General features: G+C 67.5%; 50 protein-coding genes and 2 tRNA genes (1 of these 52 cut by a window edge). 23 read left to right on the top strand and 29 right to left on the bottom strand.

What is annotated here, in order from left to right; genetic code table 11:
- Positions 1-1,395, bottom strand: the 5' portion of a protein-coding gene (gene cydD / locus V3B30_RS02660) for a thiol reductant ABC exporter subunit CydD (RefSeq protein WP_262082726.1). The gene continues 351 nt to the left of window position 1, outside the view; 1,395 of the gene's 1,746 nt are visible here — the first part of the coding sequence; its start codon is at positions 1,393-1,395; its stop codon lies off the left edge, out of view.
- Positions 1,396-1,622: 227 nt separating this feature from the next.
- Here cydD and V3B30_RS02655 point away from each other — a divergent pair, with 227 nt between their 5' ends.
- The 10 genes from V3B30_RS02655 to pgaD all read left to right on the top strand — a co-directional run bounded on the left by V3B30_RS02655 (position 1,623) and on the right by pgaD (position 12,312).
- Complete coding sequence (locus V3B30_RS02655) at positions 1,623-3,212, top strand: cytochrome ubiquinol oxidase subunit I (RefSeq protein WP_049423960.1); 1,590 nt, start codon at positions 1,623-1,625, stop codon at positions 3,210-3,212.
- 15 nt (positions 3,213-3,227) lie between these two features.
- Positions 3,228-4,379, top strand: a complete 1,152-nt coding sequence (gene cydB, locus V3B30_RS02650; protein WP_262082727.1) for a cytochrome d ubiquinol oxidase subunit II — start codon at positions 3,228-3,230, stop codon at positions 4,377-4,379.
- Between the two features lie 58 nt (positions 4,380-4,437).
- Positions 4,438-4,554, top strand: coding sequence for a cytochrome bd-I oxidase subunit CydX (gene cydX, locus V3B30_RS02645; protein WP_005410354.1), 117 nt, complete (start codon positions 4,438-4,440; stop codon positions 4,552-4,554).
- A gap of 55 nt (positions 4,555-4,609) precedes the next feature.
- Positions 4,610-4,686: transfer RNA gene (locus tag V3B30_RS02640), tRNA-Pro, on the top strand.
- Between the two features lie 139 nt (positions 4,687-4,825).
- A tRNA-Pro gene (locus V3B30_RS02635) sits at positions 4,826-4,902 on the top strand.
- Positions 4,903-5,123: 221 nt separating this feature from the next.
- Positions 5,124-6,329, top strand: coding sequence for an MFS transporter (locus V3B30_RS02630; RefSeq protein ID WP_262082728.1), 1,206 nt, complete (start codon positions 5,124-5,126; stop codon positions 6,327-6,329).
- A 342-nt stretch (positions 6,330-6,671) separates the two neighbouring features.
- Entirely contained in the window at positions 6,672-8,699 is a 2,028-nt protein-coding gene (gene pgaA, locus V3B30_RS02625; protein ID WP_262082729.1) for a poly-beta-1,6 N-acetyl-D-glucosamine export porin PgaA, read from the top strand.
- Position 8,700: 1 nt separating this feature from the next.
- Complete coding sequence (gene pgaB / locus V3B30_RS02620; RefSeq protein WP_262082731.1) at positions 8,701-10,587, top strand: poly-beta-1,6-N-acetyl-D-glucosamine N-deacetylase PgaB; 1,887 nt, start codon at positions 8,701-8,703, stop codon at positions 10,585-10,587.
- A gap of 1 nt (position 10,588) precedes the next feature.
- On the top strand, positions 10,589-11,845 hold the full coding sequence (gene pgaC, locus V3B30_RS02615; RefSeq protein ID WP_100473387.1) for a poly-beta-1,6-N-acetyl-D-glucosamine synthase: 1,257 nt from the start codon (positions 10,589-10,591) through the stop codon (positions 11,843-11,845).
- The gene (gene pgaD, locus V3B30_RS02610) at positions 11,842-12,312 is read left to right on the top strand and encodes a poly-beta-1,6-N-acetyl-D-glucosamine biosynthesis protein PgaD (RefSeq protein WP_262082732.1); all 471 of its coding nucleotides are present in this window, start codon (positions 11,842-11,844) and stop codon (positions 12,310-12,312) included. The genes pgaC and pgaD overlap by 4 nt, the downstream gene beginning before the upstream one ends.
- A gap of 108 nt (positions 12,313-12,420) precedes the next feature.
- On the opposite strand, the gene V3B30_RS02605 is transcribed toward pgaD, so the two are convergent.
- The 12 genes from V3B30_RS02605 to V3B30_RS02550 all read right to left on the bottom strand — a co-directional run bounded on the left by V3B30_RS02605 (position 12,421) and on the right by V3B30_RS02550 (position 24,108).
- Positions 12,421-13,692, bottom strand: a complete 1,272-nt coding sequence (locus V3B30_RS02605; protein ID WP_262082733.1) for a glutamate-5-semialdehyde dehydrogenase — start codon at positions 13,690-13,692, stop codon at positions 12,421-12,423.
- Positions 13,689-14,846: a glutamate 5-kinase gene (gene proB, locus V3B30_RS02600; protein ID WP_262082734.1), complete on the bottom strand. Its 1,158-nt coding sequence runs from the start codon at positions 14,844-14,846 to the stop codon at positions 13,689-13,691. Before proB ends, V3B30_RS02605 begins: the two co-directional genes overlap by 4 nt.
- 11 nt (positions 14,847-14,857) lie before the next feature.
- Positions 14,858-15,121, bottom strand: coding sequence for a YciI family protein (locus tag V3B30_RS02595; protein WP_100473391.1), 264 nt, complete (start codon positions 15,119-15,121; stop codon positions 14,858-14,860).
- Complete coding sequence (argH, locus tag V3B30_RS02590) at positions 15,121-16,416, bottom strand: argininosuccinate lyase (protein WP_262082735.1); 1,296 nt, start codon at positions 16,414-16,416, stop codon at positions 15,121-15,123. The genes V3B30_RS02595 and argH overlap by 1 nt, the downstream gene beginning before the upstream one ends.
- Before the next feature lie 20 nt (positions 16,417-16,436).
- Positions 16,437-17,390: an N-acetyl-gamma-glutamyl-phosphate reductase gene (gene argC, locus V3B30_RS02585; protein WP_262082736.1), complete on the bottom strand. Its 954-nt coding sequence runs from the start codon at positions 17,388-17,390 to the stop codon at positions 16,437-16,439.
- Positions 17,387-17,989 (bottom strand): GNAT family protein, encoded by a 603-nt coding sequence (locus V3B30_RS02580; protein WP_262082737.1) that lies wholly within the window; start codon positions 17,987-17,989, stop codon positions 17,387-17,389. Before V3B30_RS02580 ends, argC begins: the two co-directional genes overlap by 4 nt.
- 3 nt (positions 17,990-17,992) lie before the next feature.
- A complete protein-coding gene (locus V3B30_RS02575; protein ID WP_262082738.1) occupies positions 17,993-19,321 on the bottom strand; it encodes an acetylglutamate kinase in 1,329 nt (442 codons plus the stop codon).
- Between the two features lie 25 nt (positions 19,322-19,346).
- Positions 19,347-20,444 (bottom strand): acetylornithine deacetylase, encoded by a 1,098-nt coding sequence (locus V3B30_RS02570; RefSeq protein WP_100473396.1) that lies wholly within the window; start codon positions 20,442-20,444, stop codon positions 19,347-19,349.
- A 5-nt stretch (positions 20,445-20,449) separates the two neighbouring features.
- Positions 20,450-20,902: a GNAT family N-acetyltransferase gene (locus V3B30_RS02565; protein ID WP_262082739.1), complete on the bottom strand. Its 453-nt coding sequence runs from the start codon at positions 20,900-20,902 to the stop codon at positions 20,450-20,452.
- Positions 20,903-20,957: 55 nt separating this feature from the next.
- Positions 20,958-22,148: an argininosuccinate synthase gene (locus tag V3B30_RS02560; protein ID WP_262082740.1), complete on the bottom strand. Its 1,191-nt coding sequence runs from the start codon at positions 22,146-22,148 to the stop codon at positions 20,958-20,960.
- 68 nt (positions 22,149-22,216) lie between these two features.
- Positions 22,217-23,227 (bottom strand): N-acetylornithine carbamoyltransferase, encoded by a 1,011-nt coding sequence (locus tag V3B30_RS02555; protein WP_262082741.1) that lies wholly within the window; start codon positions 23,225-23,227, stop codon positions 22,217-22,219.
- Between the two features lie 317 nt (positions 23,228-23,544).
- Complete coding sequence (locus V3B30_RS02550; protein ID WP_100473399.1) at positions 23,545-24,108, bottom strand: hypothetical protein; 564 nt, start codon at positions 24,106-24,108, stop codon at positions 23,545-23,547.
- 187 nt (positions 24,109-24,295) lie between these two features.
- Here V3B30_RS02550 and cysS point away from each other — a divergent pair, with 187 nt between their 5' ends.
- The 3 genes from cysS to V3B30_RS02535 are packed head-to-tail and all read left to right on the top strand — an operon-like array spanning position 24,296 to position 27,422.
- Positions 24,296-25,672 (top strand): cysteine--tRNA ligase, encoded by a 1,377-nt coding sequence (gene cysS, locus V3B30_RS02545; RefSeq protein ID WP_262082742.1) that lies wholly within the window; start codon positions 24,296-24,298, stop codon positions 25,670-25,672.
- Between the two features lie 53 nt (positions 25,673-25,725).
- Entirely contained in the window at positions 25,726-26,178 is a 453-nt protein-coding gene (locus tag V3B30_RS02540) for a SufE family protein (RefSeq protein ID WP_262082743.1), read from the top strand.
- Entirely contained in the window at positions 26,175-27,422 is a 1,248-nt protein-coding gene (locus V3B30_RS02535) for an MFS transporter (RefSeq protein WP_100473401.1), read from the top strand. Before V3B30_RS02540 ends, V3B30_RS02535 begins: the two co-directional genes overlap by 4 nt.
- A 252-nt stretch (positions 27,423-27,674) precedes the next feature.
- Here V3B30_RS02535 and dksA read toward each other — a convergent pair whose 3' ends face one another.
- Positions 27,675-28,904, bottom strand: a complete 1,230-nt coding sequence (gene dksA / locus V3B30_RS02530) for an RNA polymerase-binding protein DksA (protein ID WP_100473402.1) — start codon at positions 28,902-28,904, stop codon at positions 27,675-27,677.
- 271 nt (positions 28,905-29,175) lie between these two features.
- Here dksA and yidD point away from each other — a divergent pair, with 271 nt between their 5' ends.
- The 3 genes from yidD to V3B30_RS02515 are packed head-to-tail and all read left to right on the top strand — an operon-like array spanning position 29,176 to position 31,626.
- Entirely contained in the window at positions 29,176-29,430 is a 255-nt protein-coding gene (gene yidD / locus V3B30_RS02525) for a membrane protein insertion efficiency factor YidD (RefSeq protein WP_014037867.1), read from the top strand.
- A 1-nt stretch (position 29,431) separates the two neighbouring features.
- Positions 29,432-30,778, top strand: coding sequence for a dihydroorotase (locus tag V3B30_RS02520; protein WP_049442773.1), 1,347 nt, complete (start codon positions 29,432-29,434; stop codon positions 30,776-30,778).
- Positions 30,778-31,626, top strand: a complete 849-nt coding sequence (locus V3B30_RS02515; RefSeq protein WP_162292085.1) for a M23 family metallopeptidase — start codon at positions 30,778-30,780, stop codon at positions 31,624-31,626. Before V3B30_RS02520 ends, V3B30_RS02515 begins: the two co-directional genes overlap by 1 nt.
- Positions 31,627-31,715: 89 nt before the next feature.
- On the opposite strand, the gene V3B30_RS02510 is transcribed toward V3B30_RS02515, so the two are convergent.
- From V3B30_RS02510 to efp, 5 genes are all read right to left on the bottom strand, one after another.
- Positions 31,716-32,420: a squalene/phytoene synthase family protein gene (locus V3B30_RS02510; RefSeq protein WP_100473404.1), complete on the bottom strand. Its 705-nt coding sequence runs from the start codon at positions 32,418-32,420 to the stop codon at positions 31,716-31,718.
- Between the two features lie 11 nt (positions 32,421-32,431).
- Positions 32,432-33,127 carry a phosphoglycolate phosphatase gene (locus tag V3B30_RS02505; protein ID WP_262082744.1) on the bottom strand — a complete coding sequence of 232 codons (696 nt, stop codon included), beginning with the start codon at positions 33,125-33,127 and terminating at the stop codon, positions 32,432-32,434.
- Positions 33,124-33,840: a bifunctional 2-polyprenyl-6-hydroxyphenol methylase/3-demethylubiquinol 3-O-methyltransferase UbiG gene (gene ubiG / locus V3B30_RS02500; RefSeq protein WP_262082745.1), complete on the bottom strand. Its 717-nt coding sequence runs from the start codon at positions 33,838-33,840 to the stop codon at positions 33,124-33,126. Before ubiG ends, V3B30_RS02505 begins: the two co-directional genes overlap by 4 nt.
- Positions 33,841-33,865: 25 nt before the next feature.
- On the bottom strand, positions 33,866-35,209 hold the full coding sequence (locus V3B30_RS02495) for a TRZ/ATZ family hydrolase (protein WP_262082746.1): 1,344 nt from the start codon (positions 35,207-35,209) through the stop codon (positions 33,866-33,868).
- Between the two features lie 206 nt (positions 35,210-35,415).
- A complete protein-coding gene (gene efp, locus V3B30_RS02490) occupies positions 35,416-35,982 on the bottom strand; it encodes an elongation factor P (RefSeq protein ID WP_005410381.1) in 567 nt (188 codons plus the stop codon).
- Positions 35,983-36,078: 96 nt separating this feature from the next.
- On the opposite strand from efp, the gene epmB reads away from it, so the two are divergent.
- Positions 36,079-37,119, top strand: coding sequence for an EF-P beta-lysylation protein EpmB (gene epmB / locus V3B30_RS02485; RefSeq protein WP_262082747.1), 1,041 nt, complete (start codon positions 36,079-36,081; stop codon positions 37,117-37,119).
- 70 nt (positions 37,120-37,189) lie between these two features.
- Here the strand turns inward: epmB and V3B30_RS02480 are convergent, their stop codons facing one another.
- The 3 genes from V3B30_RS02480 to V3B30_RS02470 form a co-directional block, all read right to left on the bottom strand.
- Positions 37,190-39,316 (bottom strand): EAL domain-containing protein, encoded by a 2,127-nt coding sequence (locus V3B30_RS02480; RefSeq protein ID WP_100473409.1) that lies wholly within the window; start codon positions 39,314-39,316, stop codon positions 37,190-37,192.
- On the bottom strand, positions 39,313-40,188 hold the full coding sequence (locus tag V3B30_RS02475) for a phosphate/phosphite/phosphonate ABC transporter substrate-binding protein (protein WP_262082748.1): 876 nt from the start codon (positions 40,186-40,188) through the stop codon (positions 39,313-39,315). Before V3B30_RS02475 ends, V3B30_RS02480 begins: the two co-directional genes overlap by 4 nt.
- A 103-nt stretch (positions 40,189-40,291) precedes the next feature.
- Complete coding sequence (locus V3B30_RS02470; protein WP_100473411.1) at positions 40,292-41,062, bottom strand: RNA methyltransferase; 771 nt, start codon at positions 41,060-41,062, stop codon at positions 40,292-40,294.
- 120 nt (positions 41,063-41,182) lie between these two features.
- On the opposite strand from V3B30_RS02470, the gene V3B30_RS02465 reads away from it, so the two are divergent.
- The gene (locus V3B30_RS02465) at positions 41,183-42,010 is read left to right on the top strand and encodes an inositol monophosphatase family protein (RefSeq protein ID WP_005417749.1); all 828 of its coding nucleotides are present in this window, start codon (positions 41,183-41,185) and stop codon (positions 42,008-42,010) included.
- Between the two features lie 677 nt (positions 42,011-42,687).
- Here the strand turns inward: V3B30_RS02465 and htpX are convergent.
- Complete coding sequence (gene htpX, locus V3B30_RS02460; RefSeq protein WP_100473412.1) at positions 42,688-43,554, bottom strand: protease HtpX; 867 nt, start codon at positions 43,552-43,554, stop codon at positions 42,688-42,690.
- A gap of 93 nt (positions 43,555-43,647) precedes the next feature.
- On the opposite strand from htpX, the gene gluQRS reads away from it, so the two are divergent.
- The 3 genes from gluQRS (at position 43,648) to phaR (ending at position 46,044) form a co-directional block, all read left to right on the top strand.
- The gene (gluQRS, locus tag V3B30_RS02455) at positions 43,648-44,568 is read left to right on the top strand and encodes a tRNA glutamyl-Q(34) synthetase GluQRS (RefSeq protein WP_100473413.1); all 921 of its coding nucleotides are present in this window, start codon (positions 43,648-43,650) and stop codon (positions 44,566-44,568) included.
- Between the two features lie 17 nt (positions 44,569-44,585).
- Positions 44,586-45,326, top strand: coding sequence for a beta-ketoacyl-ACP reductase (locus V3B30_RS02450; RefSeq protein ID WP_097049002.1), 741 nt, complete (start codon positions 44,586-44,588; stop codon positions 45,324-45,326).
- A gap of 184 nt (positions 45,327-45,510) precedes the next feature.
- Positions 45,511-46,044, top strand: coding sequence for a polyhydroxyalkanoate synthesis repressor PhaR (gene phaR, locus V3B30_RS02445; RefSeq protein ID WP_100475222.1), 534 nt, complete (start codon positions 45,511-45,513; stop codon positions 46,042-46,044).
- A 74-nt stretch (positions 46,045-46,118) separates the two neighbouring features.
- On the opposite strand, the gene V3B30_RS02440 is transcribed toward phaR, so the two are convergent.
- The 6 genes from V3B30_RS02440 to V3B30_RS02415 form a co-directional block, all read right to left on the bottom strand.
- Positions 46,119-47,087, bottom strand: coding sequence for a TraB/GumN family protein (locus V3B30_RS02440; RefSeq protein ID WP_262082749.1), 969 nt, complete (start codon positions 47,085-47,087; stop codon positions 46,119-46,121).
- 2 nt (positions 47,088-47,089) lie between these two features.
- Positions 47,090-48,019, bottom strand: a complete 930-nt coding sequence (locus V3B30_RS02435) for a DUF1684 domain-containing protein (protein ID WP_262082750.1) — start codon at positions 48,017-48,019, stop codon at positions 47,090-47,092.
- An 11-nt stretch (positions 48,020-48,030) separates the two neighbouring features.
- Positions 48,031-49,932 carry a DNA mismatch repair endonuclease MutL gene (gene mutL, locus V3B30_RS02430; protein ID WP_262082751.1) on the bottom strand — a complete coding sequence of 634 codons (1,902 nt, stop codon included), beginning with the start codon at positions 49,930-49,932 and terminating at the stop codon, positions 48,031-48,033.
- A 146-nt stretch (positions 49,933-50,078) separates the two neighbouring features.
- Positions 50,079-51,641 carry an N-acetylmuramoyl-L-alanine amidase gene (locus V3B30_RS02425; protein WP_262082752.1) on the bottom strand — a complete coding sequence of 521 codons (1,563 nt, stop codon included), beginning with the start codon at positions 51,639-51,641 and terminating at the stop codon, positions 50,079-50,081.
- 82 nt (positions 51,642-51,723) lie between these two features.
- Positions 51,724-52,206, bottom strand: coding sequence for a tRNA (adenosine(37)-N6)-threonylcarbamoyltransferase complex ATPase subunit type 1 TsaE (gene tsaE, locus V3B30_RS02420; protein ID WP_262082753.1), 483 nt, complete (start codon positions 52,204-52,206; stop codon positions 51,724-51,726).
- Positions 52,203-53,687: an NAD(P)H-hydrate dehydratase gene (locus V3B30_RS02415; RefSeq protein ID WP_262082754.1), complete on the bottom strand. Its 1,485-nt coding sequence runs from the start codon at positions 53,685-53,687 to the stop codon at positions 52,203-52,205. Before V3B30_RS02415 ends, tsaE begins: the two co-directional genes overlap by 4 nt.
- Before the next feature lie 23 nt (positions 53,688-53,710).
- Here V3B30_RS02415 and queG point away from each other — a divergent pair, with 23 nt between their 5' ends.
- Positions 53,711-54,781, top strand: coding sequence for a tRNA epoxyqueuosine(34) reductase QueG (gene queG / locus V3B30_RS02410; RefSeq protein WP_100473421.1), 1,071 nt, complete (start codon positions 53,711-53,713; stop codon positions 54,779-54,781).
- A 44-nt stretch (positions 54,782-54,825) separates the two neighbouring features.
- Entirely contained in the window at positions 54,826-56,157 is a 1,332-nt protein-coding gene (gene xseA / locus V3B30_RS02405; RefSeq protein ID WP_262082755.1) for an exodeoxyribonuclease VII large subunit, read from the top strand.
- Positions 56,158-56,437 lie beyond the last annotated feature (280 nt).

Here is a 56,437-nt window from a genome sequence, read left to right as displayed (position 1 = left end):
CCGTGCATCGCTGGCACCGGGATCGGCCAGGCGCAGGTTCTCGGCGATGCTGCCATGGAACAGGTACGGTCGCTGGCTGGCATAGGCCACCTGCACGCCGGGCCGCAGCTGCAGCTTGCCGGCACGCGGTGGCAACCAGCCGGCCAGCGCCTCCAGCAGCGTGCTTTTGCCGGAGCCGCTGGGACCGACCAGGGCCAGGCGCTGGCCCGGCTCCAGCAGCAGGTCCAGATCCTGCAGCACATCCTGCGGCGCACCCAACGGGCGCAGCACCAGCCCTTGTGCCTGCAGTGGTGGCAAGGCGGCCTCGGCCGGCTCCACTGCCAGCGGTGCAACCTCGTTTTCGATCAGGCCCTGCTCGTCCGGCAGCGACTGCAGCAGGCGCTCCACTTCGGCGGCGGCAGCCAGTGCATTGGCACGATCGTGGTAGTGCGCGGCCAGCCGTCGCAGCGGCGCATAGAACTCCGGCGCCAGCAGCAGGCAGAACAGGCCCGCGCCCAGTGTCGGCACCGCTGCATGCAGCGACATCATGCCCAGATAGCTCAGGCCCAGGTACAGCGCCACCATCGCCACGCTCACCGAGGCGAAGAATTCCAGCACCGTGGACGACAGGAACGCGATGCGCAGCACCTTCAGCGTGCGCACGCGCACGCCTTCGGCGGCAGCCTCGATGCCCTCCAGCTCGGCGTCACCGCGGCCATACAGGCGCAGCAGGCCCAGGCCCTTGATCCGGTCGGCGAAATGACCGCTCATGCGCGCCAGCTCACCCAGCTGCGCGCGGCCGGCGGCTTCAGCGCCCCAGCCCACCAGCATCATGAAGAACGGCACCAGCGGCGCGGTGAACAGCAGGATCAGTGCCACCACCCAGTCGACCCAGGCCACGGCGGCCAGGATCAGCAGCGGCACCACCACCACTTCGGTGCGTACCGGCAGGAAGCCACTGTAATAGCTCTCGATCGCATCACCGTGGTGCAGCATCAGTTCGCCCAGTTCACCGGTGCGGCGCTGCCGCAGCCACAGCGGGCCATGGCCCAGCAGGCGCGCGAACACGCGTTCGCGCAGTGCCAGGCGGGCGGCATCGGCCACGTCACCGGCAGCGGCCTGGGTGGCGCTGCCCAGCAAGGTGCGCAGCACCAGGATCACGGCCAGCCCACCCAGCACCGGCAGCCCCGAGGCCAGCGGTGCGCGCTCCACCAGTACCTGCTGCACCAGCCAGGCGATGGCGGCGGCCTGGCCGATCAACAGCGCGCCGGACAGGCTGATGCACAGGGCTGCCAGACGCTGGCGGCCCCGGGCGGAGCGTGCCAGATCGGCCAGCCAGGCCGTGCGGACACGCCGCTGGCGGGTGGTTTCAGCTTCCGGGGACAGGCCGTCGGGGGTCGTTTCGGCAGCGCTCAAGGGGTCTTCACGGGCAACGGGGGAGACACGGCATTGTAGGCGCAGGCAATAGCCGGCCTCTGCGGCCAGCGGTCGCAGTCTTCATCAGGTTGGCATACGATCAACCGGGGCACCTGTTCATACATTGATCTGGATCAAGGCTGTTTGAAGTAGTCGGTCACATCATTCACGTCGTAGACCACCCTTCCCGCCACCTGCAACGGCACTATCCACGAGGTAGCCAGGCCATGATTGATCAGACAGTCGTAGAACTGTCGCGGCTGCAATTCGCGCTGACCGCGATGTACCACTTCCTATTCGTACCGCTCACCCTCGGCCTGTCCTTCATGGTGGCCATCATGGAGAGCGTGTACGTGATGACCGGCAAGGAGATCTGGCGCAGGATGACCCTGTTCTGGGGCGTCCTGTTCGGCATCAACTTCGCCATGGGCGTTGCCACAGGCATCGTGATGGAATTCCAGTTCGGCATGAACTGGTCCTACTACAGCCACTACGTGGGTGACATCTTCGGTGCGCCGCTGGCCATCGAAGGCCTGATGGCGTTCTTCCTGGAAGCCACCTTCGTCGGCCTGTTCTTCTTCGGCTGGAACCGCCTGACCAAGGTCAAGCACCTGATGGTGACCTGGCTGATGGCGCTGGGCACCAACCTGTCGGCCATCTGGATCCTGATCGCCAACGGCTGGATGCAGAACCCGACCGGTGCGGTGTTCAACCCGGAAACCATGCGCATGGAAGTCGTCGACTTCATGGCCGTGGTGTTCAACCCGGTGGCGCAGGCCAAGTTCGTGCACACCGTCAGCGCCGGTTATGTGACCGGTGCGGTGTTCGTGATGGCGATCAGCGCCCTGTTCCTGCTGCGCAACAAGCACAAGGACCTGGCCCGCCGTTCGTTCGCGGTGGCCGCGGCGTTCGGCCTGCTGTCGTCGCTGTCGGTGGTGGTGCTGGGTGACGAGAGCGGTTACGCCGCCAGCGAGCACCAGAAGATGAAGCTGGCCGCGATCGAAGCGATGTGGGAAACCGAGCGTGCGCCGGCCGACTTCACCGCCTTCGGCATCCCGAACCAGGAAACCCACCAGAACGACTACGCGGTGAAGATCCCGTACCTGATGGGCCTGATCGCCACCCGCTCGTTGAACCAGCCGATTCCGGGCATCCTGGAACTGGTCGAGCGCGCCGAACACCGCGTGCGCGGCGGCCAGCTGGCCTACGGTGCGCTGGAACGCCTGCGTGCGAACAAGAACGACGTCGAGGCACGCGAAATGTTCGACCGCCATTGGCAGGATCTGGGCCACGGCCTGCTGCTCAAGCGCTACCGCGATGACATCCTCAACGCCACCCCGCAGGAAATCTCGCAGGCGGCGATGGACACCGTGCCGCGCGTGATGCCGCTGTTCTGGACCTTCCGCGTGATGGCCGGCCTGGGCTTCTACCTGATCGCCTTCTTCGCACTGGCCTTCTACTACTCCTGCCGCAACAACTTCCAGGACAAGCGCTGGTTCCTCAAGCTGGCCCTGTGGACGCTGCCGGCACCGTGGATTGCGATCGAATGTGGCTGGTTCGTGGCCGAGTACGGTCGCCAGCCGTGGGCGGTCGATGGCGTGCTGCCGACCTTCTATGCGGCATCGGGCCTGGCCCTGCATGAAATCGTGCTGACCCTGGCCGGCTTCACTGCGATCTACACCGCGCTGATCGTGGTCGAGATCAAGCTGATGCTCAAGGCGATCCGCAAGGGCCCGGACGAGGTGCTGCCGTCGCTGCAGTCGCCCCAGCCGCATGCTTCCCACAATGCCTCGGCGCCGGCCGCCGGCCAGGCCTGAGGCAGGAGAACCAAGATGGATTTCATTCTTCTGGACTACACCACGCTGCGCGTGATCTGGTGGCTGCTGCTCGGCATCCTGCTGATCGGTTTCGCCGTGATGGATGGTTTCGACCTGGGCGTAGGCACCCTGCTGCCCTTCGTCGCCCGCACTGATGCCGAGCGCCGGCTGGTGATCAACACCATCGGCCCGGTCTGGGAAGGCAACCAGGTATGGCTGGTGCTCGGTGGCGGTGCGATCTTCGCCGCCTGGCCGCCGCTGTACGCGGTCAGTTTCTCCGGGTTCTACCTGGCGATGTTCGTGATCCTGTTCGCCCTGATCCTGCGCCCGGTCGGCTTCAAGTTCCGCAGCAAGATGCCCAGCGAGCGCTGGCGCAACACCTGGGACTGGGCGCTGTTCATCGGTGGCTTCATCCCGGCGCTGATCATGGGCGTGGCGGTGGGCAACGTGGTGCTGGGCGTGCCGTTCCACTTCGATGACAGCATGCGCATCTTCTACACCGGCTCGTTCTTCGGCCTGCTGATGCCCTTTGCGCTGCTGGCCGGCCTGCTCAGCGTGTCGATGCTGGTCGCCCACGGTGCCGCCATGCTGGTGATCAAGACCGACGGCCCGGTGGCCGAGCGTGCGGCCCGCTTCGGCAGCATCGCGGCGATCATCGCCTTCGTGCTGTTCGCCGTCGGTGGCGCCTGGGTGGCATTTGGCCTGCCGGGTTACCAGATCACCTCGCAGGTGGTCACCGATGGCGCCACCAATCCGCTGCTGAAGGCGGCCGAACTCGGTGCCGCCGGTGGCTGGATGCGCAACTACAGCACGATGCCGGCCACGATCCTGGCCCCGCTGCTGGGCCTGGCCGGCCTGCTGGCCAGTGCGGTGCTGCTGCGGGCCCGTCGCGGTGGCCTGGCCTTCATCGCCTCCGGTGCGGCCATCGCCGGCATCATCCTGACCGTCGGCTTCGCCATCTTCCCGTTCCTGCTGCCGTCCTCGAGCCAGCCCACTTCCAGCCTGACCGTGTGGGATGCCTCGTCCAGCCACCTGACCCTGTGGATCATGCTGCTGGCCACGGCGGTGTTCCTGCCGATCATCCTCGCCTACACCACCTGGGTGTATCGCGTGCTGAAGGGCAAGACCACCACCGATGAGATGGGCAACAACCCGAACGCATATTGATTGCTTGCACGTGTGCCGACCAACGGTCGGCACCTACCCGGAATGAAGGAGACTGATCATGTGGTATTTCGCCTGGATTCTCGGTGCCGGCCTCGCCTCGACGGTGGCCATCCTCAACGGCATGTGGTTCGAAGCCCGCGAGCAGAACCGCATCGAGAAAGAAAATCGTCGCTGAGCCGTAAAAAAACCTTGCCGCCTTGGCCTTCACACGGTATCTTAGGCGGCTCCTTCGGGGTGTAGCTCAGTCTGGTAGAGCGCTACGTTCGGGACGTAGAGGTCGCAGGTTCGAATCCTGTCTCCCCGACCACTCATGTGGTCGCATTGAAGCCTGGTGAAGTCGTCCAGGCTTTTTTGTTCCCTGAAGTGGCACTGCTTCGGCAGTGTGAAGAAACGGCATTTACCCCTTGCCGCCATCGGGGTAAATCGCTAGAATAGGCGGCTCCCTTCGGGGTGTAGCTCAGTCTGGTAGAGCGCTACGTTCGGGACGTAGAGGTCGCAGGTTCGAATCCTGTCTCCCCGACCACTTCGGTGGTCACCAAGAAGCCTGGAAGACATCACTGTCCTCCGGGTTTTTTTGTATCAGGCGCCTGGCCGCCCGCATGACGGGACCTTGCTGGAACGCACACGTACAATGGCCGCGCTGCCGGCCCACCTGCAGCCCCTCCCCCACCTGCCGCTTCGGCGTAGACCGATGCCGGCGCTGCATGCCATTGCCTCGGCGTGCGACACCTGCAAGGACCACCGATGAGTTCCTCCACTTCCGATTCGCCGTCGCTGCTGCACGGGCGCGTGCTGGCTTTCGCCGCCATCCTGCTGGCAGCGATCAACCTGCGCACCGCGGTCACCTCGATCACGCCGCTGCTCGACGTGCTCGGCCAGCAGTTCGGCTTCGGCACCACCATGACCGGTGTGCTGGGCATGCTGCCGACCGCCTCGTTCGCGCTGTTCGGCGTGGCGACGCCGGCACTGGCGCGGCGCCTGGGCCTGGAGCGCACCACGCTGCTGGCGATGGTGATGGCAATGGCCGGCCTGCTGCTGCGCTCCAGCGCCGGCAATGTCGGCACGCTGCTGCTGGGTTCGGTGGTGGCGCTGGCCGGCATGGGCATCGGCAACGTGGTGGTACCGCCGCTGGTGAAGCGTTACTTCGCCAACAAGGTCGGCACCATGAGCACGCTGTACATCAGCGTGCTGCAGCTGGGCACGATGCTGCCGGCGCTGCTGGCGGTGCCGGTGGCCAATGCCGCGGGCTGGCGCGTATCACTGGGCATGTGGGCGCTGCTGGCGCTGGCCGCCGCGCTGCCGTGGCTTGTGCTGGCCAGGCGCGCGCCGAAGCCGCAGGCCGACGCCACCGACCCCGCCGCACAGCCGCATGGCAAGGTCTGGCGCACGTCGCTGGGCTGGAGCATGACGCTGATGTTCGGCATGACCTCGCTGATGACCTATTCAATGTTCACCTGGCTGCCGCGCATCGTGGTCGAGGCCGGTGGCACGCCCGCCTTCGGTGGCGTGATGGTGGCGGTGTTTTCGGCGCTGGGCCTGCTGCCGTCGCTGGTCATTCCGTCGATGGCGGTGCGCATGCAGAACCCGTTCCCGCTGGTGCTGATCGGCTTCTTCTCGTTCGTGATCGCCTTCAGCGGCCTGCTGCTGGCACCGATGAAGGCGCCACTGCTGTGGGCCTGCCTGCTCGGCGTCGGCCCGTCCACCTTCCCGCTGGCGCTGACCCTGATCAACCTGCGTACCCGCACCCCGACCGGCTCAGCGGCCCTGTCCGGCTTCATGCAGGGCGTGGGCTACAGCTTCAGCTGCCTGGGCCCGTTCTTGGTCGGCTGGCTGCACACCGTCAGCAACGGCTGGACCCTCCCATTCAGCTTCCTGTTCGGCTGCGCCACCCTGATGCTGTGCGCCTCGTGGGTGGCCTGCAAGCCGCGCAAGCTGGAAGACCTCTGGTAAGCCACCCGGGGCCCCGCAACCGGCCCCGCAACCGCTCATCAGCCCGATTGCGCATTTTGACGCCGGGCTGACAATTCCGGGCGGATAGTGCCCACGAATGCCCATCCTTGCCGCGTGCCGGCATCGGGCATGGGGGCGGCCGCGCCGCCCAGGCCACCACTCGGTGTGCGGGGGACTCTCGTTTCAGGCAAGACATTGCAGGTCGCTGTCCTGGTTCCGCCCATCCCTGCTGGATGGGAGTTCGCGAGGGGAGTGACGCAGGCCACGGCCATCCCAAAATCTGGCATGTGATGTGCGTCACATTTTTCAGGTTGTCTGGTTCGGAAGCCAAGGGGGTCCCCAATGGTTGTCCACCGCCGGCTGGCGCTCTACGTCGGCCTTGCCTGTACTGCCCTGGCCTGGGCCAGCAGCGCTGCCCCGCCCGATCGCGGGGGGGCCCTGGCCGAGATCGGCCGCTTCCGCGACCAGGCCCGTTGGCTGGATGCGCTCGGCGCGATCGAGCGCGCCAGCCAGCAGCAGCCCAACGACGACCTGCTGTTCAAGCTGCGCGTCCTGACCCTGGGCGACATCGGCAATGCCTGGCGCGCCTGGGAGCTGTACCAGCAGCGCCCGCAACTGTTCGACGCTGCACAGAAGCAACGCATCGAAGGCGACTACCTGGCCAAGCTGGTGGTCTGGAGCCTGGCCTACAGCAGCAGCGAGGACAGCCGCCTGGAGGAGGCCGAATCGACCCTGGCCCGCATGCAGCGCTACCTCGGCGGCGAAGGCACGCCGCCCGCGCAGGCACCACTGCGGATCCGCATGGACCGCCTGATCCTGCTCAACCGGCTGGGCCGCCATGCACAGGTCCGCGCGGAAGCCCGGGCACTGCAGGGCGAAGGCCACACCCTGCCCGACTACGTGCTGCCCGCAGTGGGCGATTCGTTGATGGGTTCCCTGCACCCGGAAGAAGCCATTCCGGTGCTGCAGGCCGCGGTGGCCGGCGACCCGACACGCGACGCCTCGCATTCGGAACTGGCCTACGCCTACCTGGAAAGCGAGCAGCAGGAAAAGGCGATCGACCTGCTGCAGGCATGGCGCGACAAGGAGCCGGCGTGGCGCTGGAGCAACGGCAAATCACCGTACGCGAACTGGTCCCGCTACGAGGCCGACCTCAACCTGGCAATGGTGCGCGCCTACAGCGGCGACCTCCCGACCGCGCAACGCGATCTGGAATCGATGATCGACATCGCACCGGGCAACGGTGGGCTGCAGAGTGCGCTGGGCAGCGTCTACATGATGCGCGGCTGGCCACGCAGGGCACTGCAGCGCCAGCAGATGGCACACGCGCTGGACCCGCGCGACATCGAACCACGGCTGGGCATGCAGGAAGCCCATGTCGCCCTGCAGCGCGACGACCTCGCGCGCCCGCTGCACGACGACCTGGTCGCACGCTACCCCACCCAGCCCGCCGTGGAACGCATGGACCAGGCCTGGCGCGCGCATCGCGGCTGGCAGCTGAAGGCATGGACCGACATCGGACGCAGTTCCGGTGGTGATGGCAGCTCGCCACTGGGCAACGACGACCGCCGCTATGGCATGGAGGTCCAGACACCCATACTTGACGATCGCTGGCGGCTGTTCGCCTTCGCCGACCGGCGCTCGGTTGATTTCCAGGACCAGCGCATCGATCCACTGTGGCTTGGCGCAGGCGTACGCTACCGCTTCGGTCGGCTGGATGCGGAAGCCGCGGTGCTGCGCGCCAACGACCACATCGGCGATACCGGCCTGCGCGCCGGCGCCGGCTGGCAGTTCAATGATTACTGGCACGCAGGCCTGGTGGCCGCACGCCATGATCCGGATGCTTCGATGCAGGCGCGCGTGGCCGGCATCACCGCCAACAGCGTCAGTGCCCAGGTGGACTACCGGCGCAGCGAACGCACGCACTGGATGTTCGGCGCCAGCCGCTTCCGCTACGACGACGGCAACCATCGCGAACTGTTCAGCACCCGCCTCGAACAGCGCCTGCTGACCCGCCCACGGTGGCTGATCGATGGTTTGGCCAACGCTTATACCAGCCGTGGCAGCCGCGACGATGCCCCCTACTTCAACCCGAAGCGCGATCGCATGATCGAGATCGGCCTGCGCATCGACCAGCAGCTGTGGCGCCACTACGAACGCCACTTCCGGCACCGGCTGACGGTCTCGCTGGGTGACTACTGGCAGGACGGCTTCGGCAGCGCGCTGGTCCCTTCGGTGTCCTACATGCACGAATGGCAGCTGGGCCAGGGCCGCGTGTTCGAGTACGGCATGCGCTGGTCGCGGCCGGTCTACGACGGCCACCGCGAGCGTCATCTCGGCTTCGAAGCCGCACTGCGCTGGGGAGAGTGACATGGCCCGCATCCTGCGACTGATCGTGCTCCTGCTGCTGGCCATCACGCCATCGGCGTTCGCGCAGCAGCCCGTGCATCTCGATGCCAACGACAACGGCCTGCTGATCCTCAGCTACCACGATATCCGCGACCAGGTCGCGGCCAAGGGAGATGCGGATACCTATGCGGTGAGCACGCAGAACTTCGCCGCCCATCTGGACTGGTTGGGGGCACATGGTTACCACCCGGTGTCGCTGTCGCAGGTGATCGATGCGTCCCAGGGGCGCGCCACGCTGCCACCGAAACCGGTGCTGCTGACCTTCGACGATGGCCTGCGCAGCGTTTACGACAAAGCCTTCCCGTTGCTGCAGGCCTACCGCTACCCGGCGCTGGTGGCGGTGATCACCGACTACGTGGACATGGCGCCTGGCCGCAGCATCGACTACGGCTACCGCCGGTTCGGCCGCGATGACTTCGTCACCTGGGCGCAGTTGAAGCAGATGCGTGACAGCGGCCTGGTCGAAGTGGCCAGCCATACCGACGACCTGCACCACGGGGTACTTGCCAACCCGCAGGGAAACTCCACGCCCGCCGTGGTCACCCGCGTCTACAGCCCGGCCACGCACAGCTACGAGAGCGAGGTGCAATACGAACAGCGCCTGCATGCCGATCTCTCGCGCAGCGCGCAGCGCATCGAGCAACACCTGGGCGTGCGCCCGCGCGCGATCATCTGGCCCTACGCGGCCTACAACCGGATGAGCAACGACATCGCCGAACAGCTGGGCATGCCGGTCTCGTTCGACCTGGAGGGCCGCAGCACCCCGGTGGCCAGCGACCTGCATGGCCTGGCGCGCTTCCTGGTCAGCGACAACCCGACGGTGGAAGGGCTGGCCTACGAGCTGCGCCGCGATGCCGCGCTCGATGGCATCCGTGCCCTGCAGATCGACCTGGATGATGTGCACGACCCCGACCCCGCGCAGCAGGCGCGCAATCTGGATGCGCTGATCGAGCGGGTCAAGCGCATCGCGCCGACCCACGTCTACCTGCAGGCGTTCGCCGATCCGGACGGCAACAACACCGCCGACGCGCTGTACTTCCCCAACCGCCACATGCCGATGCGCGCGGACCTGTTCAGCCGCGTGGCGTGGCAGCTGAAATCCCGGGCCGGCGTAAAGATCTACGCATGGCTGCCGGTGCTCGGGTTCGAACTGCCCGATCCGGTGCAGCGGAAGGCATTGGCGATCCGCAACGGCGATCCTGATGGCATGTACCGGCTGGACTTCACCAACCCGGCGGCGCGCCGGATCATGCTCGACATCTACGAGGACCTGGCGATCAATTCCTACTTCGAAGGCCTGCTCTTCCATGATGATGGCTACCTGCGCGACACGGAACTGCCGGCGCTGGCGGCCGGCGACGATGGCAGCGCACGCACCCGGGCGCTGATCGACTTCACCCTGGCCCTGCGCGACAGCGCGCAGCGCTGGCGGCCGAAGCTGGCCACCGTACGCAACCTGTACGCCGAGCCGGTGCTGCGTCCGCAGAGCGAGGCCTGGTTCGCGCAGCGGCTGGACATGTTCAACAGGGCCTACGACCAGACCGCGCTGATGGCGATGCCGTGGATGGAAGGCAGCAAGCATCCGGAACGCTGGCTCGACCAGCTGCTGGCCGCGGCGCGTGCACATGACCCACAGCTGCAGCACACCCTGTTCGAACTGCAGACCGTCGATTGGCGCAGCCGCCAGCCGATTCCCGCCGAACGCCTGCGCGCGCAGATCCGCCAGCTGCAGGCGCAGGGCGTGCACCACTTCGCCTGGTACCCGGACGATTTCATCGCCGACCAGCCTTCCACCCGCGATGCCCGCGCGGCGATGTCCGCCGGCACCTTCCCGTACCCGGAGAAGTGACATGGACATGCATCCGCTGCTGCAGGTCCTGTTCCAGTTCGCCTTCTACTATCCGATGGTGATGGCGTTCTTCTGGATGTCGGGCGGCCTGTATTACTACTTCCGGCGCGAACGCCATTCGCGCCCGCGCAACGACCCGCCGTTGATGGTCGATCCACCGTTCGCGAGCCTGCTGGTACCCTGCCACAACGAAGCAGAAAACCTGGACGATACGCTCACTGCGGCGCTGGCCCAGCGCTACCCCGCCGACTACGAAGTGATCGCCATCGACGACGGCAGCAGCGACGACACCGGCGCACGGCTGGACGCCCTGGCAGCAAAGCACCCACGACTGCGCGTGCTGCACCTGGACCGCAACCTGGGCAAGGCCAACGCCCTGCGCATGGGCGCGCTGGCCGCACGCTCGGAATACCTGGTGTGCATCGATGGCGACGCAATGCTGGAAGAACATGCGCTGCACTGGATGGTCTGGCATCTTGTCAGTGGCAACCGGGTCGGTGCGGTCACCGGGAACCCGCGCATCCGCAACCGCTCCACCCTGCTCGGACGCCTGCAGGTAGCCGAGTTCTCCTCGATCATCGGCATGATCAAGCGCGCGCAGCGCGTGTACGGGCGCATCTTCACCATTTCCGGGGTGATCGCCGGCTTCCGCCGCACCGCACTGCACCAGGTCGGCTGGTGGTCCGATGACATGGTGACCGAGGATATCGACATCAGCTGGCGCCTGCAGCGCGCGCACTGGGACATCCGTTACGAGCCCAACGCGCTGTGCTTCATCCTGATGCCGGAAACGCTCAAGGGGCTGTGGCGGCAGCGACTGCGCTGGGCCCAGGGCGGCGTGGAGGTGATGCTGCGCCACGCGCGTTCGCTGCTGCACTGGAAGGAACGCCGCATGTGGGGCGTCCTGCTGGAGTACGTGCTGAGCGTGGCCTGGGCCTACACCATGCTGTTCATCGTGGTGTTGTGGGTGCTGGGCAAGTTCATCGAAATGCCGCCACAGCTGCATATCGCCAGCCTGCTGCCACAGTGGCATGGCGTGATCCTGGCGCTGGTCTGCCTGCTGCAGTTCGCCAGCAGCCTGATCATCGACCGGCGTTACGAAACACAGATTGGACGCAACTACTTCTGGGTCATCTGGTACCCGATGGCGTACTGGTTGATCAGCCTTTCCACCACCCTGGTGGCGCTGCCGAAAACCCTGCTGCGCCGTCGCAGCAAGCGCGCCACCTGGACCAGTCCCGATCGGGGGATCCGATGAACGCACCACGTCCGTCCAACCGCTTCGACTCGCGGATGATCCGCAAGCCGCATCGCCAACCGCGCTTCCAGCGCACTGCCTGGGGCTTTGTCACCCTGGCGTTCTGGGGCTTCTATTTCTACCTTTGGGCGCCCCTGGTCACCTTGTTCTCGTGGCTGGTGGGCGGGCAGCTGGCCTGGCAGCAGCTGTACGAACGGCAAAGCCAGTTCGACCCCTATGTGCTGGTGGCGCTGCCATTGATGCTGCTGTGTGCCAGCGTTCTGCTGATCGGTTGGGCCGAGTACAACCGCGCGCGCTTCCGCGGCCACGACCGGCGCCTGCCGCGGCCGCTGGCCAGCCTCAACGAAGTGGCCGCCGACCTGGGTGCCAGCACCGGGCTGGCCGAGCGCCTGAAGGGCTGCAAGGCCGTGACGCTGCACATGGATGAACATGCGCGGCCGATCGGCATCCGCCGCGAGGTGGTGTAGGCCGATTGACTGGTGGGTGCCGACCTTGGTCGGCACTTGGGCCTGGTGGGTGCCGACCTTGGTCGGCACCGGGGTCTGCCGCCAAGCGCATCCACGCATGGCGTGGATCTACTTGCGCGTCTGCCCTTCGCCGCACACCACGAAACGCTCGACGGTGAGCGCTTCCAGGCCCATCGGGCCGTAGGCGTGCAGGCGCGTGGTGGAAATGCCGATCTCGCTGCCCAGGCCCAGCTGGCCACCATCGGAGAAGCGCGAGGAGGCATTGACCATCACCACCGCCGAGCGCAGTGCCTTGATGAAGCGCTCGGCATGGCCGGCGTCTTCAGTGGCGATCACTTCGGTGTGATCAGAGGTGTACGCGCGGATATGCGCGATGGCCGCATCAAGATCATCAACCACGCGCACCGCCAGTACCAGATCGAGGAACTCGGCGGCATAGTCCTCTTCGGTGGCCACCGTGCTGCCCGGCAGCAACGGCTGCGCCTGCGCATCGGCGCGCAGCTGCACGCCGCGCTCGCCCAGCGCCTGCGCCACGCGCGGCAGGAACGCTTCAGCCACATCGCGATGCACCAGCAACGTCTCCAGCGAATTACAGGCTGCAGGGCGGCTGCACTTGCCATCCACCAGCAGGTCGATGGCCTTGCCGAGGTCGGCGCTGGCATCCACGAACAGGTGGCAGACGCCCTTGTAATGCTTGATGACCGGCACGCGCGCGTGTTCGGCCACGAAACGGATCAGGCCTTCGCCACCGCGCGGAATGGCAAGGTCGATCAGCTCATGCAGCTGCAGCAGTTCCAGCATGGCTTCTCGGCGCAGGTCGGTCAGCACGGTCACCGCCGCCGGCGGTACGCCATTGGCCTGCAAGGCACCGGCCAGGGCCTGGGCGATGGCGGTGTTGGAGTGGATCGCTTCGGAACCACCGCGCAGGATCACGCCATTGCCGGCCTTCAGGCACAGTGCGGCCGCTTCGGCGGTCACGTTCGGGCGCGCCTCGTAGATCATCGCGATCACCCCCAGCGGAACGCGTACCTTCTGCACGCGGATGCCGTTCGGACGCACATCGTCGCGGGTGACCTGGCCGACCGGATCGGGCAGCGCGGCGACCTCACGCACGGCCTCGGCCATCGCGAACAGGCGAGCCGGGTCCAGCGCCAGGCGGTCGAGCATGGCGCTGCCAATGCCCTTGTCGCGCGCGGCGGCGAGGTCACGTGCATTACCGGCCAGGATCAGCCCGGCATTCACTTCCAACGCCTGTGCCATCGCCAGCAGCAGCGTGCGGCGGACCACACTGTCGAGGCCGGCAACGATCTGGGCCGCGTCACGGCAGGCACGCGCCTGCGCTTCGATGTCGCTCATCGGGGAGTCCTTCATACCGGTCATGGCAGCACCAGGTCGTCGCGATGGACGACGCTGCCGCCGTAGTTGTAGCCGAGCACGGCCTGGATGTCGCGGGAATGATGGCCGGCGATCCGGCGCACGTCATCGGCCGCGTACTGGCTGACGCCGCGGGCGACACATACACGCCCCTGCGGCGCGTTCCAGCACACCTGCACCATGTCACCACGGCGGAACGTTCCCTCCGCAGCGGTGATGCCACCGGGCAGCAGCGAGGCGCCTTTCTCGCGCATTGCCTGTGCCGCACCCGCATCGATGACGATCACGCCCTCGGCCAGCGGCGCGTGCCGCAGCCAGTGCTTGCGGGCCGCCTCGCGGCTGCGTGCGGCATGGATGCGGGTGCCGAACAGGCGGTCCTGTGCCAGCGCGCGCACCACGTCGCTGCTGCGGCCGTTGAACAGGTAGGTCTCGATGCCGAGGCGGCCGGCCTTCGCCGCCGCCTCCAGCTTGGTACGCATGCCTCCAGTGCCGGCACGAGAACCGGCGCCTCCGGCCATCGCCAGCACGTCGTCACTCAGTTCGGGCACGTCGTGCAATGGCCGTGCGCCGGCCACGGCGCGTGGGTCGGCACTGTACAGGCCGTCGATGTCGGTGGCGATGAACAGCGCATCGGCGTCGACCAGTGCCGCCACGGTGGCTGCCAGGTTGTCGTTGTCGCCGAGCTTGAGCTCGTCCACCGACACGGTGTCATTCTCATTGACCACCGGCAACGCGCCCAGCCGCAGCAGTTCGCTCAGCGTGGCACGCGCATTGAGGTAGCGGCGGCGGTTGCGCAGGTCGTCGTGGGTCAGCAGCACCTGCGCCACCGGGCGTTCGAAGAAGCGCTGCCAGAGGCCGATCAGCTGCGCCTGGCCGAGTGCGGCAAGGGCCTGCCGCGCCGCCATCGCCGCACCGGGCTCATCGGCCCGCGGCAGAATCGCTCGCCCCGCCGCAACCGCGCCGGAGGAAACGATCACCACCTCGCGCCCCGCCAGAACGTTGGCGGACACAAACTGGGCCAGGCCCAGCGCGTGGCGTGGCGACAGGCCGCCGCCATCGGCGGCCAGCAGGCTGCTGCCGACCTTCAGCACCGCACGCCGCCATGGCGGCAGCGCCTGTTCCGGGAACGGCGAGGCGACGTTGGCGGCATGCAGGCTCATCGATCAGGGTCTCAGCGGGTATTCCATTCGTGCACGGTCAGGTCGGAGGCCTGCATCGTCACCAGCGGATCGGTGGCGACGATGGCCTGCGCCTGTTCCAGGTTCTCGACATTGCACAGCACATAGGCACCACCGCTGCCGTCGGCGAAACCACCAGTCAGCTGCAGCTTGCCCTGTGCCTGCAACGCATCGAGAAAATCGCGGTGCGGTTGCACCGCCGCGGCGTTGAAGTCGGGGCGGCGCATCGCCAGCACCAGATACACCGTGGCCGCCATCAGGACAACGCCTGCCAGCGTGCACGCAGTTCATCCAGGCGCAGGTCAGCGGCCGAACCCGGCGACACGCGTGCGGCCAGGCTGCCTTCCGGCGTGCGTCCCTGCCCTGCGCTGTCGGCACCGGCCGCGGCGGCCTTGTAGGCCTCGCGGAACGGCACGCCGGCCACGGCCGCTTCCACCGCCACGTCGGTGGCATACATGCCCGAATCGATCGCCGCACGCAGCCTGTCGTCGCGCCATTCCAGGTTGGCCAGCAGGGCTGGCAGCAGTTCCAGCGCGGCCAGGCCACGGCCGAAGCCGTGGAAGATGGCGCCCTTGGACGACTGCAGGTCGCGGTGGTAGCCCGAGGGCAGCGACAGCAGCTGCTCGATCTCGGTGCGCGCGGCGGCGACGCTGGCGTGGGTCGCGCGCATCAGTTCGATCACGTCCGGGTTGCGCTTGTTGGGCATGATCGAGCTGCCGGTGGTGTACTGCGCCGGCAATGCCACGAAACCGAATTCGGCGCTGGTGAACAGCGACAGGTCCCAGGCGATGCGGCGCAGGTCCAGCGTGGCGCCACCCAGCGCTTCCAGCGCGGCCAGCTCGAACTTCCCGCGCGACAGCTGCGCGTAGATCGGAGAGACCTGCATGCGCGCAAAACCGAGCGCGGTCGTGGTGTGCTCGCGGTCCAGCGGCAGGTTCACGCCGTAGCCGGCGGCGGTGCCGAGCGGATTTGCATCGACCAGTGCGTGGGTGTCGCGGGCGCGGATGGCGTTGTCGATGAAGGCCTCGGCCCAACCGGCCCACCACATGCCGGCCGAGGAGACCACGGCACGCTGGATGTGGGTGTAGCCGGGAATCGGCAGGTCCTTCTCGGCCTGTGCGCGGTCCAGCGCGACCTTGGCCACCTCGGCGCTGAGCTGGGCCACGCGCTGCAGCTTTTCCTTCAGCCACAGGCGGGTGGCGACCAGGATCTGGTCGTTGCGGCTGCGGCCGGTGTGGATCTTGCGGCCGGCATCGCCGAGACGCTCGGTCAAGCGTGCTTCGATCGCCGAGTGGCCATCTTCGTACTGCGTATCCAGCACGAAGCGGCCTGCGCGGAAGTCCTGCGCCAGCACGTCGAGCTCGCGCAGCAGGCCGGCCAGTTCGTCGGCGCTGAGGATGCCGATGTGCTGCAGGCCCTGCGCATGCGCGGCGCTGGCGGCGATGTCATGCAGGAAGAACTCGCGGTCGAGGATCACGTCGTCGCCGGCGAGGAAGGTCTGGATCTGGGCGTCGACAGCGACGCCGGGCTTCTGCCAAAGAAGGTCTGCCATGGGGGCTCCGGAAGGCGTGTTCAGCGCGGGATCGACGTCAGTTCGTCGATGCCCAGCGCGAGGTTGAGGTTCTGCATGGCCTGGGTGGCCGCGCCCTTCAGCAGGTTGTCCAGGGTCGCCACCACGACGACCCGCTTGCCGCCCGGGGCCAGGGTGAAGCCGCCGACCTGCGCACCATGGCGGCCGGCGATGCGGCTGACCCACGGTGCTTCATCCACCACCTCGATCAGCGGTTCGCCGGCATAGGCCTGCTGGAAGCGCTCGACGATCTGCTCACGGGTCTGCACGCGGTTCAGCCACAGGTTGGCGGTGAGGGTGATGCCACGGAAATGCGGCGCGACGTGCGGCATGAACTCGACCGCCACGCCCAGCTGCACCGACACCTCGCGCTCGTGCACGTGGTTGGTCAGCGCATACGGCATCAGGTTGTCGGCCAGCAGTTCGACGTTGTTCTTGTCCGACGGCGTGGTGCCGGCACCGGAGTAACCGGACACACCGAAGCACTGCGGCGGGCCTGCCAGCAGGTCCAGCAGCGGATGCACCGCCAGCTGCATCGCCGTGGCATAGCAGCCCGGGTTGCTGATGTGCTTCTGGCCGTTGTAGCGGCCGCGGGTCAGCTCCGGCAGGCCGTAGTACCAGCTGTTGTCGAAACGGTAGTCGGCCGAGAGGTCGACGATGACGGTGTCCGGCTTCGCGGTTTCAAGCGCGGCCACGAACGGCGCGGCCAGCCCATTGGGCAGGGCCAGGATCACCGCGTCCACGCCCTTGGCGGCCACCGCGTCGGCGTCCAGGTTCTCGTACTGCAGGCCACCCTGGAATTCCGGATGGTGGTCGGACAGGCGCTGCCCGGCGCGCTCGCGCGAAGAGACGAAGGCCAGTTCCAGGCGCGGATGGGCGGCCACCAGCTTGATCAGCTCGGCGCCGGTATGGCCTCGGGCCCCGACGATGCCCAGGGTGAAAGTCGAATCGTTCATGCGTGACTGTCCAGGCGGTACTGCAGGTGGCGCTTCACGCCCTGCCATTCCGCATCGATGATGGAGAAGATGACGGTGTCGCGCGGCGTGCCGTCGGCGTGCCGCTTGTGGTTGCGCAGCACGCCATCCTGCTTGGCGCCGAGGCGGGCGATGGCGGTGCGCGACGTGGCGTTGAACCAGCTGGTCTCCAGCACCACGCTGATGCACCCCAGCACCTCGAAGGCGTGCTGCAGCAGCAACAGCTTGGCTTCGGTGTTGGCGCCGGTGCGCTGCACGCGCGGCGTGTACCAGGTGTAGCCAAGGCTGAGTCTAGGCACGCTGGCATCCAGATCGTAGAAGCGCGTGCTGCCGATGATGTCCCCGGCCGCATCACGGATCACGAACGGCAGCACCCTGCCCTCGGCCTGCGCCTGCAGTGCAGCCTGCACATAGGCCTCGGCCCGCTCCGGCGACGGCACCTGGGTGTACCAGAGCTGGTCCAGCCCGCTGCCGTCGAGCGCAGCACGCAGGCCGGGCACGTGCTCGTACTGCAGCGGTTGCAGCGTCACGTGCTGGCCACGCAGGGTGGGCACCAGATTCCATGCGTCCGGGTTGTTCATCGCTCAGCCCTGCAGGCTCGGTGCGCGCCGGGCGCAATGGTCGACATAGGTGCGGATACGATCGATGCCATCGGCGCCGTACCAGAACACCTTCCAATGGTCCTGCTTGTAGCAGCCGTCGGATTCAGCGTAGTAGAAGTGGTTGATCGGGTTGCCGTGGCGGGAGCGCCAGAACAGCTGCGGGGTTTCCTCCAGCATCACGTTCCACACTGCGCGGCCCAGGCCTTCGCCCTGTGCATCGTCGAGCACGGCGAACTTGTCCAGGTACACGCCTTCGGCCTCGTCGGTGAGGATCACCGCGGTGCGGTAGTTCTCGCTGACATAGGCGCGCAGCAGCCTGGTCTTTTCGAAGTAGTCCGGCACCAGGGTGCGGCCGAAGCTGGATTCGATCAGGCCCTTCAGGCGCGGCAGGTCCAGTTCGCTCCAGGCGGTGGCGCGCAGCACCTTTTCGCCCTTGCGCACCAGCGTGCCCGAGCCCTTGTGGGTGAACAGTTCCTTGGCCAGGTCGGCCGGTCGGGTGATCGACACCGACGATTCCAGCGGCAGGCGGTCGAGCAGGTCCTTGATCTGTTCGATCTTCACTTTCATGCCACCGTGGATCCACGGCTGCGCGATCAGGTGGTCGTACTCGGTGGACAGGTTGATCGAATCGATCACGCTGCCCGCCTCGTCCAGCAGGCCACCGGTGCCGGTCAGGAAGATGATCTTGTACGGCTGCAGCTCCTGCACCAGCTCGTTGGCGGCGAAGTCGGCGTTGACGTTGAGGATCTGGCCACCTGCGGTTTCACCCAGGCTGGTGATCACCGGGATCGAGCCGGCGCGCAGGCTGGCTTCGATCGGCGCCAGGTTGACCCGCTTCACTTCGCCGACCAGGCCGTAGGTGTCCACGTCCAGGTACTCGGCCTCGAACACGCCACCGGTGATCGAGGTGGCGCGCGCGCCGTTCTGCTGCAGCGCCTCCACCAGGCGCAGGTTGGACTGCTGGAACACGCGGCGCACGATCGCCAGCGCTTCCGGCGAGGTCACGCGCAGGCCGTTGACGGTCTGCTTCTCGATGCCGGCCGCCGACAGTTCGGCATCCAGTTGCGGGCCGGCGCCGTGCAGCACGATCGGGGTCAGGCCGACTTCCTGCAGGAACGACAGCGAAGAGGTCAGCGCATCGAGATCGTCGCGCAGCACCGCGCCGCCGACCTTGACCACGGCAAAGCGCTTGGCGTCCAGCTGCGAGAAGCGCTTGAGGTACTGGCTGATCTCCTTCGCGCTGGCCATGCTGGAAAGCAGGCGCACGATGGTCTGGCGGGTCTGGCGGTGGGGCTGGAGGGCAGGAGACATTTCGGTTTCGTCGGAAAGGGAAGAATCAGGCACCGGCGGCGATGATGCGGTGCACGGCGTCGGTGTAGCGCTGCAGCTGGTCCAGCGTCACGAACTCATCGGCGGTGTGGGCCTGGGCGATGTCGCCCGGGCCGAACACCAGGGTGGTGTAACCGGCGGCGGAGAACAGCGAGGCCTCGGTCCAGAAGTCCACCGCGTTGCCGATCGGCAGCTCCAGCGCATCAGCCACGTCGCGCGCCAGGAGGCGGCGGTTCTCGGCCTCGGCGATGTCGCCGGCCGGCAGGCTGGGACCACGGAAGGTTTCGGTGAACACGGCTGCTTCCGGTTCGGCGAAACCGGCGAAGGTCGCCAGCAGTGCGTCGATATCCATCGACGGCAGCGGGCGGAACCCGAACCGCACTTCGGCAGCCGGCGCGATCATGTTGGCCTTGATGCCACCTTCCACGCGGCCGATGTTGAAGCGCAACCCGGTCAGGCCGCCGAAGCGCGCCGAGGCCAGCGATTCGACATGGTCCAGCGCGCGGTTGCCCCAGCGCATGGCCTGGTGCAGCGCACTGGCGGCCGCATCCTGCTTGCCCGAGGCATGGCCGGCACGCCCGGCAAACTGCATCAGCACCGAGCTGATGCCCCGGTGCGCCAGCACCGCTTCGCTCATGGTCGGCTCCGCCACCAACACCGCTTCGTACGGCAGGCCACGGGCCAGGAACGCGGCGATGCAGCGCGGATCGTTGGCTTCCTCGTCGCTGGAGAACAGGAACGCGGCGTTGCCGTCGCTGGCATTGGCCGCAGCCACCAGCGCGGCGGCGGCACCCTTGATGTCGCACACGCCAAGGCCGACCACGCGGTCGTCCATGCGCCGCATCACGTGCGGGTCGGCACTCCAGTGCGGCGAATCCGGCACCGTATCCAGATGCACGTTGAACAGGTACTTCGGGGTCCCGCGCACGGCGTGCAGGCTGACCGCACCAGCGCCATGATCAATCACCTCGACGTTGAAGCCGGGCAGGTTCGCGCGCAGGTAATCGAAGATGCCACCGGTGGTGATCGCACGCGGCGGGTTGCGGGTGTCGAAGGACACCAGGGCCTGCAGGTGCTGCAGGGTGGAAGCAAGCAGGTCGGTCATGGGAATCAACAAGGTGTTTGCCCGGGCGTAGCCAGGGCATAGAGGTTCTGGCGCACAATTTCCATCAGCAACTCTGGCCGTGCCGGCGCGCTGAAGCCGAAGGGGGCGTAGAGCCGATGTGCATCGCTGGTGGCCAGCATGAAGCGGCGCAGGCCCTGCAGCTGCGGATGGGCCATGATCGCCTGCAGCAGCTGCTTGCTGTAGCCCTGGCCGCGGTGCTGCGGCAGCACGAACACGTCAGCCAGATAAGCAAAGGTGGCACCGTCGGTGATGACGCGCGCAAACGCAACCTGGCCGGACGCGTCCAGATAGGCGCCAAAACACAGCGAACCGGCAATGGCCCGTTCCACCAGTTCGCGCCCGATGCCCAGGCTCCAATGGGCCTGGGTAGACAGGAACTGGTGGATCAGGGCAACGTCCAAGTGCTGCGGATCGGTGCTGATGCGGAGTGCGCTCATCGATTCATCCGTTTGCTGCGCACCCTGGCCCACAGCGGGCCAGGGCACCAGGGTCTCAGCGGTTCACCTGCGCATAGAGCGTGGAGCTCATGCCGAACAGCTTGATGAAGCCCTCCGCCTCTTCCACGCCCCAGTCGGCCGACTGCGCGTAGGTGGCACCCTTGGTGTTGAGCAGGTGCGGCGACTTCACGGCCACCGCGTCGACGCGGCCACCGCGGGTTTCCAGCACCACTTCGCCGTTGACCTTGGCCTGCGTGGACTTCAGGAACGCCTCGATGTCGGTCTTCAGCGGGTCGTGGTAGAAGCCTTCGTACACCAGCTCCACCCACTTGCGCGCCACGTCCGGCTTGAAGCGGTTCTGCTGCTTGGTCAGCACGGCATCTTCCAGCGCGCGGTGCGCGGCCAGCAGCGAGACCAGGCCGGGGGCCTCGAACACGATGCGGCCCTTCAGGCCGATCACGGTGTCGCCGGTGTACACGCCGCGGCCGACGCCGTAGGGGGCGAACAGCTTGTTGAGCTGGGCCAGGATCTGGTCGCCCGGCAGCGCCTTGCCGTTCAGTTCGACGGCTTCGCCCTCGACGAACTTCAGGGTGACGGTCAGGGCCTGCTCCGGCCATTCGCTGCGCGGCGCGCACCAGCCACGCGCGCCCTCGCCTGGGGCTTCCCAACGGTCGATCTCACCACCGGACATGGTCACGCCCAGCAGGTTTTCGTTGATGGTGTAGGCCTGCTGCTTGGCACGCACGCCGAAACCGCGCTCTTCCAGGTACTTCTGCTCGTAGGCACGGGTCTGGGTGTGTTCTTTCTGGATCTCGCGGATCGGCGCGATGATCTGGTAGTCACCCAGGGCCTTCACCGCCAGGTCGAAGCGGACCTGGTCGTTGCCCATGCCGGTGCAGCCGTGGGCGATGATGTTGGTGCCCAGTTCGGCGGCACGCTTCAGCGCTGCATCGACGATCAGGTAGCGGTCCGAGACCAGCAGCGGGTACTGGCCCTGGTAGCCTTCACCGGCCCACACGAACGGCTTGACGAAGCCTTCCCAGATGGCCGGGCCACCGTTGACGGTGACGTGGCTGGTCACGCCCAGCTCGGCGGCGCGCTTCTCGATGAAATCGCGCTCTTCATCATCCACGCCGCCGGTATCGGCGAACACGGTGTGCACGTTGTAGCCACGCTCCTGCAGGTACGGCACGCAGAAGCTGGTATCCAGGCCGCCGGAGAAGGCGAGAACGACGTCTTTGCTCATGGGGGTAATGTCCAATCAGGTGGGGTAGCGCCGGGCCATGCCCGGCGGATTGTTTCAATGCTTGGGAATCAGCGCCCGGCAACCGCCGCCATGATCGCCTTCTGCACGTGCAGGCGGTTCTCGGCTTCGTTGATGGCGATGCACTGCGGCGAATCCATCACGCCGTCGGTGGCCTTCACGTTGCGGCGCAGCGGCAGGCAGTGGCTGAACACACCGTTGTTGGTCAGCGCCATCTTCCGCTCGTCCACGATGAAGTGCTTGAACTGGTCGCGGATCGGCTTTTCCGGTTCCCAGTTGCCGAAGAACGGCAGCGCGCCCCAGCTCTTGGCGTAGACCACGTCGGCGCCGGCGTAGGCGCTGTCGATGTCATGGCTGATCTTCAGCGAGCCGCCGCTCTCGGCCACGTTCTGCTCGGCCCAGCCCATGTAGCGGTCGTCGAGGATGTAGTCGGCGGTCGGGCACAGCAGGGTCACGTCCATGCCCATGCGGGTGGCGATGGTCAGCGCCGAATTGGCCACGGCGGTGTTCAGCGGCTTGGGGTGGTAGGTCCAGGTCAGCACGTACTTCTTGCCGCGCAGGTCCTGGGTGCCGAAGTGCTCCTGCAGGGCCATGATGTGGGCCAGCTCCTGGCACGGGTGGGTGATGGTCTCCATGTTGATGACCGGCACCGGCGAGTACCTGGCGAAGCTGTTGAGGACGATGTCCTGGCGGTCGTAGGCCCAGTCGGTGAACTTGGGGAACGCGCGCACGGCGATGATGTCGCAGTAACGGCCCAGCACCTTGGCCACTTCAGCGATGTGCTCTTCGGTATCGCCGTCCATCACCGTGCCGAGGTTGAACTCGATCGGCCACGCATCCTTGCCCGGCTGCAGCACCACCGCGTGGGCGCCGAGCTGGAACGCGCCCAGTTCGAAGCTGGTGCGGGTGCGCATGGACGGGTTGAAGAACACCAGCGCGATCGACTTGCCCTTGAGCTGGTCGCCGAGCTTGTTGCGCTTGAACAGCGCGGCCTGGGTCAACAGCGCATCGAGATCGCTGCGGCTCCAGTCCTGGGTGTTCAGGAAGTGCTTGGGGGACATCATCTTTCCTTGCGTGGCGGCGCCGGCTTCGACGCGGTGAAGGGAAAACAGGAACCAAAGGTGGAACGAAAAGGTTGCAGTTGCAGCTTTCAGAACGCGAAAACGAAAAAACCCAGCCGGCGGGCTGGGTTTTTTTCGGACGAACAGCAAAAAGCTCCGGTTACCCAGCGAGGATGTGGGGTTCCGGTCGACGCGCACGCGAGGTCATGCCCGACGCCTGTCGGGCTGCGCTGCTGTCGTGCTGGAAGTCGGTGAGCTTCATGGTCGACCATCTTTGCATGCGGCCGGGGCCTGCGCAAGGGGCCGGGGTCCCAGAATCAGGGATTGCTGGCAGTGCCCTGCTCGGGGCCGACCCAGGGGGTGATCGACACCCGGATCTTGAGCCGGTTGCCAGGGTCTTCCGGCAGCCGCGAGCGGTACTTGGTGCCCTTGTAGACGTAATCCACGTCGTAGGCGATGGGGCGGCGGAATTCACGCCCCACCGGCACGATGCGGCAGTCGCGGGTCAGCATCGGGCCATTGCTGGCCGGCGCCGGGGCCGGCGTCTCGGCTCCGGTCTCCTCAACGGCCTCCTCGTCGCTGCGCTTGAACATCGAGCGCACCGAGTCCCAGAAGCGGCTGATCCGGCCCTTGTCCTCGACCGGCTCCTCGCCGGTCACGTTCACCGGGGCCAGGGTCCGGGTCGAGACCGGCTCGCAATGCTCCTCGGTGCGGGTCGCGCGCAGGGTCTGGAACACCGGCTCGACGTTCAGCACCTGGGCATAGTCGAACTTCACGTTCTCCACGATCACCACCCGGTTGCGGGGCTCGGCCTCCTGCGCCAGCACCACGGCGGGCAGCGCCGACAGGCAGGCCAGGGTCAGCAACGCGGTGGATTTCATTGGCGATGGGAGCAAGGACACGGCAATAGTGTAGGCAGTGACGAGCGCAAGGGGCTGAACATTACCCGTCCACGCCGCTCCTGCCCACCCCACCTTGGGTGGACCCGCGTCCACCGGTGGCAACAGGTGCCCCCAAACGGGGCCGACACGTTCTAAAATCGCAGGCTTGTCCCCCAGCCACAGCCCCATGACCCTGCGCCTGCACAACAACCTGACTCGCCAGCTCGAACCGTTCACCCCGCTCGATCCGGCCTGTCCGACCCTGTATGTGTGCGGCCCGACGGTCTACAACTACGTGCACATCGGCAACGCCCGTGGCCCGGTGGTGTTCGGGGTGCTGGCCGACCTGCTGCGCCGCCGCTTCGGCGCACTGCGTTACGCCCGCAACATCACCGACGTGGACGACAAGATCAACACCGCCGCGCGTGAGCAGGGCGTGCCGATCAGCACCATCACCGACAAGTTCGCCGCCGCCTACCGTGAAGACATGGCCGCGCTGGGCGTCGTGCCGCCGGACATCGAGCCGGAAGTGACCGCGCACATGCCGCAGATCATCACCATGATCGAGCAGCTGATCGCCAACGGACATGCCTATGCGGCCGAAGGCCACGTGCTGTTCGCGGTGGCCAGCTTCGACGGCTACGGCAAGCTCTCGCGCCGCGACCCGGACGAGATGCTGGCCGGTGCCCGCGTCGACGTGGCCCCGTACAAGCGCGACCCGGGCGATTTCGTGCTGTGGAAACCATCCGGCGACGACCTGCCCGGCTGGGAATCGCCGTGGGGTCGTGGCCGCCCCGGCTGGCACATCGAATGCTCGGCGATGGCTGCTGCCCACCTGGGCGAGACCATCGACATCCACGCTGGTGGCGTCGACCTGCAGTTCCCGCACCACGAGAACGAGATCGCGCAGAGCGAATGCGCCCACGGCGGCAAGATCTTCGCCCGCTTCTGGCTGCACAACGGCATGCTCAACTTCGGTGGCGCCAAGATGAGCAAGTCGCTGGGCAACATCGAGCGCGTGCATGACCTGGTGCGCCAGCACCCGCCCGAAGCGCTGCGCCTGGCCCTGCTGTCGGCCCACTACCGGCAGCCGCTGGACTGGTCCGATGGCCTGATCGAACAGTCGGTGCGCACCCTGGACCGCCTGTACGGCACCCTGCGCGAACTGGCATCGGTCGAGGCGGTCGTGGCCATCCCGGCTACGGTCGAGGCGACCCTGGACGACGACCTGAACACTCCGCAGGCGCTGGCCGAAGTGGCCCGCATCGCCGCCGACGCGCGTCGTGCCACCGACCCGGCCGAGCAGGCACGCCTGAAGGGTGAACTCCTCGGCGCCGGCCTGGCGCTGGGCCTGCTGCAGGCCGATCCGGCGCAGTGGTTCGGCACCGCGGCCAGTGATGACGGTGACGATGCCCGCATCCAGGGCCTGATCGACGAACGCGCCGCTGCCAAGCAGGCCCGCGATTTCGCCCGTTCCGACGCCATCCGCGATCAACTGGCCGCCGAAGGCATCGTGCTGGAAGATACTCCGCAGGGCGTGCGCTGGTCGCGCAAGCGCGGCTGACCCGCCCTGCCCCGTGGCCGGTGCGCCGGCCACGCCCCACCGTAGAGACTGCTGTGACCGACTCCCCGTTCCCGCTTGAACCCACCGCCGCCGAGGCCCAGGCCGCCATCGCCGAGGAATTCGGCTTCTTCGGCGACTGGTCCGAGCGCTACCAGTACCTGATCGACCTCGGCCGGAAGCTGCCGGCCTTCCCGGAAGAATGGAAGACCGAAGAGCATCGCCTGCTCGGTTGCCAGTCGATGGTCTGGATCGTGCCGGAAGGCAATGCGCAGTCGCTGCGCTTCCACGCCATCAGTGATTCGGCCATCGTCTCCGGCCTGATCTTCCTGGCCCTGCGCGTGTACTCCGGGCGCTCGGCGCAGGAGATCCTGGACACCGAATCGAGCTACATCCAGGACATCGGCCTGGCCCGCCACCTCTCGCCCACCCGCAGCAACGGCGTGGCGGCGATGCTGGCCTTCATCCGCGAGACCGCGCAGGCGCAGCTGCAGCGCGACCCGTCGTGAGCGAACCTGCCACGGCCGAAGACAGCGCGCTGGGCCTGCTGTCCCGGCCCGGTTTCGCCAGGCTGCTGGCGTACCGCATCTTCGCGATGCTGTCCTACCAGGTGGTCGCGGTCACCGTCGGCTGGCACATCTACGAAGTCACCCGCAATCCGTTCTCGCTGGGCCTGATCGGCCTGGCCGAGGTGCTGCCGTTCTTCTGCGTGGCGCCGTTCGCCGGTTACCTGGTGGATCACCTGCCGCGCCGCCGGCTGGGCATGGTTGCCTGTTGCGGACTGATCGCCACCGCGCTGGTATTGACCAGCGTGGCCATGGGCTGGCTGCCGATCGACGGCGTGTGGCCGATCTACGCAGCCATCGCGCTGACCGGCATGGTCCGCGCCTTCCTGTCACCGATCTACAACGCCCTGTTCGCCCGCGTGCTGGCACGTGACCAGTTCGCACGCGGCGCCGGCCTGGGCGCGGTGGTGTTCCAGGCCGGCATGATCGCCGGCCCGGCACTGGGCGGCGTACTGGTGGGCTTCGGCGGCAAGGGCCTGTCCTATGCCGTGGCCACCGTTTTCGCATTGGTGGCGATGGCCTGCCTGGCCACGCTGAAGGTGGAAGAACCGGTACATACCGGCCCGGCCGCCCCGATTTTCAAGAGCATCGCTGAAGGCGCACGCTTCGTGGTCGGCAACCGGATCATGGTCGGGGCGATGGCGCTGGACATGTTCTCGGTACTGCTCGGCGGCGTGGTGGCGATGCTGCCCGCATTCCTGCACGAGATCCTGCACCACGGCCCGGAAGGCCTGGGCATCCTGCGTGCAATGCCGGCGCTGGGCTCGGTCTGCGTGGGCCTGTGGCTGGCCCGCCACCCGCTGCACCGCAATGCCGGCCGCGTGCTGCTGTTCGCGGTGGCCGGCTTCGGCCTGTGCGTGATCGGCTTCGGATTGTCGCAGCACTTCTGGCTGTCGGCGCTGATCCTGCTGTTCTACGGCGCCTTTGATGGCGTATCCGTGGTGATCCGCTCGACCATCCTGCAGCTGGCCACGCCGGAAGAAATGCGCGGCCGGGTGTCGTCGATCAACGGCATCTTCATCAGTTCGTCCAACGAACTGGGCGCGTTCTATGCCGGCACGATGGCGAAGCTGCTCGGCCTGGTGCCGGCGGTGGTGCTGGGCGGGTTCGCGGTGCTGAGCGTGGCCGGGATCACGGCGTGGAAGAACCCGACGCTGCGGAAGTTGAATCTTCGCGACCTGCAGTGACGCCGCGAACAGCGGATTCGGCGGCGCCGGGCGTTTGGCCGGGGCCGTTGCTCTCCCTCGACGATTGGGTTTGTCACTTTCTTTTCGCGAAAAGAAAGTAACCCAAAGAAACGCTCCGCCATCCGCGAGCCGGCGCGGCGCACGCAGGCTCCCCCCGATACCCGGAAGGCGCCGTTCTACCCAGCCAACCACCACCCAACAAAAAACCCGGCCGGGGCCGGGTTTTTTGCATGACCATACAACGACCTGGAATCAGTCGCCCTGCTGCTTCTGCAGGTGCTCCCAACGCTCCTGGGCGTCGATGGTGCGCTCGGCGGTCAGGCGCGCTTCCAGGCGCTCCAGGCCGATTTCTTCGCCGGTGTCGACGCAGTAGCCGTAGTCGCCGGCTTCCAGGCGCTTCAGGGTGCTGTCGATCTTGCCGATCAGCTTGCGATAGCGGTCGCGGGTACGCAGTTCCAGCGAGTTCTCGGTCTCGCGGGTCGCGCGCTCGGCTTCGTCACCGATGTCACGCACTTCCTCGCGCAGGTTCTCGATGGTCTGCTTGGATTCTTCCACCAGGTCCGCGCGCCAGTTCTGCAGGCGCTGGCGGAAGTATTCCTGCTGCAGCGGGCTCATGTATTCCTCTTCCGAGGACGGCTTGTAGCCAGCCGGCAGGATCGGGCGGCCAGTGGCCTCGTCGGTCTTGTATTCGACCACCTTGTACTTGCTGCGCGGGGCCGGTGCCGCCGAACGGGCGGCGACGGCCACGGCAACCTTGCCGACAGGGCGCGACACGGTCTTCGGGGCGGAATCGGATTTCACGGCGGTTTTGGCAGGCGATTTCGAAACGGGCACGGGATTCTTGGATTGCGGGGCCTTCGAAGCGGCAGGAGCAGCGGCCGGAGCCGGCTTGGGGGCCGGTTGGGCTGCTGCCACTGCCACGGTCTTGGCCGGGACAGGCTTGGCCGGAGCCGGCTTGGCAGCCGGCTTCGGTGCGGACTTCACTACGGGGGCCGGGGTCGGCTTTACGGCCGGCGCGGCAACATTCTTGGTGACTTTCTTTACAGCGGCAGGCGTGGCGACCGGCTTGGCCGCAGCGACCTTCTTTGCCGCCGGCTTGGCGACGGGCTTGGCTGCAGCCTTCTTCACCACCACCTTCGGCGACGGTTTGGCTGCTGCCTTCTTCGCCACCGGCTTGGCGGCGGCCTTCTTCACCGGCGCGGCCTTGCTGGCAGCCTTTTTCACCACCGGCGCCTTCTTGCTGGCAGCGGCAGGCTTGGCCTTGGCGGGCGCAGCGGCCTTCTTCGCCACAGGCTTGGTTGCCTTGACCGGCGTTTTCTTTGCGGTGGCCTTCCTGGCCGCCGGTTGCGAGGACGCTGCCTTGGTCGCCGGCTTGCTGGCCGGTTTCTTGGCAACGGGCTTTGCCGCCAACTTCTTCACAACAGGCTTGGCGGTTTTCTTGGCGGCCGTTGCGGCCTTCTTTGCAGTTTTTTTAGCAGCCACGAAACGCTCTTCCTTGGATTCCCCGGGGCCCGGGAAAGCGGGCCTTTATAGCCTACCCGACCCGCAGCAGCAACCTCGGCACCCTGCTCCATTCAGTCCTGGAGTCAAGGCGCCCAAGGGGCGGTCCGACGAACACGGACCGCCTTGCGCGGTACGGAACCTGGCCAGCACCCGAAGGCGCTGGTACCGGTCGCAGGCCATCGGCGACATGCGACCAACGGCCCATCCTGCACAAATGCGGCCTTCATGCCAACTGGCATAAGATGACTGGGTGATCTCGCGCCTGCTCATCGCCCTGCTGCGCTTCTACAAGCGCTTCATCAGCCCCTTGCTGGGGCCACGCTGCCGTTTCGTGCCGAGCTGTTCTGAATACGCGATGGACGCCATCTCGCGACACGGGCCACTGCGCGGCAGCTGGCTGGCTGCGCGCAGGCTGGGCCGCTGCCACCCGTTCCATCCCGGCGGCTTCGATCCCGTGCCCGAGTCCCCCAACGCCCCCTCTTGCCGTTGCACAGGAAAACACTGACATGTCCTCCACCCTCATCACCAACGCCCGCATGGTCAACGAAGGCCGCACCTTCGACGGCGACCTGCGCATCGAGAACGGCCGCATCGCGCAGATCGGCAGTGGGCTGGCGCCGCGCGACGGCGAGCAGGTGGTGGACGCAGCCGGACGCTGGTTGCTTCCGGGCATGATCGACGACCAGGTGCACTTCCGCGAACCGGGCCTGACCCACAAGGGCGACATCGCCAGCGAATCGGCCGCGGCCGTGGCCGGTGGCCTGACCAGCTTCATGGACATGCCCAACACCAATCCGCCGACGCTGGATTCGACCATCCTGGAAGCCAAGTACGAGCTGGCGCGCGGCCGCGCCTGGGCCAACTACGGCTTCTACCACGGCGCCAGCAATGACAACCTGGACGCCATCCGTGCGCTGGACCCGAAGAAGGCGCCGGGCGTGAAGGTGTTCATGGGTGCTTCGACCGGCAACATGCTGGTCGACAACCCGGAAACGCTGGATGCGATCTTCCGCGAATGCCCGACCCCGATCATCACGCACTGCGAAGACACGCCGATGATCGATGCCAACCTGAAGGCCTTCCAGGAAAAGTACGGCGATGCGCTGACCCCGGACATGCACCCGGACATCCGTTCGCGCGAAGCCTGCATCAAGTCGACCCGCCTGGCGATGTCGCTGGCCCGCAAGCACGGCACCCGCCTCCACGTGCTGCACATCTCCACTGCCGATGAGCTGGCGCTGTTCGAGAAGGGCCCGCTGATCCGCGCCGATGGCAGCCGCAAGCAGATCACCGCCGAAACCTGCGTGCACTTCCTGCACTTCGCGCGCCCGGACTATGCGACCAAGGGCAACCTGATCAAATGCAACCCGGCGATCAAGGAGGTGTCCGACCGCGAGGCGATCACCGCCGCGCTGGCCGATGACGTGCTGGACGTGCTGGCCACCGACCACGCGCCGCATACCTGGGAAGAGAAGCAGAAGCCCTACGCGCAGGCGCCGTCGGGCCTGCCGCTGGTGCAGTACGCGCTGGTCGCCGCGCTGGAGCGCGTGCACGAAGGCAAGCTGACCCGCGAGCAGGTGGTGCAGAAGTTCGCCCACGCCCCGGCACAGCTGTTCGACGTCGAAGAGCGCGGCTTCCTGCGCGAGGGCTATTTCGCCGATCTGGTGCTGGTCGAGGACGTGCCGTTCACCGTCAAGCGCGAGGACGTGCTGTCCAAGTGCGGTTGGTCGCCGTTTGAAGGCACCACCTTCCGTTCGCGCATCGCCTCCACCTGGGTCAACGGCCAGCAGGTGTGGGACGGCAGCAAGCTGGTGGGCGAGCCCGCCGGCCAGCGCATGACCTACGATCGCTGATGCGCTCGGCCCTGATGATCGGGGCGCTGCTGCTGGCCGCGCCCCTGTTCACCGCATCGTCGGCACTGGCACAGGATGGCATCGGCAGCCTGATCGACAGCCGCGTGGTGTTCCCGGCCAGTGCGTCGCAGGGCGCACTGGTGATCGGCAAGGTGCCCGCCGGCAGCCGCGTGCAATACGCCGGCCGGCAGCTGCGGGTGAGCGGCTACGGCAGCGTGGTGTTCGGCATCGGCCGCGACGAGAGGGGCCCGCTGCGCGTGCAGGTGCAACGCCCCGATGGTGGCAGCGAGACCGCGACCATTGCGGTGACGCCACGCGACTGGCCCACCGAGCGGGTCAACGGCGTGCCGCCGAAGACGGTCAACCCGCCGCCGGCGATTGCCGAGCGGATCAAGCGCGAACAGGCGCAGGTAACTGCCGCGCGAGCCCGCGATGACGACCGTACCGACTTCACCCAGACCTTCATCTGGCCAGTGCAGGGCCGCATCAGCGGCCGCTTCGGCAACGCACGCGTGTACAACGGACAGCCCGGTGCCGGTCATTCCGGCATGGACATCGCGGTGCCGACCGGTACGCCGGTGAAAGCGCCGGCCGCCGGCATCGTCACCTTCGCCGGCCCGGACCTGTACCTGACCGGCGGCACCCTGCTGCTCGACCACGGCTTCGGGGTGAGCTCCAACTTCCTGCACCTGTCGCGCATCGACGTGAAGGTTGGCGATCGCGTCGAACAGGGCCAGGTGATCGCCGCGGTCGGCGCCACCGGCCGTGCCACCGGGCCACACCTGCACTGGGGCATGAACTGGTTCGATACCCGTATCGACCCGCTGCTGGTGCTGGAGCGCAGGTAACGCGCGCAATGCACTTTGGGGGGGTGCCGACCTGGGCCGGCACAACCTCATGGAGCGTGCGGACCCAGGTCCGCACCCACCCGAATCGATCAACCGCGCGCGGCCCACCACACGCGCAACAGGGTGCGCACCGGCGTGGCTTCGATCGGCTTGCCCGCGGCCTGTGCCGCCACCCGTGCACGCGCCAGGCTGGACCACACCCGGCGCGGGCGCGGACCGGGCACCCGGCTGCCCCACCCCTTCAACAGGTGCTGTGCCCAGCGCTGCGCGGCCGTGCTGGCATCACCGTCCAGCAGGCTGCGCGGCACACCGGCCACGCCGGCATCCTGCAGGCGCTGTGCCAAGGTCTGCAGCTGCACTGCGCGACCGGCGCCGGTGCGCGGCTTGTCAGCGAACAAGGCCGCCTCTACCGAAGCCACGGCTTCCGCGTAGCGGGCCAGCGCACGCTCGGCTCCGGCCGCATCCAGTGCCACGGTGCGCGCTTCAACCAGATCCGGCAGCGCCTCGGCCAACTGCGCCCACGGCGCACGCACCGGCTCCAGCAGGCGGCCCAGCGGATGGCGCGAACGATGCGCCGCCCAGCTGCGCAGCTCCTCGCCCCACCATGCCAGCTTGGCATCGGCCGGCAGCGGATCGCCGCTGGTGTTGAGCATGTCGTCGAACTCCTGCAGCAGCGCAAACCACGCCACTGCAAGCTCGCGTTGCGATTCGGCCACGAACGGGGCGGCCACCGACCATTCCGGCCAACGGCTGCGCCACTTGTCGAGGAAACTGTCCAGCGCGGTACTGCTCACTACGTGATTCCTTACGGCTGGGCCGGGGCTGCCGGCCGGGTCGGCCACAGACTGGCCAGTTGCAGAAGTTCGGCGTTCTCGACCAGCACGTCGGCCTGCCACGCCAGCGGGTCGTCGCTGTGCAGGCGATAGCCCCACAGCGCCGCCACCGACGGCATGGCCGCGGCGCGCGCGGCAATGATGTCGCGCTCGTCGTCACCCACGTACACGCAGTCTCCGGCGGCAATGCCGATGGCCTGCGCAGCGTGCAGCAGCGGCAGCGGGTGTGGCTTGCGCTCGGCCAGGCTGTCCCCACCGACCAGCACCGCACAGCGCTGCTGCCAGCCATGCTGCGGCAGGATCAGGCGCGCCAGGTACTCGGGTTTGTTGGTGACGATGCCCCACACCGTACCGGCCTCATCCAGCGCGGCAAGCATGCCGGCCACGCCATCGAACAGCACCGCGTGCTGGCCGATCAACGCTTCGTAGCGTTGCAGGAATTCCGGGATCAGCGCATCGCGCGCGGCACCGTCCAGTTCCGGGAAGGCAGCCGAGACCATCGCCCGCGAGCCCTTGGAGACCACCGGGCGCAGCGCGGCCGGATCGACCGGGGCGCGTCCACGCTCGGCCAGCATCGCGTCGCAGGTAGCGACGAAGTCCGGCGCGCTGTCCAGCAGCGTGCCGTCCAGATCGAACAGCACTGCACGCGGGAAGCGGGAAGCGGTCATGCCGGCTTGACCGCGTAAGCCAGGTAGTTGATGTCGGTGCGGCTGCTCAGGCGGGCATGGTTGCGCCACGGCTCGTAGGCCATGCCGCTGACATCCACCAGCTGCATGTCGGCCTCGCGCAGCCAGCGCGCCAGCTCGGCCGGCTTGATGAATTCCTGGTAATGATGGGTGCCCTTGGGCAGCAGCCGTGCCACGTACTCGGCGCCGACAATGGCCACCGCGAAGGCAGCGGCAGTGCGGTTGATGGTCGACAGGAACAGGTGGCCGCCCGGCTTCAGCAGGCGCTTGCAGGCCTCGATGATCGCGCCCGGGTCGGGCACGTGCTCGAGCATTTCCATGCAGGTGACAACATCGAAACTACCCGGCTGCTCAGCGGCCAGGTCCTCGGCGGCCTGCACCCGGTAGTCGACCTGGGCGCCGCTTTCCAACGCATGCAGGCGTGCGACCTTGACCAGTTCCGGGGCCAGGTCGATGGCAGTCACGTCGGCGCCGGCCTGGGCCAGTGCCTCACTCAACAGGCCGCCACCGCAGCCGATGTCGAGCACGCGCGCACCGCGCAGCGGCACACGATCGGACACGTACTTAAGGCGTACCGGGTTCAGCGCATGCAGCGGCTTCTGCGGGCCGTCAGCGTCCCACCAGCGGTTGGCCAGTGCGGCGAACTTGTCCAGCTCGGCCTGATCGAAATTGGAGGAAGCGTGGGAGGCAGTCATGAGGGAGTCCTTGCGGCGCCGGGGTTCAGGCGCGGATATGACGGATGCGCTCGCGCCACTGGCGCGCGTTGGCGATGATGCCCGGCAGGTCCATGCCGACCAGCTCGCGCTGCACCAGCTTCGGCTTGCCGGCGATCCAGACGTCGCTGACCTGCTGGCGGCCGGTGGCGTACACCAGCTGCGACAGCACGTTGTGCAGCGGCTGGGTTTCCAGCGCGGACAGGTCGACGCAGACCAGGTCGGCCTGCTTGCCGGCTTCGATCGAGCCGATGCGGTCGCCGAAGCCCAGCGCGCGCGCGCCACCCAGCGTGGACGCGCGCAGCGTGGTCGCCGCGTCCAGTGCAGTGGCATCGTCGGCCACGGCCTTGGCCAGGATCGCCGCGGTGCGGTTCTCGCTGAACATGTCCAGGTCGTTGTTGCTGGCGCAGCCGTCGGTGCCGATCGCCAGGTTCACGCCGGCACGCTGCAGGGCGCAGGCCGGGCAGAAACCGGAGGCCAGCTTCAGGTTCGATTCCGGGCAATGCACCACGCTGACCCCACGTTCGGCGCACAGGTGGATCTCCGCATCGGTCAGCTGGGTCATGTGCACCGCGATCAGGCGGTCGTTGACCAGGCCGAGCCGGTCCAGCCGCGCCAGCGGGCGCTGGCCGTGCAGCTTGATCGAATCGTTGATTTCCTGCGCGGTCTCGTGGGTGTGCAGGTGCACCTGCATGTCGAGCTGGTCGGACAGCATCCGCACCCGCTCGAAGTTGGCATCGTTGACGGTGTACGGCGCATGCGGCGCGAACGCGGTGCCGATCAGCGGATCGGTGCGCCACTGGTCGTGCAGTTCACCGGCCTTGGCGAAGTACTCGTCGTCGGTCTTGGCCCAGGCGGTGGGGAAATCGATGATGACCGCGCCGACCAGCGCGCGGAAGCCGTGCTTCTTGTAGACCGCGGCCTGCACGTCGCCGAAGAAGTAGTTCTCGTTGGCGCAGGTGGTGCCGCCGCGCAGCATCTCGGCGATGGCCAGGGTGGTGCCGTCGGCAACGAATTCGGGGCCGATCATTGCCGCTTCCACCGGCCAGATGTGCTGCTGCAGCCAGGTCATCAGCGGCAGGTCGTCGGCGACGCCGCGCAGCAGGGTCATCGGGTTGTGCGTGTGCGCGTTGACCAGGCCCGGCATCAGCGCAGCCTCGGGACGGCTGACCACCTGGGTGGCGCGGAACCGTGCGCGCGCCTCGGCACGCGGCAGGATGGCCACGATCTCGCTGCCACGCACGGCAACGGCATGGTCTTCCAGCACCACCGCATGCGGCTCGATCGGAACGACGTAACCGGCTTCGATGAGCAGGTCGCAGGCTTCGGGGAGGTGCGGGCTATCGCTCATGCGGGCTCACTGGCTGGGGGGCGGCGAGATACTTCTGGGGGACACGCCCCTGAGTCAGGGGCTGCCGCGAAGCGGCGGGGGCTGGAGACTCGTGAAGCGGGGCCCATGATCTGCCGAAGCAGATCATGGGAGCGCCAGCGCGAATGCGATGGCGCGTACCCGGCCAGCGGCCGGCACTACAGCAAGGTCGGCCTACGGCTGGAACCTTACTTGACGCGTGCGGAGTATTCGCCCGAACGGGTGTCGACGCGGATCACTTCGTCCTGGTTGACGAACAGCGGCACGCGGACCACGGCGCCGGTTTCCAGGGTGGCAGGCTTGCCGCCGCCGCCCGAGGTGTCGCCACGGACGCCCGGATCGGTTTCGGTGATCTTCAGTTCAACGAAGTTCGGCGGCTGCACGAAGATCGGCTCACCGTTCCACAGGGTGACCACGCAGGACTCTTCGCCCTTCAGCCACTTCTCGGCGCCGCCCATGCCGGCCTTGGTGGCCTGGACCTGCTCGAAGGATTCCGGGTCCATGAAGTGCCAGTACTCGCCATCGCTGTACATGAAGTTCATGTCGGTATCGACGACGTCGGCTGCATCCAGCGAGTCGGTCGACTTCATGGTGACTTCCTGGGTACGGCCGTCCTTGATCAGGCGGTACTTCACGCGGGTGAAGGCCTGGCCCTTGCCCGGCTTGACGTATTCGGTGTCGATGATGACGGCCGGTTGGTTGTTGACCAGGATCTTCATCCCGTTCTTGACGTCGTTCATGCCGTAGCTGGCCATGCGTAAACTCCTGAGTGGCAAAAACGCCGCGGGTGCGGCGAGCCGTTAGAATGGAAAGCCCACCGGATGCCGGTGGGCGACTGTTTTTCTGCCCCCATGATAACCGCAGGCCCCCTCTCCATGCAGCTTTCCGCCTTCCCCCGGCCCCAGTCGCCAGGCGCGCCCGCGCGCTGGCAGCAGCTCTGGCGCCAGGCGCTGCGCGACCCGCACGCCCTGCTGGCCCGGCTGCAGCTGGACCCGGCGGCGCTGGGCGTCTCGGAGGCGGCCATGGCCCAGTTCGCGCTGCGCGTACCCGAGGGCTTCGTGGCGCGCATGCGCGTGGGGGATGCGGCCGACCCGCTGCTGCGCCAGGTGCTGCCGATCGACGAGGAAATGCGCCCGGCGCCCGGGTTCAGCTTCGATGCGGTGGGCGATGGTGCCGCCAAGAAGGCCACCGGCGTCATCCAGAAGTACCGTGGCCGCGCCCTGCTGGTCGCCACCGGCAGCTGCGCGATCAACTGCCGCTACTGCTTCCGCCGCCACTTCGACTATGGCGCGGAGAACGCCGCCAAGGGCGGCTGGCAGGAGGCCGTAGCCGCCATCGCGGCCGACCCGGATATCGACGAGGTGATCCTGTCCGGCGGCGACCCGCTGTCGCTGGCCACGCACAAGCTGGTCGAGCTGACCGATGCGCTGCGCGCGATCCCGCACATCCGCCGCCTGCGCATCCATACGCGGCTGCCGATCGTGTTGCCGGAGCGCGTGGACGAGGAGCTGGTCTCCTGGCTGGGCAGCCTGCCGTGGCCGCTGGCGATCGTGGTCCATGCCAACCATGCCAATGAATTCGACGCCAGCGTGGATGCGGCAATGGCGCGCCTGCGCGGCACCGGCGCGCAGCTGCTGAACCAGGCGGTGTTGCTGCGCGGGGTCAACGACAGCCTGCAGGCCCTGCAGGACCTGAGCGAACGCAGCTTCGCCGCCGGCGTGCTGCCCTACTACCTGCATCAGTTGGACAAGGTCGAGGGCGTGGCCCACTTCGAAGTGGACGACACACAGGCGAAGGCGCTGATCGCCGGCCTGACCGCGCGCCTGTCCGGTTACCTGATCCCCAAGCTGGTGCGCGAACTGCCCGGCGACCCGAGCAAGCGCCCGGTGTAACAGAAAAGGGGACGGAGGGAATTAAGTCGCAAATGCATTTGCGACTTAATTCCCTCCGTCCCCTTTTCTGTCAGACGCCCGATTCGATCATCCGCACCACTTCGGTGGCGGTGACCGGATGGCTCAGCCAGTAGCCCTGGCCGAGGTCGCAACCACGCTGGGCCAGCAGCTCGAACTGCGCCTGCTGCTCGATGCCTTCGGCCACCACGGTAATGCCCAACGCGTGTGCCATGGCGATGATCGCCGTGGTCAGGGCGAGGTCGTCGGGATCGCGCTGCATGTCGGCCACGAAGCTCTTGTCGATCTTGACGCCATCCACCGGTACCTGGCGCAGATGGCTGAGACCGGAGAAGCCGGTACCGAAATCGTCCAGCCAGACCTTCACGCCGGTGCGGTGCAGCTTGTCCAGCAGCTGCGCGGCAACCATTTCGTCGCCGATCACCGCGGTTTCGGTCAGCTCCAGGTGCAGGCGCGAGGCCGGCAGGCCGGATTCGTGCAGGCACTGCGCAACCAGCGCCGGCAGTTCACCACCGCGCAGCTGCCGCGGCGATACGTTCACCGACACGAACAGATCATCGCCACCGGCCCCGCGTGGCCACTGTGAGGCTTCCATGCAGGCCGCACGCAGCACCTTCGGGCCAATGATCTCGATCAGCCCACTCTGCTCGGCCACTTCGATGAACACCGACGGCGGAATCGTGCCCAGGGTCGGATGCTGCCAGCGCAACAGCACTTCGACACCGATCATGCGGCGATCACGCATGCGGAAGATCGGCTGGTAGGCCAGGCGCAGCTCGCCGCGCTCCCAGGCCCCGCGCAACTCCTGCTCCATGTGCACGCGGCGCTCGACCGCATGGTCCATCGCCCGGCTGTAGTAGCGATAGCAGTTCTTGCCGGCCATCTTCGCCTGGTACATGGCGATGTCGCCGTTCTTCAGCAGCGTGGTCGCATCGGCGGCATCGTCGGGGAACAGGGTGACGCCGATCGAGGTGCCCAGGAACAGCTCGCGGCCCTGTACCACCAGGGGTTTGCCCAGTTCGCGCACCAGCACCTCGGCCAGCAGCCGCGCATTCGCGGCCACGTCGCCATCACCGACCAGGATCACGAACTCGTCGCCGCCGAAGCGGGCCAACAGTGCCTCATCGCCCCCCGCTTCGGCAACGGCGCGCCCGATGCGCTGCGCGAACTGCAACAGCGCCTCGTCACCTGCCTCATGCCCGAGGGTGTCGTTGACGCGCTTGAAGTCGTCGATATCGGCGAACAGCAGGCCCAGCCGATGGTTGGATGCGCGCGCCGCCATCAGGCGATGGTCCAGCGCTTCCCGGAACGCCAACCGATTGGTCAACCCGGTCAGCGCATCGGTATACGCCATGCGCCGTACCTCGCGGTCATGGCGGGCGATGGCATCGCGCATCCGGGCAAAACCGCGCACCAGCTCGCCGACCTCGTCGTCGCGGGTATTCTCGGCCAGGGGCGCCTGGTAGTCTCCCGCTTCGATGCGGCGCGCCGCAGCGGCCAGGTCCCGGATCGGCGCAACCAAGGTGCGCTGGACGTACAGGATCACCACCACGCCGATCACCACCAGCAGGCCCAGCATCAGCAGCAACCAGCCCAGGTGGCGGCTGCCGACCTGCTGCAGGCGTTCGCCGAGCGTGGCATTGGCTGCCTGTTCGCGCTGCTGCACCTCATCCAGGGCCATGCCGACGCGGACGCCGCCGATGCGCTGGTTGCCGACCATGATCGGCATGGTGTTGTCGAGCACCTTGGGCGATTCCTGCACCACCAGCGCCTGCGCCGCTGCGGCCTTGGGCGCCAGCGGGTCGGCCATCGGCTGGCCGAATCCGGACACCTCGATCGAGCCGTCATGCACCAGCCGGCCACGTTCGTCGAACACCAGCACATAGCGCACGACCGGCTGCCGTGCGGTGCTGCGCACCAGCGCACCAACCTGGTCCAGGTCGCGGTAGTACAACGGGTTGGCCAGCGCATCGGACAGCTCCCGCGCCATTGCCTCGCCGCGGCTGCGCACACTGCGGTCGAACAGTTCATGGATGACGCCGCCACTGAGGTTGCGCACCTCACCCTGCATTGCCGCCTGACGCCCCAGCAACACCGCCAGGATCGCCACCACCACGACCATCGCCCCGCCCATCGCGAGCAGGAACCGGGCCTGCATTCCCGAGCCGAGCCACTTCATTCCACTTCCATCCGCACGCGCGTCAATCCTTGTTTCAATTCATCCAGCCGCTGCTGCGCATGCGCATCGACGCGGTGGAAACCGGAAGTGCCGAAAAACCGATGCAACGCCCCCTGTGCCTGCGGGTCGCTGGCTGCCTGCAGCAGCACTTGCTGCAGGCGATCGCGCACCCGTGAGTCAAGGTCGGCGCGGACCATCTCCACCGCACGCGGGTAGGGTTCGGTGCGCAACAGCTCGCGGAAATCGCGCCGGAACGCTGCCGGCATCCGTCGTTCGTCGTTCCAGTCCACGCTGCTCACCGCCCCCACCTCGACCAGGCCCTTGTGCACGAACGTAGCGATGTTTAACTCGCTGCGCGCGAACACATACCCCACGCTGTCCCGGCCCGGCACGTCCCACACGCCGGCCAGGATCTGCGGCGCCAACCCCTCCTGCAGCAACGTCATCACAGGCACCAGGTAGGCACTGGTCGACGCCGTGTTCTGCAGCGCCAGGCGGTGCCCACGCAGATCCTGCACGCGCTGGATCGAACTGTCGCTGCGCACGAAGAACACCGTCTGGTACTCGCGCACGCCATTGCGCTCGGTCAGCAGCAGCGGCCGTGCGCCACTGCGCTGGCCCAGTGCCACCGCCGTGCCCGACGTTTCCGTGACCCAGTCGACCCGCCCCCGCCGCAGATAGCTGGCCATCTGCTGTGGATCGCGTGCCATCAGGATCCGTCCCTCCTTGATACCGACGTCGTGCATGCGTGCCACCACATAGTCCAGCAACGGCTGCAGCTGTTCGTAATGGGCCTTGGGATCATCGCTGATCCGGCCCAGCACCAGCACCGGGTCCGGTGCTGCATGCACCGTCCCGGCCAGCAGGATCATGACCAGGCTCAGCAGTCCCCTCTGCACTGCCCTTCGCAGACCCGACACAGGCTTCATCCCCCCTGGGTATCGAGACAGACTACCCGAAATAATGAGAACGTCGTCAGCTGTTCTTGTTGCCCGCCTGTGCCAGTCGCGCCATGCGCTGGGTGTCGGCAAGGATGCCGCGCAGCAGGCGCACTTCCTGCTCGCTCGGCTCGCTGCGCAGGAACAGGCGGCGCAGCTTGCGCATCGCCGATTCCGGCGCGCGGCCCTTGTGGAAATCGATCTCGTCCAACGTGTCGCCGAGCTGGGCGAAGAAGCTCTCCATCTGCTCGTGGCTGGCCGCCTGTTCGCGGAAGCCCGGTTCGGCGCCGGCAGCCGGCTGCGTGCCCAGAAGCTGCATGCGCGTTTCATAGGCCAGCACCTGCACCGCGGCAGCCAGGTTGAGCGAGCTGAACTCCGGGTCGGACGGGATATGCACCGCCGCGTGGCAGAGCTGCAGTTCCTCGTTGGTCAGGCCGGTGCGCTCACGGCCGAACACCAGCGCCACCTCGGCCCCTTCGCCGGCCTTGGCCACTGCACGGGCGGCGGCATCGGCCGGCAGGTACTCCTCCAGCTGGACGCGGCGGGCACGGGCGGTGCAGCCCAGCACCAGGCGGCAATCGGCCACGGCCTCGGCCAGGGTGGCCACCACCGGGGCGTCCCCCAGCACGTCTTCGGCGCCGGCCGAGCGGCGGAAAGCCTCCTCGTCCAGCGGTTTCTCGGGGGCGACCAGCACCAGGCGGGCCAGGCCCATGGTCTTCAGGGCGCGGGCGGCGGCCCCCATGTTGCCGGGGTGCTGGGTACCGACCAGAACGAATCGGAGGCGGGTGGCGGCGGGAAACTGGGACATGAACAGGGAAAAGGTCGAGCTGGACGATGACCAATGGTAAACTGTGCGGCCGGCCACTGCGCCGGACCCGCTCTTTTCCCCCGCCAGTCCTTCTCTTCTGCCTTTCCGGGAGCCCACGCCATGCAGAAACCCGCCGTAACCGTCATGGTCAAGGCCGCCCGCCTCGCCGGCAACGTCCTGTTGCGCAACATCAACAAGCTCGAGGCACTGAACGTGGTGCAGAAGGGCCGGATGGACTACGCCAGCGAAGTGGATGCGGACGCGGAAAAGGTCATCGTCAAGGAACTCAAGCGCGCTTACCCGGACTACGGCATCTTCGGCGAAGAAGGCGGCGTGCAGGGCGAGCGTCGCCAGATGTGGGTCATCGACCCGCTGGACGGCACCAGCAACTACCTGCGCGGCGTGCCGCACTACTGCGTGTCGATCGCCCTGGTCGAGAACGGCGAGCCGACCGATGCGGTCATCTTCGACCCGCTGCGCAATGAACTGTTCACCGCCAGCCGTGGTGCCGGCGCCGTACTGAACGACCGCCGCATCCGCGTGGCCGACCGCAAGGATCTGGAAGGCACCATGATCCACACCGGCTTCGCCCCGCGCGAGCGCAGCCGCGCCAGCGCCCAGCTGAAGGCGGTCGACGCCCTGCTGGTGCACGGCGAGGACATCCGCCGCACCGGCTCGGCCGCGCTGGACCTGGCCTACGTGGCCTGCGGACGCGCCGATGCCTACTTCGAAGCCGGCGTGAAGGCATGGGACATCGCTGCCGGCCTGCTGCTGGTCCGCGAGGCCGGTGGCAAGGTCTGCGACTTCAAGGGCGCAACCCTGGGCCGCATGGACAACCGTGGCCCGGAGACCCACCAGATCGTGGCCGGCAACCTGAAGGTGGCCGAGTCGCTGCAGAAGGTGCTGGTCAACACCGGCTACGCGGCGGAGTTCGACGCGAAGTTCTGATCTGCGCGTAGACGCGGTTCATGGAGACGGCACCTGCGAAGGTGCCGTTTTCGTTTGCGCGCACGGAGATTCGTTTCCGCGACTGCGGAGGGGTGTCACTTTCTTTGCTCGTGCAAAGAAAGTAACCAAAGAAACACGCCGCCGGGGCGCGAGCCGATGCTGCGCATCGGTACCCTGCGCTCCTCGGTCCGTCGAGGGACGGTGCGGGAACTCGCTGCGCTCAGACACCCGCACCTCTTCGCCCTCGCCGGACCTGCGGTGCTCGGCTCGCTCAAGGCGGACCCAAGGTCAAATGCCACAGCCGCATCCGGTTGATCCATGCCACGCGTGGATGCCGTTGCCGTTGATCTTGACCTTCCAGTCCGCCTTGAGCGAGCCGAGCATCGCAGGGGAATCAGGGGCGAAGAGGCGCCGGTGGTTGAGCGCAGCGAGTTCGGCGCCGTCCCCTGATTCGCCGAGAAGCACAGGGCACCGGCGTGCGAAGCACGCCGGCTCGCGGCTGGCGGAGCGTTTCTTTGGTTACTTTCTTTGCGCGCAAAGAAAGTGACACCCCTCCGCAGTCGCGGAAACGACTCTCGCCAGATCGTATCCGGCATCACCAATGCATCGGCGCGCAAACAAAAACGCCCGGCGCGAGGCCAGGCGTTCCTGCACTACCGTGGAAGTACGGAAGAAGCTTACGCCACCGTCGACGCCCGCAGCGCGGCGATGCGCTCTTCCAGCGGCGGGTGGCTCATGAACAGCTTCTTCGCCGTCGAACCGGAAATGCCGAAGGCGGCGATCTGGGTCGGCAGCGTGCTCTGGCCGTGGTTGAGCTGCAAGCGCTCCAGCGCGGCGATCATCTTCTGGCGGCCGGCCAGCGAGGCGCCCCCCGCATCGGCGCGGAACTCGCGATGGCGCGAGAACCACATCGAGATCATCGTGGCGAACAGGCCGAACACCATCTCCAGCACGAATACGATGATGTAGTAGGCGAAGCCGCGACCGCCGCCTTCGCGGTTGCCCGACAGTGCGCTGTCGATGACGCCGCCGACCACGCGTGCCAGCACGATCACGAAGGTGTTCAGCACACCCTGCAGCAGTGCCATGGTGATCATGTCACCGTTGGCGACGTGGGCGATCTCGTGGCCCAGCACCGCTTCGGCCTCGTCTTCGCTCATGTTGTGCAGCAGGCCGGTGGACACCGCCACCAGCGCGTTGTTGCGGTTGGCGCCGGTGGCGAAGGCATTGATCTCCGGGCCGTCATAGACCGCCACCTCGGGCATGCCGATGCCGGCCGCCTTGGCCTGGCGCTCGACGGTGGCCAGCAACCAGCGCTCGGTCTGGTTGCGCGGCTCGGTGATCACCACCGCACCGGTGGAACGCTTGGCCATCCACTTGGACAGCAGCAGCGAGATGAAGGATCCACCGAAGCCGAAGATCGCGGCCATGACCAACAGGCCGCTCATCTGGCTCGGATTGACCCCCAGCAGCGACATCACGATGCTGGCGAGGATCAGGACCGCGAAGTTGGTCGCCAGGAACAGGGCAATGCGGGTAAACATGGGAAAATCCGGCTCGGAAGGGGTCGATACCGGTCAATTTGCGGTGTGGTCAGCTTGAATTCAAGCGCCAACCTGACCGACGATTCAGCCAGCATGACCTCCCCCATTCCCTGCGGCCGCTTCGCGCCCTCGCCGACCGGCCTGCTCCACCCCGGATCCCTGCTTGCCGCCTTCGGCAGCTGGCTGCTTGCCCGCCATCACGGCGGCCTGTGGCGGCTGCGCATTGAGGATGTCGATCCGCCGCGTACCGTGCCCGGGGCAGCGGACTCGCAACTTCAGGCGCTGGCCGCGTTCGGTCTGGTCCACGACGGCCCGGTCCTCTGGCAGAGCTCACGCGGCGAGGCCTACCAGGCTGCCCTGGACGTGCTGCTGGCCAGCGACCTGGCCTTCATCTGCCACTGCAGCCGCAGCGAACTGGCCGCCAGCGGTGGCATTCACCATCGCTGCGTTGCACGGCAGGCACGACCGGACCCCGCCGTCCGCTTCCGCGTGCCGCGCGGCAGCATCGTGCACTTCAATGATGGCCTGCGAGGGCCGCAGCAGCAGGACGTGCATGCCGAGGTTGGCGACTTCGTGCTGCGCCGTGCGGATGGCTGCTGGGCCTACCAGTTGGCCGTGGTGGTCGATGACGCCGCACAGGGCGTGACCGAAGTGGTGCGCGGCGCCGACCTGCTCGATTCCACTGCGCGGCAGATCCTGCTGCAGCAGGCGCTGGGCCTGCCGGTACCGCGCTACTGGCACCTGCCGCTGCTGCTCGATGCCCCCGGCCACAAACTTTCCAAGTCGCTGGCGTCGCTGCCGGTGGACAGTACGCATCCGCTGCCCGTGCTGCGCCAGCTCTGGCAGCTGCTGGGCCAGGCGCCTGCCGCACTGGAAGGTGCCCACGACCTGCGTGCATTGCTGGCCGCCGCTCGACAGGCCTTCGACCCTGCCCAGCTGCCGCGTGCCGACATCCTGCTGCCGGCCGGCGCACTTTCCGCGCCGATGTTGCAGAATCCCCCTTCCCCCACCTGATACCCGGACAGCATTCCATGACATCTCGCGTCGCACTGGTCACCGGCGGAACCGGCGGCATCGGTACCGCCATCTGCCAACGCCTGGCCGACCAGGGCCACCGGGTCGCCACCAACTACCGCGACGAGGCCAAGGCCCGCGCCTGGCAGCAGGCGATGACCGAACGCGGCTACAGCGTGTCGATCTTCCCGGGCGACGTCTCCGATCCGGACAGCGCCGAAGCGCTGGTGCGCGCGGTCGAGGCAGAACTGGGTCCGGTCGAGATCCTGGTCAACAACGCCGGCATTACCCGCGACACCACGTTCCACCGCATGCGCGCGGACCAGTGGCACGATGTGATCAACACCAACCTCAACTCGGTGTTCAACGTCACCCGGCCGGTCATCGAGGGCATGCGCCGCCGCGGCTGGGGCCGGGTCATCCAGATCAGCTCGATCAACGGCCTCAAGGGCCAGTACGGCCAGGCCAACTACGCGGCGGCCAAGGCCGGCATGCACGGCTTCACCATCTCGCTGGCCCGCGAGAACGCCGGCTTCGGCATCACCGTCAACACCATCTCGCCCGGCTACGTCGCCACCGACATGGTGATGGCGGTGCCGGAAGACGTGCGCGCCAAGATCATCGCCGACATCCCCACCGGACGCCTCGGCAAACCGGAGGAAATCGCCTACGGCGTCTCGTTCCTGGTCGCCGACGAAGCCTCGTGGATCACCGGTAGCAACCTGGACATCAACGGCGGCCACCATATGGGTTGGTAAAGCCGCGCAGCGGGCCTTCGCGGCGAACGCCGCCGGCCCCTGCCATGAGTCATGCTGCGCAACACGCAAACCCTTGTTGCGCAACATGATCACCGCCGAAAGCCAAGCCTGGCGGGGGCTGAGGCGGTTGCAACGGCTGCTGCACTGCGCCATGCTGCGCGTCTACTGTGACGAGTACCGCTTCATGGCTGCGACCCGCATCATCAAGAAGTATCCGAACCGCCGTCTCTACGACACCGAGATCTCCAGCTACATCACCATCGAGGACGTGCGCCAGCTGATCCTGGACGGTGAAGACTTCGAAGTCCGCGACGCCAAGAGCGGCGACGACCTCACGCGATCGGTCCTGCTGCAGATCATCGCCGACCAGGAACAGGACGGCGAACCGATGCTGTCCACCCAGCTGCTGAGCCAGCTGATCCGCTTCTACGGCGATTCCCTGCAGGGCTTCATGGGCAACTACCTGGAGCGCAGCATGCAGGTCTTCCTCGACCAGCAGCAGCAGTTCCGCCAGCAGATGGGCAACCTGCTGGGCCAGACCCCGTGGGCGATGATGAACCAGCTGACCGAGCGCAACCTGGAGCTGTGGCAGGAATTCCAGCGCAGCATGGGCAGCGGCTTCGGTGGCCCGCGACCGGGCGGCACCGGAACGGGAACCGGCACCGGCAACAAGCCCGGCGAACCGGGCACCAGCACCGGCGGCAAGACCCGCCGCTGAGTTGCAGCAACGGCTGATACGAAAACGGCGCGCCCCTGGCGCGCCGTTCTGTTTCGCATCACGCCAACGATGCGTCAGCGTTTCGCCTTGCACCCCGTGCACACGCGCTCGACCTTGTAGCCCTTCGCCTTCAGCTTCTCGACCACGCCATCACTGCCCAGCAGGTGCAGCGTGCCGACCACCACCAGCGTACCGCCCTGCCCGGCCTGAAGGTACGGCTGCAGCTTCGGCACCCAGGCATCATTGCGCCCGGTGTTGATGCGCTGATACAGCTGCGGATACTGCTGGCGCATCTCCGCCGCCATCTTGGTCCACAGCAGGCGTTCGTCGCCGCGCCGCCATGCATCATGCAGCAGCCGCGCCTGCTCGTCGGACTTGCCGGCCTGGTCCAGCGCTTCGGCCAGCATCTGCCGCTGTTCCTGCACCGTCATCCCGTCGAGCATGCCGATCTGGGTGTCGATGTCTTCCAGGCCAGCGGTCTTGCGGCCAGTCTTCTGCGCGCGCTCCATGAAGTGGCGGTCCAGGCCCAGCGCCGGGTCCAGGCCCAGCTTCTGCATCTGCCCGACCGAAATGCTCAGGCCCACGAACCAGGCCTTCATGCCCTGCATCTGTGCCAGTGGCAGCTTGTTCTCGGTGGCAAAGGCCTGCAGCTTCTGCCAGGTCGCAGCGTCGAGATCACGCTTGAGCTCGCTGCCATCGGTGCGGGTCGCGGCCTGCACCATGCGGCTGGCCAGCTGTGGCGACTGCATGTCTTCGGGCGACAGTTCAAACACCACCCGCTGCGAGGCTTCGAACGCCTGTTCGACATCGGGCGACAGCGGGTAGTCCTGCGGTTTCAGCAGATGGAACGACCCCAGCAGGTACACGCGTGCATCGCCCGGGCCGGTGACTTTCCACAACAGCGGTACGGGCGGCTTGGCCGCCACGGCGGTCGCGGTCGCGGTCGCGGCCGTGGCGCCCGGCGCATCGCGGGCAGTGGCCAGGGGTGCCATCGCGCACGCAGCCATCAGCAGCGCGGCACGGAGCAGATGTTTGATCGGCATGGTCAGCCTTCTCCTTCAGGCAGGTGGTAGGCCTTCTCGCCCGCTTCAACGGGCAGGTCCAGCCGGTTTTCGGGCGGCGCCAGCGGACAGGTAGCGTAGGCGGTGAATGCGCACGGTGGATTGTAGGCATGGTTGAAATCGATGCGCACGGTGCCGTCTGCAGTGGGTGCATCGGTATCCAGGTAGCGCCCGGCCGGATAGCTGCCGCGGCCGCTGGTGCGGTCAGCGAAGATCAGGAACAGCGGCTGCCCGGGCGCACCGATCGCTTCCAGCCGCCAGCTGCGGCCATCACGCTCGAACTCGACCGCGCCGGCATTGGGCATTTCGGTGGTCAGGCCGGTGATGTCGACGATCGGCAGGGTCTTGCCCGGCGGGTGCGCGATGAAGCGCGCCTGCACCTGCCAGTCCGCGCCGCCCGGCCAGTACTGCAGGCCGGCGAAATCACGGCGTGCGGCGGCATCGGCATGCTTGACCCGCAGCGCGTCCCGCGGCCCCCGGCGAATGATGCTGAGCTGGCCCTTGCCCCCATCGAAGGCCAGCAGCGTCGGCTGCGCGTCCTTGTCGGTCTCGATGCGGGTGCGGCCGCGCACCGGCTGGCCATCATGGCTGACATCGGCACCGGCTTCAGGCGTGAACCACCACTGGGTGCCTTCGCGGCGCAGCAGGCCCAGCTTGTCCGGGCCGACCGTCAGGCGGATGCCGTTGGTGGCGCCGCTGCCAACGAAATGGGATTTGTTCTGCAGCCAGTGCAGGCCGACCAGGGCCGTCCAGCCATCGGGCCGGGTCAGGTCCTGGTAGCGCGCAACACGCCATTGCTGCTGCGCGGCCGCGTAGGCTGGATCTTCAACGGCCGCCGGCGCCGGCGGTGTTGCCGGGCTGCAGGCGGCCACCACCACGGCGGCCAGCAGGCCGGCCATTCCCCGATAACGCATCAATGCTCCCCTCAACGTCCGCGCAGGAACCAGCGGTCGATCTCCGCCAGCGAAAAACGGGCCCAGGTCGGTCGGCCGTGGTTGCACTGGCCGGACCGTTCGGTGATTTCCATGTCGCGCAGCAGCGCGTTCATTTCCGGGACGGTCAAGCGCCGGTTGGCACGCACCGCGCCATGGCAGGCCATGGTCGACAGCAGTTCGTCGCGTGCACTGGCCACGCGGCGGCTCTGGCCATGCTCGCGCAGATCGGTCAGCACGTCGCGCAGCAGCCCTTCCGGTTCGGCATGCGCCAGCAGCGCCGGAATGCTGCGCACGTGCAGCGAGCCGGGGCCGGCACGGGTCACCTCGAAGCCGAGCGTGGCCAGCGTTTCGGCTTCGGTCTCAGCGGTATCTGCCTCGCGCTCACCGACCGCCAGCGTGATTGGTACCAGCAGCGGCTGCGACTGCAGGCCGATGCCATCATGCGCGTTCTTCAGGCGCTCGTAGCCGATGCGCTCGTGCGCCGCATGCATGTCGACCACGATCAGGCCTTCGGCGTTCTCAGCCAGGATGTAGATGCCATGCAGCTGCGCGATCGCGTAGCCCAGCGGTGGCACGCCTGCCTCGGCACTGGTGACCGGCAGCCCGTTCTCGGTCGGCATGGGTGGCAGTGCCGCTTCACGCTCGGCACCGGCCGGCGTGGCATACAGCGCGGCATAGGCAGCCGGTGCATCGGCCACCTGCAGGCCCAGTGGCTGCTGCGGTCGCCACCCGGAGAATCCACCACCGCCGCCGGAGCCGGCACCGGGTGCCGGACCGCGCACCAGCCCGAAACCGGAGGCGCCCGCACTCGATGCCGTGGCGGCAGCCGTGGCATCCGCCGGAAGCACCGGGCCAGCACCGATCTCCTGCGCCGACATGCCGGCGCGGGTATCGGCCAGCGCATCCTTCAGCGTGCGGTAGACGAAATCATGGACCAGCCGCGAATCACGGAAGCGCACCTCGTGCTTGGCCGGATGCACGTTGACGTCGACGCGGGTCGGGTCCAGTTCGAGGAACAGTACATAGGCCGGCTGGCGGCCGTGGTACAGCACATCGCCGTAGGCCATCTTCACTGCGTGGGCGACGCTGCGGTCACGCACCGAGCGTCCATTGACGTACAGGTACTGCTGGTCGGCGCTGGCCCGTGAATAATGCGGCTGTGCGATCCAACCATGCAGGCGCAGGCCGGCACCGCTGTGGTCCACCCGAACGGCCTGGTTGGCGAAATCCTCGCCCAGCGTTTCGGCAAGGCGCGCATCGGAATACAGATCGCCCGGCTTGTAGCGGCGCGAAGCCTTGCCGTTGTGCGACACGCGCAGCTCGACATCCGGCCGTGCCAGCGCCAGTGAACGCAGCCACTCTTCGATATGGCCCAGTTCGGTGCGCTCGGCGCGCAGGAACTTGCGCCGCGCCGGCACGTTGTAGAACAGCTCGCGCACTTCCACCGTGGTGCCCGGCGCATGCGCGCGCGGGGTCACCTCGCCGATCTTGCCGCCTTCAATCTGCAGTGCGGAACCATGCTCGTCGTGCGCCCGGCGCGAGGACAGGGTGAAGCGGCTGACCGACGCGATCGACGGCAACGCTTCACCACGGAAACCGAGGGTAGCCACCGATTCGAGATCATCCAGGTCAGCGATCTTGCTGGTGGCATGGCGCGACACCGCCAGTGGCAACTGTTCCGGTGCGATGCCACTGCCGTTGTCGCGGATGCGGATCAGGCGGACACCGCCCTCCTCAAGGTCGATATCGACGCGGCTGGCGCCGGCGTCGATCGCGTTCTCGACCAGCTCCTTGACCACCGACGCAGGACGTTCGACCACTTCGCCTGCGGCGATCTGGTTGATCAGGATCTCCGGCAACGGCCGGATCGGGCGCGGACCGGGCGCGCTCATGTGAGGTGATGGGCAGCAGACTTCATGAGTCGATGATAGCGGAGCGGCCGCTTGTAGGGTCGAACCATGCTCGACTGCGGCTGACCGTCGACCCGCCGGTTGACCCGGGAGTCGGGCATGACTCGACTCTGCAGAAAGCGGACGCGTTACTTGCTGCCGCCGGCCATGGTGGCAGCAGCATCGATCTCGGCCTGGGCCCGGGCGGCATACAGCGTGCCCGGTGGCGGCTGGCGGCTGAAGAAGGTGTGCACGCCATCCAGCACCGCGCCAGCGATCTTGCGCTGGTACGCCGGGTCGATCAGGCGGCGCTCTTCATCCGGATTGGAGATGAACGCGGTTTCCACCAGCATCGCCGGCATGTCCGAAGTGCGCAGCACCGCGAAGTTGGCGCGTTCGATGTTCGGCTTGTGGTTGTTGCCGATCCGCTTCAGGCCGCCCAGCACGTGGCCGGCCGCGTCTTCAGACGCCTTCATGTAGCCACTCTGCGCCAGATCCAGCAACACGTTGGCCAAGGTGCCTTCGGTCTGCTGCAGGCGCACGCCACCGACCAGGTCGGCCGCGTTTTCCTTGTCCGCCAGCCAGCGGGCGCGCTGCGAAGAGGCGCCCTTGGTCGACAGCACGTAGACCGACGAGCCCGTGGCCGAACGGTTTTCAGCCGCGTCGGCATGGATCGAGATGAAGATGTCCGCCTTGTTCGCACGCGCCTTCTGCGCACGCATGGGCAGCGGAATGAACACGTCGCTGTCGCGCGTCAGATAGGCCTTCAGGCCCGGCGTGGCGTTGACCTGACGGGCCAGCTCGCGCGCCACCGCCAGGGTGACATCCTTCTCGCGCTTGCCGGTCGGGCCGATCGCACCCGGGTCCTGGCCGCCGTGGCCGGGATCGATCGCCACCACCAGGTGGCGCATGCCGGCCTGCATGCGGATACGCGACGCATCGCTGGGCATTGCCGGACGCGGCGGCTCGGCCGGCTTCGGTGCCGGGGTGGGCACCGTGGCTGGCGGCGTGGTCACCACCGCCGCGGTGCGCTGGCCGGCGAGGATCGCGGCCGGCGAGGACGAGGGCGTGCTGCTGGCGCTGACGCCGGCCGCAGCAACCTGGGCCGGCGCGGTGGCCGGTGCCGGGGTCGGCGTTGCCGGTGCGGCGGCGGTGGCGCTGGCCTGCTGCTGTACCTGTGCGGTCAGCAGGGCTGTGGCACGCGCGGCATCGGTGCGCGACTGCGCACTCTCGGCCGGAGTGGGTGCAGGCCCCGCAGCGGGTGCCTGCGGCTGCACGGTCGGCGTCGTCGCGGGGCGACTGGCGGCCACGGCCGGGCCATCACCCGGCCATTCGATCACCAGCTTGGATTCATTGCCCTCGCGCTGCATCTGCGGGCGGAACGGCGCCACCGATTCGGCGAGGTCGAAAACAACGCGGAACGTTCCCGGAACCGGCTGTCCGGTACGCACCGCCGTGACCACGCCCTGCGCGGCCGGCATCTTCAGGTTGCGTATGGCGCTGGAGTCCGGGAAATCGACCACCAGGCGGTTCGGGCCGGCCAGCGACAGCGTCTTGTAGCCGCCGCTGCCGACCAGCGATATCTCGGCACGGGTGCCGGTAGCGCCAGTATTCAGCAGGACCTGGCGGACTTCACCCGCCCACGCACTGACGCTCGCCAGACCCAGTCCGACGGCGGCACAGATGGCGATGAGACGGTTCCCCGGGCGCATGGCTCAGGATTCAATCACCCCGCTGAACGGAATGCAACACCTTTTTCCTTAATAATCCGTAACCTGCCGGTGTTTGTTCTCGTCAACCGACAGAAATGACCTGCAAGTCGCCCCCCTTGGGAAGCCGTTCCAGCCATTCACGTCCTATGTCGCTGGCCCCAGTGAGACGGACGCGACGCCCCTGCCCCTCGATCTCCAGCGCCACCACCAGGTCGGTCGGCGGCAGCGCGCCAGCGCCGCGTTCCGGCCATTCCACCAGCCACAATACTGCGCCGCCCTCATCCAGGCCGAGGAAATCGAGCTCGCCGGCCTGGCCGATCCGATACAGGTCCAGATGCCAGGCCTCGCCCCCGCTGGCCAATGGATAGCGCTCGACCAGGGTATAGGTCGGGCTGCGGATCGCACCCTGCACGCCCAGCGCGCGCAGCAGCGCACGGGCCGTGGTGGACTTGCCGGCACCCAGGTCGCCGCGCAGCTCGATCAGTGCCTGCGGCGGCCGCGTAGCCGCCAGCCACTGTCCGAGCAGTTCAGTGGCATCGCTGTCGGCAAGGAAGAAATCGGTCATGGAGAGAGTTCCGGGTTGGCCAGTCGCCGCAGCGGCACCAGCAGATCAGTTGGGAGCAGGCCGCGCGCGCCGTCGGCGGCGGCGATATCGCCGGCCAGTGCATGCAGCAGCGCGCCAGCGGCAGCGGCATCGAAGGCGGCCAGGCCCTGCGCGCGCAGGCTGGCGATGATGCCTGTCAGCAGGTCACCCATGCCACCCACAGCCATACCGGGATTGCCGGCAGCAATCAGTCGTGGCCGTTGCCCGGGCGCTGCGACGATGCTGCCGGCGCCCTTCAGCACCACCACCGCGTGGAAGCGCCCGGCGAGCGCCTGCGCACAGGCAAAGCGATCGGCCTGGACGTCAGCGGTCCTGCAACCGAGCAGGCGCGCGGCCTCGCCCGGATGAGGCGTAAGGATGGCGTCGGGCAGCGCGCGCGGATCCTGCGCCAGCAGGTTCAGTGCATCGGCATCGACCACCAGCGGCTTGCCACACAACAGCACCCGCGCAAACAGTGCGCGTGCCCACTCGTCCTGGCCCAATCCAGGCCCGATCGCCACCACCTTGGCTTTGTCCAGAAGTGCCGGCAGCGCATCACCATCTTCCAGCGCATGGGTCATCGCCTCTGGCAGGCGCGCCAGCAACGGGCCGACGTGATCGCGACGGGTGCCCAGGCTCAGCAGCCCCGCACCCGCTCGCAACGCAGCTTCGGCCGCCATCGCGACGGCACCGCCGCTGCCATGGTTGCCGCCGACGCACAGCACGTGCCCGGATTCGCCCTTGTGGGTATTGGCACGGCGCGGCGGCAACAGTGGCGGCAAGCGAGCCTGCGTCCAATGCTCCGCGGCGGGTGACACGTCCTGCCATGCGGCCGCGGGTAGCTGCAGCGGCGCCAGCGCCTTCCGCCCGCAATGATCCAGCGCATCGCCGGTATACAGCCCGCGATGCGGCACGATGAACTGCAGGGTCAGTGCCGCCCTCACCGCCTCGCCCGGTACGGCGCCGCGGTCGGCATCCACGCCACTGGGGACGTCCAGCGCCAGCACCGGTGCCGCCTGCACATTGAGCGCGACAATCAGCGCCTGCGCGACGCCTTCCGGCGCGCGATCGAAGCCCAGGCCGAACAGGGCATCGACCCAGATATCGGCCTCGGGCAGCGCGCCGCCGAAATCGGTGATGGTGCCGCCGTCGGACTTGAATTCCGATGCTGCGCGCCGTGCCAGCACGGTTGACGGCGACTTCCCCGGCAAGGCGATCACCATCACCTCGCGTCCGGCCTGCAGCGCGTGTCGGGCCAGCACATGGCCATCGCCGCCGTTGTTGCCCGCACCGACCACCACACCGATCCGCTGCGCCTGCGGCCAATGCTGCAGCAGGCACTGCCAGGCGGCCTGCCCGGCCTGCGCCATCAGGCCCCAACCGCCCTCGGCGGCCAGCGCCGAGGCCTGCGCATCAAGCGCACGCGCGGCAGCGGAATCAAAAAGATCGGCAAGGTTGGCCATGCAGGGATTTTATACTGGTGCACATGTCCCCCGCCCCCGCCCCTGTCGATCCGGCCCAGGCCGTGCAGCGCATCCGCGAACTGGCCCGTGCGCATGGCTTCCAGCGCTGCGGCATCGCCGGCATCGAGCTGGGCGAGGATGAAGCGCACCTGGCCGACTGGCTGGGCCAGGGCCTGTACGGCACGATGGACTGGATGGCGCGCCACGGCACCCTGCGCGCGCGCCCGGCCGAGCTGCTGCCCGGCACCGTACGGGTGATCTCGGTGGGCATGGACTACAGCCACAAGGACGACACCGAAGCCTGGGCAACCCTGGCAGACCCGGGCCGCGCCTACGTGGCCCGCTACGCATTGGGCCGCGATTACCACAAGCTGATGCGCAACCGCCTGCAGAAGCTGGCCATGCAGATCAACGATGAAGTGGCACCGCTGGGCTACCGCGTGTTCGTCGATTCTGCGCCCGTGCTGGAACGTGCACTGGCACGCAACGCCGGCCTCGGCTGGATCGGAAAGCACACCTGCCTGATCGACCGCCATGGCGGTTCGTGGTTCTTCATCGGCGAGATCTACATCGATATCCCCCTGCCGATCGATACGCCAGCCACGGCGCACTGCGGCACCTGCACGCGCTGCATCGATGTCTGCCCCACCCAGGCCATCATCGGCCCGCAGCGGCTGGATGCGCGGCGCTGCATTTCCTACCTGACCATCGAGCACGACGGTGCCATCCCCGAGGACATGCGCCCGCTGATCGGCAACCGCATCTATGGCTGTGACGACTGCCAGCTGGTCTGCCCTTGGAACAAGTTCGCCAAGCGCACCGACGAAGCCGACTTCCGCGCGCGCAACAATCTCGACACCGCGCGGCTGGACCAGCTGTTCGCCTGGGACGAGGCAGAATTCCTGCGACGCACCGAAGGCAGCCCGATCCGGCGCAGCGGCCATGAGCGCTGGCTACGCAACATCGCCGTGGCGTTGGGCAATGCGCCATCCACCACCGAAGCGCTGGCCGCGTTGCATACCCGCGTCGATGATCCCTCGCCGTTGGTGCGTGAACACGTGCAGTGGGCGCTGGGCCAGCACACGGTGCGCTGACGTGCGATCCTGAGTCCCCGTTCCGCCCGCAGCACGCCGTTCCCATGCAGCCACGCAACAACGACATCCTCACCCCCAGCCAGCTCAACACCCTGGCCCGCGACCTGCTGGAAGGCAGCTTCCCGGCGATCTGGGTCGAGGCCGAGCTGGGCAGCGTGGCGCGCCCAGCCTCCGGACACCTCTACTTCACCCTGAAGGATGCGCGCGCGCAGCTGCGTGCGGCCATGTTCCGGATGAAGGCGCAATACCTGAAGTTCGTCCCGCGCGAAGGCATGCGCGTACTGGTGCGCGGCAAGGTGACCCTGTACGACGCCCGTGGCGAGTACCAGATGGTGCTGGACCACATGGAGGAAGCCGGCGAAGGCGCGCTGCGCCGCGCCTTCGAGGAACTGAAGGCACGGCTGGAAGCCGAAGGCCTGTTCGACCCGGCGCGCAAGCGGCCACTGCCGGTGCACGTGCAGCGCCTGGCGGTGATCACCTCGCCCACCGGCGCTGCCGTGCGCGACGTGCTGAGCGTGCTCGGCCGCCGCTTCCCGCTGCTGGAAGTGGACCTGCTGCCGACCCTGGTGCAGGGCAGCAGCGCCGCCGCACAGATCACCCGCCTGCTGCAGGCAGCCGATGCCAGTGGCCGCTACGACGTGATCCTGCTGACCCGCGGTGGCGGTTCGCTGGAAGACCTGTGGGCGTTCAACGATGAAGCGCTGGCCCGCGCCATCGCGGCCAGCCGCACCCCGGTGGTTTCGGCGGTCGGCCACGAAACCGACTTCAGCCTGAGCGACTTCGCCGCCGACCTGCGCGCGCCAACGCCATCGGTGGCAGCCGAACTGCTGGTACCCGACCAGCGCGAACTGGCGCTGCGCGTGCGCCGCACGGCCGCGCGCATGGTGCAGCTGCAACGGCATGCGATGCAGCAGGCCATGCAGCGCGCCGACCGCGCCCTGCTGCGCCTGAACACACAGAGCCCGCAGGCGCGGCTGGACCTGCTGCGCCGCCGTCAGCTGGACCTGGGCCGGCGCCTGCATGCCGCATTCAACCAGCAGCAGGAGCGCCGTTCAGCGCGCCTGCGTCATGCGGCGGCGGTGCTGCGCGGGCACCATCCGCAGCGCCAGCTCGACACGATGCAGCGCCGTCTGGCCGCCCTGCGCGGGCGGCCGCAGGCGGCCATGCAGCGACTGCTGGAGCGCGATGCACTACGCCTGCGCGGGCTGGCGCGTTCGCTGGAAGCGGTCAGCCCGCTGGCGACCGTGGCCCGCGGCTACAGCATCCTCACCCGCAGTGACGACGGCACCCTGGTGCGGAAGATCGATCAGGTACAGCCCGGTGACGCCCTGCAGGCCCGCGTCGGCGACGGCGTGATCGACGTGCAGGTCAAGTAGAGGAGGGTTCGGCAGGGCTGCGCCCTGCACCTGCAGAGGCTTCAAGCCAAGGCAACGTCAACGTCAACGTCAACGTCAAAAGCGTGCATTCCGTGGGCTGGCGGGGCGGTGTCGGAGTGCGGGGACGCTGCAAGTACGTCCCTGTAAGCTTGGCAGCCGCTTGCTCGTGTGCGCAGTCCTGCGCACACGGCAAGACCGGGGTTGGGCGTCCTGCCCAACCCGCCCGAGGCATGCCTCGGGCCCATGCGGCTGACACCCCGCACTCCGACACCGCCCCACC

This window comes from Stenotrophomonas sp. SMYL41, from assembly GCF_036319965.1.
Classification (GTDB): Bacteria; Pseudomonadota; Gammaproteobacteria; order Xanthomonadales; family Xanthomonadaceae; genus Stenotrophomonas; species Stenotrophomonas maltophilia_R.
The sequence above is the reverse complement of the archived record's forward strand: the minus strand, read 5'-3'. Positions and strand labels throughout refer to the sequence as shown.

Excerpts from the sequence above, each read along its gene's own strand:
- V3B30_RS02655 (WP_049423960.1), top strand. The coding sequence starts at position 1,623 with ATGATTGATCAGACAGTCGTAGAACTGTCGCGGCTGCAATTCGCGCTG.
- cydB (WP_262082727.1), top strand. The coding sequence starts at position 3,228 with ATGGATTTCATTCTTCTGGACTACACCACGCTGCGCGTGATCTGGTGG.
- cydX (WP_005410354.1), top strand. The coding sequence starts at position 4,438 with ATGTGGTATTTCGCCTGGATTCTCGGTGCCGGCCTCGCCTCGACGGTG.
- V3B30_RS02630 (WP_262082728.1), top strand. The coding sequence starts at position 5,124 with ATGAGTTCCTCCACTTCCGATTCGCCGTCGCTGCTGCACGGGCGCGTG.
- pgaA (WP_262082729.1), top strand. The coding sequence starts at position 6,672 with ATGGTTGTCCACCGCCGGCTGGCGCTCTACGTCGGCCTTGCCTGTACT.
- pgaB (WP_262082731.1), top strand. The coding sequence starts at position 8,701 with ATGGCCCGCATCCTGCGACTGATCGTGCTCCTGCTGCTGGCCATCACG.
- pgaC (WP_100473387.1), top strand. The coding sequence starts at position 10,589 with ATGGACATGCATCCGCTGCTGCAGGTCCTGTTCCAGTTCGCCTTCTAC.
- pgaD (WP_262082732.1), top strand. The coding sequence starts at position 11,842 with ATGAACGCACCACGTCCGTCCAACCGCTTCGACTCGCGGATGATCCGC.
- V3B30_RS02605 (WP_262082733.1), bottom strand. The coding sequence starts at position 13,692 with ATGACCGGTATGAAGGACTCCCCGATGAGCGACATCGAAGCGCAGGCG.
- proB (WP_262082734.1), bottom strand. The coding sequence starts at position 14,846 with ATGAGCCTGCATGCCGCCAACGTCGCCTCGCCGTTCCCGGAACAGGCG.
- V3B30_RS02595 (WP_100473391.1), bottom strand. The coding sequence starts at position 15,121 with ATGGCGGCCACGGTGTATCTGGTGCTGGCGATGCGCCGCCCCGACTTC.
- argH (WP_262082735.1), bottom strand. The coding sequence starts at position 16,416 with ATGGCAGACCTTCTTTGGCAGAAGCCCGGCGTCGCTGTCGACGCCCAG.
- argC (WP_262082736.1), bottom strand. The coding sequence starts at position 17,390 with ATGAACGATTCGACTTTCACCCTGGGCATCGTCGGGGCCCGAGGCCAT.
- V3B30_RS02580 (WP_262082737.1), bottom strand. The coding sequence starts at position 17,989 with ATGAACAACCCGGACGCATGGAATCTGGTGCCCACCCTGCGTGGCCAG.
- V3B30_RS02575 (WP_262082738.1), bottom strand. The coding sequence starts at position 19,321 with ATGTCTCCTGCCCTCCAGCCCCACCGCCAGACCCGCCAGACCATCGTG.
- V3B30_RS02570 (WP_100473396.1), bottom strand. The coding sequence starts at position 20,444 with ATGACCGACCTGCTTGCTTCCACCCTGCAGCACCTGCAGGCCCTGGTG.
- V3B30_RS02565 (WP_262082739.1), bottom strand. The coding sequence starts at position 20,902 with ATGAGCGCACTCCGCATCAGCACCGATCCGCAGCACTTGGACGTTGCC.
- V3B30_RS02560 (WP_262082740.1), bottom strand. The coding sequence starts at position 22,148 with ATGAGCAAAGACGTCGTTCTCGCCTTCTCCGGCGGCCTGGATACCAGC.
- V3B30_RS02555 (WP_262082741.1), bottom strand. The coding sequence starts at position 23,227 with ATGTCCCCCAAGCACTTCCTGAACACCCAGGACTGGAGCCGCAGCGAT.
- V3B30_RS02550 (WP_100473399.1), bottom strand. The coding sequence starts at position 24,108 with ATGAAATCCACCGCGTTGCTGACCCTGGCCTGCCTGTCGGCGCTGCCC.
- cysS (WP_262082742.1), top strand. The coding sequence starts at position 24,296 with ATGACCCTGCGCCTGCACAACAACCTGACTCGCCAGCTCGAACCGTTC.
- V3B30_RS02520 (WP_049442773.1), top strand. The coding sequence starts at position 29,432 with ATGTCCTCCACCCTCATCACCAACGCCCGCATGGTCAACGAAGGCCGC.
- V3B30_RS02515 (WP_162292085.1), top strand. The coding sequence starts at position 30,778 with ATGCGCTCGGCCCTGATGATCGGGGCGCTGCTGCTGGCCGCGCCCCTG.
- V3B30_RS02505 (WP_262082744.1), bottom strand. The coding sequence starts at position 33,127 with ATGACCGCTTCCCGCTTCCCGCGTGCAGTGCTGTTCGATCTGGACGGC.
- ubiG (WP_262082745.1), bottom strand. The coding sequence starts at position 33,840 with ATGACTGCCTCCCACGCTTCCTCCAATTTCGATCAGGCCGAGCTGGAC.
- V3B30_RS02495 (WP_262082746.1), bottom strand. The coding sequence starts at position 35,209 with ATGAGCGATAGCCCGCACCTCCCCGAAGCCTGCGACCTGCTCATCGAA.
- efp (WP_005410381.1), bottom strand. The coding sequence starts at position 35,982 with ATGGCCAGCTACGGCATGAACGACGTCAAGAACGGGATGAAGATCCTG.
- epmB (WP_262082747.1), top strand. The coding sequence starts at position 36,079 with ATGATAACCGCAGGCCCCCTCTCCATGCAGCTTTCCGCCTTCCCCCGG.
- V3B30_RS02480 (WP_100473409.1), bottom strand. The coding sequence starts at position 39,316 with ATGAAGTGGCTCGGCTCGGGAATGCAGGCCCGGTTCCTGCTCGCGATG.
- V3B30_RS02475 (WP_262082748.1), bottom strand. The coding sequence starts at position 40,188 with ATGATCCTGCTGGCCGGGACGGTGCATGCAGCACCGGACCCGGTGCTG.
- V3B30_RS02470 (WP_100473411.1), bottom strand. The coding sequence starts at position 41,062 with ATGTCCCAGTTTCCCGCCGCCACCCGCCTCCGATTCGTTCTGGTCGGT.
- V3B30_RS02465 (WP_005417749.1), top strand. The coding sequence starts at position 41,183 with ATGCAGAAACCCGCCGTAACCGTCATGGTCAAGGCCGCCCGCCTCGCC.
- htpX (WP_100473412.1), bottom strand. The coding sequence starts at position 43,554 with ATGTTTACCCGCATTGCCCTGTTCCTGGCGACCAACTTCGCGGTCCTG.
- gluQRS (WP_100473413.1), top strand. The coding sequence starts at position 43,648 with ATGACCTCCCCCATTCCCTGCGGCCGCTTCGCGCCCTCGCCGACCGGC.
- V3B30_RS02450 (WP_097049002.1), top strand. The coding sequence starts at position 44,586 with ATGACATCTCGCGTCGCACTGGTCACCGGCGGAACCGGCGGCATCGGT.
- phaR (WP_100475222.1), top strand. The coding sequence starts at position 45,511 with ATGGCTGCGACCCGCATCATCAAGAAGTATCCGAACCGCCGTCTCTAC.
- V3B30_RS02440 (WP_262082749.1), bottom strand. The coding sequence starts at position 47,087 with ATGCCGATCAAACATCTGCTCCGTGCCGCGCTGCTGATGGCTGCGTGC.
- V3B30_RS02435 (WP_262082750.1), bottom strand. The coding sequence starts at position 48,019 with ATGCGTTATCGGGGAATGGCCGGCCTGCTGGCCGCCGTGGTGGTGGCC.
- mutL (WP_262082751.1), bottom strand. The coding sequence starts at position 49,932 with ATGAGCGCGCCCGGTCCGCGCCCGATCCGGCCGTTGCCGGAGATCCTG.
- V3B30_RS02425 (WP_262082752.1), bottom strand. The coding sequence starts at position 51,641 with ATGCGCCCGGGGAACCGTCTCATCGCCATCTGTGCCGCCGTCGGACTG.
- tsaE (WP_262082753.1), bottom strand. The coding sequence starts at position 52,206 with ATGACCGATTTCTTCCTTGCCGACAGCGATGCCACTGAACTGCTCGGA.
- V3B30_RS02415 (WP_262082754.1), bottom strand. The coding sequence starts at position 53,687 with ATGGCCAACCTTGCCGATCTTTTTGATTCCGCTGCCGCGCGTGCGCTT.
- queG (WP_100473421.1), top strand. The coding sequence starts at position 53,711 with ATGTCCCCCGCCCCCGCCCCTGTCGATCCGGCCCAGGCCGTGCAGCGC.
- xseA (WP_262082755.1), top strand. The coding sequence starts at position 54,826 with ATGCAGCCACGCAACAACGACATCCTCACCCCCAGCCAGCTCAACACC.